At 56.2% G+C, this 56,986-nt stretch carries 50 protein-coding genes and 1 tRNA gene (1 of these 51 running past the window's edge); 24 read left to right on the top strand and 27 right to left on the bottom strand.

The window, feature by feature from the left end; genetic code table 11:
* Positions 1–291 precede the first annotated feature (291 nt).
* Complete coding sequence (locus tag M2407_RS10205) at positions 292–996, bottom strand: phosphatase PAP2 family protein (protein WP_020827774.1); 705 nt, start codon at positions 994–996, stop codon at positions 292–294.
* A gap of 52 nt (positions 997–1,048) precedes the next feature.
* Positions 1,049–2,023: a GTP-binding protein gene (locus M2407_RS10200; protein WP_020827773.1), complete on the bottom strand. Its 975-nt coding sequence runs from the start codon at positions 2,021–2,023 to the stop codon at positions 1,049–1,051.
* 317 nt (positions 2,024–2,340) lie between these two features.
* Here M2407_RS10200 and M2407_RS10195 point away from each other — a divergent pair, with 317 nt between their 5' ends.
* Positions 2,341–2,649 (top strand): type 1 fimbrial protein, encoded by a 309-nt coding sequence (locus tag M2407_RS10195; RefSeq protein WP_041414761.1) that lies wholly within the window; start codon positions 2,341–2,343, stop codon positions 2,647–2,649.
* Positions 2,650–2,715: 66 nt separating this feature from the next.
* Here the strand turns inward: M2407_RS10195 and M2407_RS10190 are convergent, their stop codons facing one another.
* On the bottom strand, positions 2,716–4,197 hold the full coding sequence (locus M2407_RS10190) for a mannitol dehydrogenase family protein (RefSeq protein ID WP_129940884.1): 1,482 nt from the start codon (positions 4,195–4,197) through the stop codon (positions 2,716–2,718).
* 336 nt (positions 4,198–4,533) lie between these two features.
* On the opposite strand from M2407_RS10190, the gene uxuA reads away from it, so the two are divergent.
* Positions 4,534–5,724 carry a mannonate dehydratase gene (uxuA, locus tag M2407_RS10185; protein ID WP_020827770.1) on the top strand — a complete coding sequence of 397 codons (1,191 nt, stop codon included), beginning with the start codon at positions 4,534–4,536 and terminating at the stop codon, positions 5,722–5,724.
* Positions 5,725–5,762: 38 nt separating this feature from the next.
* Here uxuA and yeiP read toward each other — a convergent pair whose 3' ends face one another.
* Positions 5,763–6,335, bottom strand: a complete 573-nt coding sequence (gene yeiP, locus M2407_RS10180; RefSeq protein WP_020827769.1) for an elongation factor P-like protein YeiP — start codon at positions 6,333–6,335, stop codon at positions 5,763–5,765.
* Positions 6,336–6,616: 281 nt separating this feature from the next.
* The gene (mtr, locus tag M2407_RS10175; protein WP_020827768.1) at positions 6,617–7,861 is read right to left on the bottom strand and encodes a tryptophan permease; all 1,245 of its coding nucleotides are present in this window, start codon (positions 7,859–7,861) and stop codon (positions 6,617–6,619) included.
* A gap of 284 nt (positions 7,862–8,145) precedes the next feature.
* On the opposite strand from mtr, the gene M2407_RS10170 reads away from it, so the two are divergent.
* Positions 8,146–8,400 (top strand): YkgJ family cysteine cluster protein, encoded by a 255-nt coding sequence (locus tag M2407_RS10170; protein WP_044552526.1) that lies wholly within the window; start codon positions 8,146–8,148, stop codon positions 8,398–8,400.
* Here the strand turns inward: M2407_RS10170 and M2407_RS10165 are convergent.
* From M2407_RS10165 to M2407_RS10150, 4 genes are all read right to left on the bottom strand, one after another.
* On the bottom strand, positions 8,397–9,575 hold the full coding sequence (locus M2407_RS10165) for a sugar efflux transporter (protein ID WP_046375007.1): 1,179 nt from the start codon (positions 9,573–9,575) through the stop codon (positions 8,397–8,399). The two genes, M2407_RS10170 and M2407_RS10165, sit on opposite strands and share 4 nt — an antisense overlap.
* Positions 9,576–9,739: 164 nt before the next feature.
* A complete protein-coding gene (gene torA / locus M2407_RS10160) occupies positions 9,740–12,220 on the bottom strand; it encodes a trimethylamine-N-oxide reductase TorA (RefSeq protein ID WP_020827765.1) in 2,481 nt (826 codons plus the stop codon).
* Between the two features lie 12 nt (positions 12,221–12,232).
* Complete coding sequence (locus tag M2407_RS10155; protein ID WP_020827764.1) at positions 12,233–13,393, bottom strand: NapC/NirT family cytochrome c; 1,161 nt, start codon at positions 13,391–13,393, stop codon at positions 12,233–12,235.
* A gap of 259 nt (positions 13,394–13,652) precedes the next feature.
* Positions 13,653–14,075, bottom strand: a complete 423-nt coding sequence (locus tag M2407_RS10150; protein ID WP_122079870.1) for an NUDIX hydrolase — start codon at positions 14,073–14,075, stop codon at positions 13,653–13,655.
* 247 nt (positions 14,076–14,322) lie between these two features.
* Here M2407_RS10150 and fruB point away from each other — a divergent pair, with 247 nt between their 5' ends.
* From fruB to fruA, 3 genes are read left to right on the top strand one after another with little or no spacing between them, the layout of a single operon-like run.
* A complete protein-coding gene (gene fruB, locus M2407_RS10145; protein ID WP_259217892.1) occupies positions 14,323–15,456 on the top strand; it encodes a fused PTS fructose transporter subunit IIA/HPr protein in 1,134 nt (377 codons plus the stop codon).
* A complete protein-coding gene (gene fruK, locus M2407_RS10140; RefSeq protein ID WP_012145945.1) occupies positions 15,453–16,394 on the top strand; it encodes a 1-phosphofructokinase in 942 nt (313 codons plus the stop codon). The genes fruB and fruK overlap by 4 nt, the downstream gene beginning before the upstream one ends.
* 11 nt (positions 16,395–16,405) lie before the next feature.
* Entirely contained in the window at positions 16,406–18,097 is a 1,692-nt protein-coding gene (gene fruA, locus M2407_RS10135; RefSeq protein WP_046373091.1) for a PTS fructose transporter subunit IIBC, read from the top strand.
* Between the two features lie 57 nt (positions 18,098–18,154).
* On the opposite strand, the gene nfo is transcribed toward fruA, so the two are convergent.
* Both nfo and M2407_RS10125 read right to left on the bottom strand, forming a co-directional pair.
* Positions 18,155–18,994 carry a deoxyribonuclease IV gene (gene nfo, locus M2407_RS10130; protein WP_020827759.1) on the bottom strand — a complete coding sequence of 280 codons (840 nt, stop codon included), beginning with the start codon at positions 18,992–18,994 and terminating at the stop codon, positions 18,155–18,157.
* Positions 18,995–19,097: 103 nt separating this feature from the next.
* Positions 19,098–20,186, bottom strand: a complete 1,089-nt coding sequence (locus tag M2407_RS10125) for a YeiH family protein (RefSeq protein WP_020827758.1) — start codon at positions 20,184–20,186, stop codon at positions 19,098–19,100.
* Positions 20,187–20,447: 261 nt separating this feature from the next.
* Between M2407_RS10125 and yieE the strand changes: the two genes are divergently transcribed.
* Together yieE and M2407_RS10115 are read left to right on the top strand one after the other, a co-directional pair.
* Positions 20,448–21,320, top strand: a complete 873-nt coding sequence (gene yieE / locus M2407_RS10120; protein ID WP_041415520.1) for a DNA-binding transcriptional regulator YeiE — start codon at positions 20,448–20,450, stop codon at positions 21,318–21,320.
* 200 nt (positions 21,321–21,520) lie between these two features.
* On the top strand, positions 21,521–22,999 hold the full coding sequence (locus tag M2407_RS10115; RefSeq protein WP_041414759.1) for an amino acid permease: 1,479 nt from the start codon (positions 21,521–21,523) through the stop codon (positions 22,997–22,999).
* Between the two features lie 40 nt (positions 23,000–23,039).
* Here M2407_RS10115 and M2407_RS10110 read toward each other — a convergent pair whose 3' ends face one another.
* Positions 23,040–24,152 carry a diguanylate cyclase domain-containing protein gene (locus M2407_RS10110; protein ID WP_259217882.1) on the bottom strand — a complete coding sequence of 371 codons (1,113 nt, stop codon included), beginning with the start codon at positions 24,150–24,152 and terminating at the stop codon, positions 23,040–23,042.
* A 352-nt stretch (positions 24,153–24,504) separates the two neighbouring features.
* On the opposite strand from M2407_RS10110, the gene M2407_RS10105 reads away from it, so the two are divergent.
* Both M2407_RS10105 and M2407_RS10100 read left to right on the top strand, forming a co-directional pair.
* Complete coding sequence (locus tag M2407_RS10105; RefSeq protein ID WP_020827754.1) at positions 24,505–25,587, top strand: iron ABC transporter permease; 1,083 nt, start codon at positions 24,505–24,507, stop codon at positions 25,585–25,587.
* Complete coding sequence (locus tag M2407_RS10100; RefSeq protein ID WP_020827753.1) at positions 25,584–26,372, top strand: ABC transporter ATP-binding protein; 789 nt, start codon at positions 25,584–25,586, stop codon at positions 26,370–26,372. Before M2407_RS10105 ends, M2407_RS10100 begins: the two co-directional genes overlap by 4 nt.
* A 50-nt stretch (positions 26,373–26,422) precedes the next feature.
* Here the strand turns inward: M2407_RS10100 and M2407_RS10095 are convergent, their stop codons facing one another.
* From M2407_RS10095 to puuR, 6 genes are all read right to left on the bottom strand, one after another.
* Positions 26,423–27,370, bottom strand: coding sequence for a siderophore ABC transporter substrate-binding protein (locus M2407_RS10095; RefSeq protein ID WP_128864582.1), 948 nt, complete (start codon positions 27,368–27,370; stop codon positions 26,423–26,425).
* A 58-nt stretch (positions 27,371–27,428) separates the two neighbouring features.
* Positions 27,429–29,423 carry a ligand-gated channel protein gene (locus M2407_RS10090; protein ID WP_020827751.1) on the bottom strand — a complete coding sequence of 665 codons (1,995 nt, stop codon included), beginning with the start codon at positions 29,421–29,423 and terminating at the stop codon, positions 27,429–27,431.
* Between the two features lie 245 nt (positions 29,424–29,668).
* A complete protein-coding gene (locus M2407_RS10085; RefSeq protein ID WP_116690103.1) occupies positions 29,669–30,664 on the bottom strand; it encodes an ABC transporter permease in 996 nt (331 codons plus the stop codon).
* Positions 30,661–32,172: a sugar ABC transporter ATP-binding protein gene (locus tag M2407_RS10080; protein ID WP_128864581.1), complete on the bottom strand. Its 1,512-nt coding sequence runs from the start codon at positions 32,170–32,172 to the stop codon at positions 30,661–30,663. Before M2407_RS10080 ends, M2407_RS10085 begins: the two co-directional genes overlap by 4 nt.
* Before the next feature lie 121 nt (positions 32,173–32,293).
* A complete protein-coding gene (locus tag M2407_RS10075; protein ID WP_142814838.1) occupies positions 32,294–33,574 on the bottom strand; it encodes an FAD-binding oxidoreductase in 1,281 nt (426 codons plus the stop codon).
* Between the two features lie 20 nt (positions 33,575–33,594).
* Positions 33,595–34,152, bottom strand: coding sequence for an HTH-type transcriptional regulator PuuR (gene puuR / locus M2407_RS10070; RefSeq protein ID WP_012145933.1), 558 nt, complete (start codon positions 34,150–34,152; stop codon positions 33,595–33,597).
* Between the two features lie 394 nt (positions 34,153–34,546).
* Between puuR and M2407_RS10065 the strand changes: the two genes are divergently transcribed.
* Positions 34,547–35,965, top strand: coding sequence for a glutamine synthetase family protein (locus tag M2407_RS10065; protein ID WP_020827746.1), 1,419 nt, complete (start codon positions 34,547–34,549; stop codon positions 35,963–35,965).
* Positions 35,966–36,498: 533 nt separating this feature from the next.
* A complete protein-coding gene (locus M2407_RS10060; RefSeq protein WP_020827745.1) occupies positions 36,499–37,866 on the top strand; it encodes an APC family permease in 1,368 nt (455 codons plus the stop codon).
* Positions 37,867–37,919: 53 nt separating this feature from the next.
* Here the strand turns inward: M2407_RS10060 and sbcB are convergent, their stop codons facing one another.
* The 3 genes from sbcB to M2407_RS10045 all read right to left on the bottom strand — a co-directional run bounded on the left by sbcB (position 37,920) and on the right by M2407_RS10045 (position 39,928).
* Positions 37,920–39,347, bottom strand: coding sequence for an exodeoxyribonuclease I (gene sbcB, locus M2407_RS10055; RefSeq protein WP_122079863.1), 1,428 nt, complete (start codon positions 39,345–39,347; stop codon positions 37,920–37,922).
* 100 nt (positions 39,348–39,447) lie between these two features.
* Positions 39,448–39,642, bottom strand: coding sequence for a DNA polymerase III subunit theta (locus M2407_RS10050; RefSeq protein ID WP_046373098.1), 195 nt, complete (start codon positions 39,640–39,642; stop codon positions 39,448–39,450).
* A 76-nt stretch (positions 39,643–39,718) separates the two neighbouring features.
* Complete coding sequence (locus tag M2407_RS10045) at positions 39,719–39,928, bottom strand: hypothetical protein (RefSeq protein WP_122079862.1); 210 nt, start codon at positions 39,926–39,928, stop codon at positions 39,719–39,721.
* 259 nt (positions 39,929–40,187) lie between these two features.
* Here M2407_RS10045 and M2407_RS10040 point away from each other — a divergent pair, with 259 nt between their 5' ends.
* On the top strand, positions 40,188–41,297 hold the full coding sequence (locus M2407_RS10040; RefSeq protein ID WP_046375008.1) for an SDR family oxidoreductase: 1,110 nt from the start codon (positions 40,188–40,190) through the stop codon (positions 41,295–41,297).
* Positions 41,298–41,337: 40 nt separating this feature from the next.
* On the opposite strand, the gene M2407_RS10035 is transcribed toward M2407_RS10040, so the two are convergent.
* Complete coding sequence (locus tag M2407_RS10035; RefSeq protein ID WP_020827740.1) at positions 41,338–42,084, bottom strand: helix-turn-helix transcriptional regulator; 747 nt, start codon at positions 42,082–42,084, stop codon at positions 41,338–41,340.
* Between the two features lie 214 nt (positions 42,085–42,298).
* Here M2407_RS10035 and M2407_RS10030 point away from each other — a divergent pair, with 214 nt between their 5' ends.
* From M2407_RS10030 to tmaR, 3 genes are all read left to right on the top strand, one after another.
* Positions 42,299–43,066 (top strand): N-acetylmuramoyl-L-alanine amidase, encoded by a 768-nt coding sequence (locus tag M2407_RS10030; RefSeq protein ID WP_259217869.1) that lies wholly within the window; start codon positions 42,299–42,301, stop codon positions 43,064–43,066.
* A gap of 99 nt (positions 43,067–43,165) precedes the next feature.
* Positions 43,166–44,233, top strand: coding sequence for an FUSC family protein (locus tag M2407_RS10025; RefSeq protein ID WP_259217867.1), 1,068 nt, complete (start codon positions 43,166–43,168; stop codon positions 44,231–44,233).
* Positions 44,234–44,394: 161 nt separating this feature from the next.
* Positions 44,395–44,712 (top strand): PTS system regulator TmaR, encoded by a 318-nt coding sequence (gene tmaR / locus M2407_RS10020; protein ID WP_020827737.1) that lies wholly within the window; start codon positions 44,395–44,397, stop codon positions 44,710–44,712.
* 70 nt (positions 44,713–44,782) lie between these two features.
* On the opposite strand, the gene M2407_RS10015 is transcribed toward tmaR, so the two are convergent.
* Entirely contained in the window at positions 44,783–45,571 is a 789-nt protein-coding gene (locus M2407_RS10015; protein ID WP_130016492.1) for an ABC transporter substrate-binding protein, read from the bottom strand.
* Between the two features lie 35 nt (positions 45,572–45,606).
* Positions 45,607–46,776 (bottom strand): M20 aminoacylase family protein, encoded by a 1,170-nt coding sequence (locus M2407_RS10010; RefSeq protein ID WP_115058456.1) that lies wholly within the window; start codon positions 46,774–46,776, stop codon positions 45,607–45,609.
* Between the two features lie 139 nt (positions 46,777–46,915).
* Between M2407_RS10010 and M2407_RS10005 the strand changes: the two genes are divergently transcribed.
* Together M2407_RS10005 and M2407_RS10000 are read left to right on the top strand one after the other, a co-directional pair.
* On the top strand, positions 46,916–47,869 hold the full coding sequence (locus tag M2407_RS10005) for a LysR family transcriptional regulator (protein ID WP_259217866.1): 954 nt from the start codon (positions 46,916–46,918) through the stop codon (positions 47,867–47,869).
* 215 nt (positions 47,870–48,084) lie between these two features.
* Positions 48,085–48,876, top strand: coding sequence for a PhzF family phenazine biosynthesis protein (locus M2407_RS10000; protein WP_130016494.1), 792 nt, complete (start codon positions 48,085–48,087; stop codon positions 48,874–48,876).
* Between the two features lie 114 nt (positions 48,877–48,990).
* Here the strand turns inward: M2407_RS10000 and M2407_RS09995 are convergent.
* Positions 48,991–49,066: transfer RNA gene (locus tag M2407_RS09995), tRNA-Asn, on the bottom strand.
* A gap of 490 nt (positions 49,067–49,556) precedes the next feature.
* On the opposite strand from M2407_RS09995, the gene M2407_RS09990 reads away from it, so the two are divergent.
* The 5 genes from M2407_RS09990 (at position 49,557) to M2407_RS09970 (ending at position 54,703) form a co-directional block, all read left to right on the top strand.
* Positions 49,557–50,675, top strand: a complete 1,119-nt coding sequence (locus tag M2407_RS09990) for a branched-chain amino acid ABC transporter substrate-binding protein (protein ID WP_020827729.1) — start codon at positions 49,557–49,559, stop codon at positions 50,673–50,675.
* Between the two features lie 230 nt (positions 50,676–50,905).
* Complete coding sequence (locus tag M2407_RS09985; protein ID WP_020827728.1) at positions 50,906–51,820, top strand: ABC transporter permease subunit; 915 nt, start codon at positions 50,906–50,908, stop codon at positions 51,818–51,820.
* Positions 51,821–51,831: 11 nt separating this feature from the next.
* The gene (livM, locus tag M2407_RS09980; protein ID WP_129940864.1) at positions 51,832–53,118 is read left to right on the top strand and encodes a high-affinity branched-chain amino acid ABC transporter permease LivM; all 1,287 of its coding nucleotides are present in this window, start codon (positions 51,832–51,834) and stop codon (positions 53,116–53,118) included.
* On the top strand, positions 53,115–53,990 hold the full coding sequence (locus M2407_RS09975; RefSeq protein ID WP_044552471.1) for an ABC transporter ATP-binding protein: 876 nt from the start codon (positions 53,115–53,117) through the stop codon (positions 53,988–53,990). Before livM ends, M2407_RS09975 begins: the two co-directional genes overlap by 4 nt.
* The gene (locus tag M2407_RS09970) at positions 53,987–54,703 is read left to right on the top strand and encodes an ABC transporter ATP-binding protein (protein ID WP_020827725.1); all 717 of its coding nucleotides are present in this window, start codon (positions 53,987–53,989) and stop codon (positions 54,701–54,703) included. Before M2407_RS09975 ends, M2407_RS09970 begins: the two co-directional genes overlap by 4 nt.
* Here the strand turns inward: M2407_RS09970 and M2407_RS09965 are convergent.
* Both M2407_RS09965 and M2407_RS09960 read right to left on the bottom strand, forming a co-directional pair.
* Positions 54,700–55,386: an aspartyl/asparaginyl beta-hydroxylase domain-containing protein gene (locus M2407_RS09965; protein ID WP_020827724.1), complete on the bottom strand. Its 687-nt coding sequence runs from the start codon at positions 55,384–55,386 to the stop codon at positions 54,700–54,702. The two genes, M2407_RS09970 and M2407_RS09965, sit on opposite strands and share 4 nt — an antisense overlap.
* 37 nt (positions 55,387–55,423) lie before the next feature.
* On the bottom strand, positions 55,424–56,458 hold the full coding sequence (locus M2407_RS09960; protein WP_115058465.1) for a LacI family DNA-binding transcriptional regulator: 1,035 nt from the start codon (positions 56,456–56,458) through the stop codon (positions 55,424–55,426).
* Positions 56,459–56,779: 321 nt separating this feature from the next.
* Here M2407_RS09960 and M2407_RS09955 point away from each other — a divergent pair, with 321 nt between their 5' ends.
* Positions 56,780–56,986, top strand: the 5' portion of a protein-coding gene (locus M2407_RS09955; protein ID WP_259217859.1) for a Gfo/Idh/MocA family protein. The gene runs 972 nt beyond the window's last position; 207 of the gene's 1,179 nt are visible here — the first part of the coding sequence; it begins with the start codon at positions 56,780–56,782; its stop codon lies off the right edge, out of view.

The raw sequence follows: 56,986 nt of genomic DNA, 5'->3' as shown, positions 1-56,986 counted from the left end.
CACATTTTTAGTGGATTTGAAGCTGAGTCAGGTTAAACCAGGCACAAACGCATCCGAGATTACCGTAACGAATTGGGGATTGCGAGCCTTTTTCCACCCTTTTTTATATGAATTTGTGATGTAACATAATGTAAATCTTCATATAAAAAACGCTGATTGTCCGTTGTGTTGGTTTTGCGTGAAATCAGGTGGCGAAAGCGTTAACGCGATGATGGAGAAATAAACGGAATGCGGTGGGGAAATAATCAGGAGGCCGGCGGGCCTCCTGGGGATCATAACCAATAGTTATGACTATGCTGGACGGTGTTTACCGGGTAGCAGGCGATTCAGACCCCGGATCAGCACATCGCTAAACGGCGTCATCAGACACCAACTGGCGCCAACCAGCACCACCGACAGCGAGCCGACGGCAATATCGGTAAACCAGTGGGCACCAATCATCACGCGCGGCAATGAAAATACCACCGTAATCAGCAGCGCGACGGCGAATGCGCGACGGTTGAAGTAACGCAACATAAAGCAGGAAAATATCATCAGCATCATGCCGTGATCGCCGGGGAAGCTGTCGCCTGAGGCGTCTTTAGTCGGAATACCGGTCAGTTCGCTGACGCGGTTGATATTCTCAAAGCTCAGCGACGGGCTAGGGTGTTTGACCGGCAGTAAATGCCCAAGCTGGTTCAGCACCACGGCGGTCAGCAGCATAACAACGCCGGTAATCAACAAGCGGCGACGCCCGGCGCCATCCTGCTGCAGGTAAAAGCACAGGTACAACAACCCCATGGCCAGCAGCGAAATGACGTCAAAGGCGCGGTTATTGGTGATAGCCACCAGATGTAAAAAACCGGGATCGGTAGCCAGATGACGATTAAAGAAGAAGAAAATTTCCGAATCCAGAGTAAACCAATAACCGTGATTCGCCGGCAGGAACCAGGACAAGAACAGCACAATGCCCAATATATTGAAGAAAATGATGAGGGGTAAGTTGCGGCGAGTCATGGCATAACCTGTAGTCTGTCTAAAGAGTAAAAGGGCATTAACGGTAAAGATCTCAACTTAAACGAATACTAAACAGCTTGGATTGCAACGCGTTCCAGTCCGCATTCTCGCTGTGAATCAGTTCAATTCGGCTGTCCAGCGGTGTAACAGGGCGCGTTTCGATATTGAGATCTTGCCCCTGACGGTTGATTAAAAGTGTACCTTCAGCAATACGTACCACACCTTTGGCGCGTTCGACCGGCGCCAGACGTATCCATTCCATAATGCCAACGGTGTCGAACACCGTATCGGCGTCAAAAATCCAACCACAGCTGTTAAAACCCTGGCCCTGGTTGAGCGCTCGACGCCAGCGGGAAGTTTCCGGCAGTCGCAATGCGGCCAGGCCCTGCGTTTTGGCATGACTATGATGATGTTGTGCATCGGGTAATTCTGTACGATTAGTGCGAGGTTGGTCGAGCCACGCGACATCGGCCTGACCGCGTTCAATATGATAAAGCGGACGCTGGTGGCCATCCTGTTCCATCCATTGCTGCAGGGCCATCAGATCTTGCGGCTGATAGGTGTCGCTTTTGCTGGCCAGAATAATGTCGGCGGCCGCCAGTTGATCGCGGAAGTTTTCGTTGTCGCGGTAGCGCGGTTCGCTGAGTTGGCGTGCATCCAACAGGCACAGCGTGGCTTGCAGATCGATCCAACCGGCGTAACTGTCTTGCGTCAGCAATGACAGGATCTGTTTCGGATGACCGAGCCCGGTGGGTTCGATCAGCAAGCGATCAGGCTTGTTTTGTTGCAGCAACATGTTCAGCCCAACCTGCATCGGCAGCCCGTTCACGCAACACATGCAGCCACCGGGGATCTCCTTCAACACTGCGCCGCTGTCAGCCAGCAGCGCGCCGTCGATGCCAATTTCACCGAACTCATTCACCAGCACCGCCCAGCGTTCATGTTCCGGCTTGTTAGCCAGCAAATGGCGGATGGTGGTGGTTTTGCCGCTGCCGAGAAAACCGGTGATCAGGTTAGTTTTAGTCATTAATTATTCCTGATGTTAATGAATTTAAGGGCAATAGTTTGGCCATTCTACTTCACCAGGCAGGATGGCGCTGCTCTCCCTGCGTTAAGTCACAAATCCGACAGATTGCGATACGTCATTTTAAAGCAACCAAATGGCGGTCATTATTAGGAAAAATCCCAGCAAAAACCGGATATTACCTAAGGGAAATAGTTGTTAGTAGCTTGTTTTAACTTTGTTAATTGCCCGATTACCCGCCAAATAAATGCCCTTACCTTGCGATTATTCCTAAGAAGATCCTCTATGTTTAAATTGGCTTAACAAAAAATGAGGTTGCCATGAATGTCTTTCGGTTATTTTTGATCGCAGGAATGTTGTTTTCATGGACGGCAGTAAGTCATGCAGGAACCACTGGCGGAGTTATTCGTTTTGTCGGATCTATTGTGGAAAGCCCCTGTACGGTGAAAGTTACCGCTTCAACGGCCAATACGCAATGTTACCGAAATGGGCAGCACTATCAAGACCAACAGGCCCTGTCGAAATTTGATGCTACACGCAAAGAACTGCCGCTGAATTTAGGTTCGACCGAAATGAAGTGGGTGGATCAACAGAAAAAACTTGCAGTGATGACGGTAGTTTATCGTTAAGTCGTTCGGCGATGCCGGATGATATCCGGCATCGTCATTTTCCCCGCTTTACTTCTTGTTCAATGGCTAAGCCAACTGAGTCGACACCCAGTTTTGCACCGTTTGACGCGCACCGCGATCGCGTAATGACAAGTAGGCGCGGGTGACCGCCGTGACAAATTCCTCGTTGGCCGCCAATTGCTCACCAAAAATAGCCGTTAGACCCAACAGGCCTTTTACCCGTTGTTCATCATCCGGCGTTGAAGCCACTGTCTGTTGCAGCGTAGCCAATAACGGATCGCGAATGTCTATTGGCTGCCCGGCATCATCCACGCCGCCGACATAGCGCATCCAGCCCGCTACCCCGAGAGCCAGACCGGCATAGCTGCCGCCATGCTGCAGATGCCAACGCACCGAGTCCAGCATACGCTGCGGTAATTTTTGCGTGCCGTCCATGGCGATTTGCCAGGTACGGTGTTGCAACGCCGGGTTGCTGTAGCGCTCAATCAGCTGTGCTGCATAGGCGGGCAAATCGATACCGCTAACGTTCAGCGTCGGCGCCTGTTCAGCCAGCATCAGGTGGAGTGCGGCGCGGCGATAAGACTCATCGCCCATACAGTCGTTGATGTACTGATAGCCCCCAAGATACCCGAGATAGGCCAGGAAAGAGTGGCTGCCGTTCAGCATGCGCAGTTTCATCTGCTCAAAAGGCAGCACGTCATTGACCAACTGCGCACCGGCCCGTTCCCAGGCCGGGCGGCCGGCGACAAAGTTATCCTCAACGACCCACTGGATAAAGGGTTCGCAGGCGATGGCGCATTCATCACGAACGCCGCCGAGCGCCTCAGCCACTTCATCCAGCGTCTCTGGCGTAGCGGCGGGAACGATACGGTCTACCATGGTGCTGGGGAAGCTCACCTCGCGGGCAATCCAGTCGGCCAGCGCGCCGTCACGCGCTTGAGCCAAACCGACGATCGCGTTACGCAGCACGTGGCCGTTTTCCGGGATGTTATCGCAAGAGAGCAGGGTAAAGGCGGGCAGCCCACGTTCCAGACGCAGGCGCAGCGCTTCCACCAGGATCCCCGGCACGGTGGAAGGCTCGCCGGGATTCGCCAGATCGGCGCGGATCGCCTGATGTTGAAGATCCAGTTTTCCGCTGCCGGGTTCAATGCAATAGCCTTTTTCGGTAATGGTCATCGAGACAATCGCCACCTGTGGCTCCGCCAGCTTTTCCAATACGGCGCCAATCCCTTCCAGCTTGCGGTGTACGCTCTCATGCACCGCACCGATCACGATAGCCTGATTACTCGCCGCGCCTTTTTCCAGCACGCTGTAAAGATGGTCCTGCTGGCGCAGCGTCCGGAACAAATTATCACCGCCGAACAGGCTGATTTCGCAGATCCCCCAGTCGCCGCCCTGACGATTCAACACTCGATCGGTCAGTAGCGCCTGGTGGGCACGGTGAAAGGCGCCAAATCCAATGTGCACCATGCGGCTCTGTAATGCGCTGCGATCGTAACCTGGCTGCTGGACGGCATCCGGAAGCGGCGTGTTGGCGATAGTCTTCATGCAAAGCTCCAAGGCTGAGTAGATGTGTTGGCGGTTAACTTTAAAAGTTATCAGACCAGTTTTTTTGTGCAGAATACGGCACTCCTTCTGCCGGGGCTGCACGAATTTTCTGCCGCCAGTGTAAGGCTGTAAGCGCACTAATTACATGTGCGCGTGCAAAATAAGCCAGATCCGTGAAGTGGATCAACCAATCGCGGTTTCACTTTTGACAGCAATTGGCGAAAGAGTAAGGTGAAAGATAACCGATATCTATTTTATTTTGGTATAACAAGATGGCTGGAGCAGGGCGATCTTTATCACTTCCGCGATACTGGGCAATTTTTACAAGGATAAATAATGGAACAAACATGGCGTTGGTATGGGCCGAACGATCCGGTCTCTCTTGATGATGTGCGCCAGGCCGGCGCCACTGGCGTCGTCACCGCCTTGCACCATATCCCGAATGGCGAGGTGTGGCCGGTCGAAGAGATCAAGGCCCGTCAGGCCCTATTGGCGGAGAAAGGCTTGGTGTGGTCGGTGGTGGAAAGTATCCCGGTGCATGAGGAGATCAAAACCCACAGCGGCCATTACCGGCAGCATATCGCTAACTATCAGCAATCGCTGCGTAACCTCGCGGCCTGCGGCATCGACACCGTGTGCTACAACTTTATGCCGATCCTGGACTGGACGCGCACCGATCTGGAGTATTTACTGCCGGACGGGTCGAAAGCGTTGCGTTTCGATCAGACCGCCTTCGCGGCTTTTGATCTGCATATCCTGCAACGCGCTGGCGCAGAGCAGGATTACACGCCGCAAGAACAGGAGCAGGCTGCAACCTATTTTTCCGCGATGAACGAGGCGGAGGTTGCCAAGCTGACCGGCAATATTATCGCCGGATTACCGGGGGCCGAAGAGGGCTATACCCTCGATCAATTCCGCGCTCGCCTGGCGGAGTACGATGGGATCGACAAGGCGCAGCTGCGAGAGAATATGGCGGTGTTCCTGCGTGCCATTGTGCCGGTGGCGGAGGAGGTTGGCGTGCGTTTGGCAGTGCATCCGGACGATCCGCCGCGGCCGATTTTGGGGTTGCCGCGCATCGTCTCTACCATTGAGGATATGCAGTGGTTCAAGCAAACGGTCGACAGCCGGTATAACGGCTTCACCATGTGCACCGGCTCTTACGGCGTACGGGCGGATAACGATCTGGTGCGGATGATCGAAACCTTCGGCGATCGCATCCACTTCACCCATTTACGTGCTACCTGTCGCGAAGAAAACCCGAAAAGTTTCCATGAGGGTGCGCATCTGCAAGGCGACGTGGACATGGTGGCGGTGATCGAGGCGATCCTCACTGAGGAGCAACGGCGCCATCAGGCAGGCGATCGCCGGCCGATCCCGATGCGTCCCGACCATGGGCACCAGATGCTGGACGATCTGAAGAAAAAAACCAACCCGGGCTACTCGGCGATTGGTCGTTTGAAGGGGTTGGCGGAACTGCGCGGGGTGGAGCTGGCGCTTAAACGCCGCTTCTTCCCGGATTTGCCTTAAGCCATTAAAAAGGGGCCATACAGGCCCCAGAATATCGACTAGTCAGCGCGGCTCATGTAGCGGCGCTCGGCAATATGAATGCGGATTTTGTCACCGGCGCTGAGGTATTCCGGTACCTGAATGGTCAGGCCAGTCGCCATGGTGGCCGGCTTGTTGCGGGCACTGGCAGAGGCACCTTTGATGCCCGGGGCGGTGTCGACAATTTCCATATCCACGGTCTGCGGCAGTTCCAGCGCCAACACCTGGCCATCCAGGGTCAGTACCTGCATGCCCGGCAGACCGCCTTCAGGAATAAACAGCAGTTCATCTTCGATCTGGTCTTTCTTAAAGATATACGGGGTGTAATCCTCGTCATCCATAAATACGTATTCTTCGCCGTCGATATAAGAGAAGTTCACCTTGCGGCGTGACAGGCTAATGGTGTCCAGAATATCGTCGCCCTTGAAACGCTCTTCAACCTTCAGCCCGGTGCGGACGTCAGAGAAGCGCATTTTGTACAAGGTGCTGGCGCCGCGCGCGCTTGGGCTTTGCACATCAATGTCTTTCACCAGCAGCAGTTTGCCGTTGTAGTTGATCGCCATGCCGCGCTTAATTTCGTTAGCTTTTGCCATATAAAATAACCTGCAATGAAGAGTATTTGGGAAGTTGCGACAAGTTACTCGCGCCGCTGATTTCAGGCAAGCAGATCGAGCAAAAACAGTGACAGAAAAAGGGGACGGCGGCCGCCATCCCCTCAAATTGCTGACAACGTCCTTTGCAGTTAAAAGTTCTGTTCTGGGGCAAATAAAAACAAAGGATGGTGTCTTCTGATTTACCTCAAACACCCGAAAACCACGTTTTTCGGGTGTTTGTCATCAGACTAAGGGGACGGCGGACGCCATCCCCTACGGTATTACTGGAACACCGGTAACAGACCCAGCAATGCCAACACGTGCGCGACGGCGTTGATCACCCCGAACAGAATGATGAACAGGATCATGCCGTAGCCACCGGGAGCGCGATATTGCGCTTCGGTAAAGCGGCGGCGGCTGGCACGCGCCATCATGGCCGGTACTATTACCGCCCAAACGGTGGCGGCCAGGCCGGCGAAGCCGATGGCGTAAAGGAAGCCGTTCGGGAACAGCAGGGCGGCAATGGTCGGCGGCGCGAAGGTCACCAGCGCGGTTTTGCTGCGTCCGACGGTGTCATCGCTGAATTTGAAGAAGTCTGCCAGGTAATCGAACAACCCCAGCGACACCCCGAGGAATGAGCTCGCCAGCGCCATATAAGAGAAGGCGTTCAGTAGCTGGCCGACGGTCTGGCTGCTGGAAACGTTGCCCATCTGCTTGAGCAGGCTGCCAATGTTGCCGCCTTCGGCAATCACCTGTTTGAAGGCATCGCGGGCGATGTTGCCCTGAATCACATACTGCCACAGGATATAGATCGCCAGCGCCAGCAGGGTGCCGTACACCAGGCTGCGCACGACTGCGCCGCTGTCTTTGTGGTAGTACTTCACCAGTCCCGGCACGTTGCCGTGGTAACCGAAGGAGGTCAGCAGATAAGGCAGCGCCGCCAGGGCGTAAGGCAGGTAACTGGCCTGGTCGTCACCGCGGTTGAACAGTACTGCCGGCTGCACATGCGTGAACATGTCGCCCACCGACATCACAAAGGTGATCACCATACCGCCGATCAGGATCGTGCTCAGGCGATCAACGGCGCGGGTGGAGAGCCACACGATAAACGCCACCACCACGGCAAACACCAAGCCGGCGGTGGACTGCCCGACGCCGACGATACCTTCCAGCGTGTGGGCGATAATCGAGCCACCGGCGGAGATATAGGCATAGGTGAGGATGTACAGGACAAAGGCGATGGAAATACCGTTAATGGCGTTCCAGCCTTTACCCAGCAGATCTTTGACGATGGTGTGGAAGCTGGCGCCGCTTGGGTAGTGCAGGGCGGCCTCCAGGATCATCAGGCCAGAAATCAGCATGCAGGCCCAGGTATAAACCAGCAGCGCGACGGAGCCGCTGAACCACACGCCAGAAGTGACGATGGGAATGGAGAACATGCCGGCGCCGACGGCGGTGCCTGCAATGATCATCGCGCCGCCAAGCACTGAAGGGCGGGAAAGCTTCTGGATGGTGTCCGCGGACATTTTTGCTCCTGATTGGCCTCGTCGGCCGTGGATTCTTTTGTACTAGCTCAATGGTACATGTGCGGTTGGCGCATGTAAAGCCGCTAATGCGCTTGTTTCATGCATTAATTGGCGGCGGAAGGGGGGGTTATGGCAATTTGCGGGCAGGTGAGAAAACGGGGCGATTCACGATTTAAAACGCGAGATGTAAAGATTCGCGCGCCAATACGGATTATGCTGGCGGCCGATGAGCGCGACTGATATTGTCGCGCTTCAATTCCGCCAGCCCACCGGGAGACTCGCTGATGGACTGTCGTACCGACTGCGGCGCCTGTTGTATTGCGCCTTCAATATCCAGCCCGATCCCCGGCATGCCTAACGGCAAGCCCGCCAACACCCGCTGCATTCATCTGAGCGAGCAGCTGCGTTGTGGCCTGTTTCATTCACCGCTGCGGCCCAAGGTCTGCGGCAGCCTGCAGGCCAGCCGCGAAATGTGCCATGACCACCGCGACCAGGCATTGGTCTATCTGATCAAGCTGGAAGCGGATACTGCACCTTAAGCGTCTTTCAGTTTCCACAGGCACAGCACCGCGCCGACCACCATCGCCAACGCGGAATAAAACACCGCGTGATAGTTCCAGACCTCCGCCACCACGCCGGCGATTGAACCGGCAAAAATCCAGCCCACGCGCGTAGTGTTGGTAAACAAAGTGGTTGCCGCCCCGGCCTGACCGGGCATCAAATCTTGAAAATAGAGCATACCAATGCCTGCCAGCACGCCAATAAACGCCGCGTTGAGCAATTGCAGGGCAATCAGTTGCCAGGTACCGGTGATAAACAGTAACCCGAAGTAAAACAGCAGGCCCGCCGCCACCGCGCAACGCATCAGGAAACGTTTACCGAAGCGTTTCGCCACCATGCCGGCCAGCAACATGGTCGGTATCTCCAGCCCGGCCGCCGTCCCCATCAATATTCCGGCCAACCTTTCCGGCAGTTGCAGCTCATGCACCATATACAGCGGCATATTGATTAAATACATGCTGTTGGCGGTCCACATAAAGGTGCAGGTTAAAAACAGCAGCAGCGTATCGCGGCGATTTTTCCGCGGAGCTTCCAGCGTGGTGCTGGAAGCCACCGGCGTTTTACGCATCGACGGCAGCATTTTCCACACCAGCACGCCACACAGGATAAACGCTGCGGCGGCGGCCAGATACATCACCTTAAAACCGAATCCCAATGCCAGCGCAAAGGCGATAGGCGGCCCAATAACCCAGGCGAGAGAAACCTGAGCCCGCAGAATAGAGCTGAACATTACCGCTTCGCGGCCGGTGCGGTCGGCGTGTTCGCGCGCCAGAGCGAACATCTGCGGGTTGGCGGTCGAGCCGAAGCTGGTCAGCATTACGCCGACTGCCAGCAACAGATAATAATTACGGTTCCAGGCGAACAGTACGCAGCCCAGTGCCCCTAACATGCAGCAGAGGAAGATCAGCGTTTTGCGATCCCCTTTTTGATCCGAACGTCGAGCCAGAAACTGGCTGACCAGGATGCCGATCACCGCGCTGCCGGTGAAAAATAACCCAACCATGGAAGGGCGCACCTTCACCTCGGTTGCCAGGAACAGGCTCAGCGTCGGGGTTTGTAACGCACCGGCAATCCCGGTGAGGAACGCCACCACTAAAAAGGCCAGCGAAGTCAGATCGGGCGAGCGTCGCGTTACCGCAGTTGAAGTAGGCATAGAGGTCAGCAAATAGCCGTAAATGAGGGAGTCGCGCGCATAATACGCCTGTTTAAAAAGAACAAAAACCGGTTTCATTCTGCTTAATGGTAAAAAGTTCTTGCCTGCATCAGGCTAAAAAAAGGGCGATGTCACCATCGCCCTGGGTATGACAAACTTCGACGTTAGGCGCCAGCCGGCACGTCGTGCGCGGTGTTTTTCAGCACCTCGCCCTGATACTTCTCGATCTGCAACTGTGCCATTTGCCCGCAGTTACCCTGAGCCAGGCTGGAGGAGCCGACGTCGAAGGTCAGGCAGTTGACGTTGCCGTTCTTGCACAGCGAACCCGGCTGTGACGGATCGGCCGGATCGAACCAGGCACCTTCGCTGATGCGCACCACGCCAGGGCGCACGTCTTCGCTCACCACCGCACCCACCAGGATCTGGCCGCGATCGTTAAAGGCCCGCACCAGATCGCCATTGGCAATGCCGCGTGACTGGGCGTCCTGCGGGTGGATCACAATCGCTTCCCGATCGGCTACCGCGTATTTCTTGCGCAGTGGCGTGTTGTCGAGCTGCGAATGCAGGCGGTTGATCGGGTGCGCGGTGTTCAGCGACAGCGGGTATTTCACCGCTTCCGGGCCGCGATACCATTCATGCGGCGGCATCCATGTCGGAATACCTGGGCAATCCTGATACTTCATTTTGGCAATGGCGTCGGAGTAGATCTCGATTTTACCGGATGGCGTCCCCAGTGGATTGAGCAGCGGGTTTTCACGATAGTCGGCGAAACGCACCCATTGGGTATTGGCCTCCGGCACCGGGAAGCGCACGTAATTGTTGGACTCCCAGAACATGTCGAACGGTGGCAGGGCGACCCGGGCAGCACGTGCCTGAGTTTTCATGTCATCGTACATGCCTTTCAGCCATTGGGTTTCATCTTTGCCTTCGGTAAAGGCGTCCTGCACCCCCAGCTTGGCCGCCATGGCCGCGAAAATATCGAAATCGCTGCGTGATTCATGCTGCGGCGCGACGCACTGATGCATTGGGAACACATACAGCTGTGAGTAATCGCCGCCCATTTCGAGATCGTTGCGTTCGTAGCTGGTGGTGGCCGGCAGAACGATATCGGCATGCTTTGCGGTGGCGGTCCAATAAGGCTCGTTCACCACGATGGTGTCCGGCCGCTGCCAGGCCTTGACCAGATTGTTGGTGTCCTGATGCTGGTGGAAGGTGTTGCCGCCCGCCACATAGACCATTTTCACCTCGGGGTAGGTGACCTGTGCGCCGTTGAAATTAATTGTCTTGCCCGGGTTGGTCAGGCATTCGGCGATGCGCGCCACCGGGATCGGTGCCGGTGAGTTCTTCGGTGCGTTACCGGCAGAGATACCGGAAATGATGCCGCCTTTCGCCGTCGGGCTGCCGCCGGAGGAGTAGTGATAGCTGAAGCCGAAGCCGCCGCCCGGCAGGCCAATCTGGCCGAGCATCGCCGCCACGGTAACCAACAGCCAATGCTGCTGTTCGCCATGATGCTGGCGTTGGATCCCCCAGCCGCCCATGATCATGGTGCGATTTTTCGCCATGTCGCGTGCTAACTGACGCAGCACGTCAGCATCGACGCCGCACACATCGGCCGCCCATTCGGCAGTTTTCGGCGTACCGTCGGTTTCACCCAACAGATAGGCCTGGAACTTGTCGAAACCGGCGGTGTAGGTTTTCAGGAAGTCCGGGTTATGCAGCTTCTCGGTCAGCAGCGTGTGGGCGATGCCGATCAGCATGGCGCCGTCGGTATAAGGACGCGGAGCGATCCACTGCGCATCGACGAATTTGGCGCTGTCGTTGTGTACCGGATCAATGCTGATCACTCGGGTGCCTTTCTTCTTCAGCGCCTCAAAGCCCGTCTGGCCGTAGTGGTCCGGGACGTTCCAGCTGTTTTTCAGCGTGATCATCGGGTTACAGCCCCACAGCACCACCAGTTGGCTGTTTTCAATCACGTTCGGCCAGGCGGTCTGCTGTTCGTAAACCTCCATGGAGCCCACCACGTGCGACATGATCACCTGCGCGGCACCGGTGGAGTAGTCGCCCGCGTAACCAAGGAAGCCGCCGGTCAGGTTCATCAGGCGTTGCAGCAGCGTGCGGCTGTTATGCAGCATCCCGACGCTTTTCCAGCCATAAGAACCGGCATAAATGGACTGCGGGCCATGGTCTTTCTGCAAGCGGGTGATCTCACCACAGACCAAATCAATCGCCTTGTCCCAACTGACGCGTACCCACTCGTCACGACCACGCAGTTCGGTACGGCTGCCAGGGCCGCCTTCCAGCCAACTTTTGCGCACCATCGGGTATTTGATACGGTTTTCGGCGTGCACCTGATAGGGCGCCATGGTGATCAGTTCGTTCGGATAAGGATCGTCTTTGACCGGCTGCACGCCGACCATTTTACCGTCCTGGACGATGGCTTCGAAGGCGCCCCAGTGCGCGCCGGTCAAAATGCCTTTTTGTGCCTGACGCAACACGACGAATTGCGGCAGCGCCTGGCTGATGGCCTGGGCCAACGCTGACTTGGGCCACAGGCCCGCCAGTAGCGGTGCTGCGGCCAGCGCGGTCGCGCCAGTCAGGAAGCGGCGGCGGCTCATTTTTAACGCTTGTTGTTGATACTTGCTCATTTCGCTTCTCCCTTAAAGCTTGGCTGGTGCGGCTGGCTGCATGTCACTGGCGTGTTTCTGCACGTACTGTGTCAGAACGCGCAGCTGTTCCTGCGTCAGCGAAGTGCGTGGAGCCATACCTTTAATTACGCCGATCCACTGGTTGGCGTTGAAGCGATCGAGGGCTGTGAGGCCGTGACAACCGGTGCAGTTGGCCGACATCATATCTGCCGTGTAGCGCCAGATTTTTTGCTGATCGTCGATCAGTTGTTTGCGCGGCAGCCAAACTTGCAGAGAAACCTGATGCCATACCAGACCGGTTTCGGCATCGGTCATGGTGGTGCCGGTTTTCAGCAGTTTGCGAGCGTCTTCACCCAGCAGCACGCTGAGGATGCGTTTGCCCTGCGCGGCGTAGAACACTTCAGCGACACCGTCTTGCTGCCAGCCGGTGACGTTGGCCAGCACTTTGTCGCCTTCCTGTTTCACCACCTGCACTTCGGTGGATGGCATCAGGTTGCCGGCATTGTGGCTGTCGTCCGGTTTGAGGAAGAAGGGTTCTGTGGCAATGGTGTACAACGTGGTGGCGGTTGGCGAGGTTTCAGCGGCGGCTTTCGCCAACTCGGCGGCACCGGCCTGGGCTGCACCGCTCATGTCCGGCAGGATATGCGCGACCCCTTTATGGCAGTCGATACAGGTTTCACCCTGTTTGATGGCCACCGGATGTTGGATACGCGCTTCAGGCCGTTGGGCGGTGATGTCCATTGCGTCAAAGCTGTGGCAAGAGCGGCAGGTGGCGGAGTCGTTTTCTTTTAGCGTTTTCCAGACCGACTGCGCCATGGCCAGCTTGTGCGCCTCGTATTTCTCAGGCGTATCGATGGTGCCCACCATCTCGCCATAAATGTCTTTTACCGCGCGGATTTTGGTCCACAGGTAGTCGAGGGGCTCATGGGGAACGTGACAGTCGGCACATTCAGCGCGAATGCCCTTGGTATTTTGGAAGTGAACGCTGCCCTGATATTCGGCCAGCGGTTGTTGCATGGTGTGGCAGGAGACGCAGAAGGCTGTGTCGCTGGTTTTATGGAATACGGTGGCGGTACCCGCCAATAATGCTGCCCCGAGGATAATTCCGAGCAGCAAAATCCACAGCCATCCCCAGCGGTGCTTTTTTATCAAGCCAGTGAGTTTATTGGTCATATTGAATCCGCTTATAATTATGAAATACCAAGGAAAACCTTGCCAAAAAAAAGTGCCGGACGAGCGCCGACATACCTGAGGAAGTATAGGTACTATTGGTAAAGTCATCTAATACTATAGGGGTATTTTTAGAAGAAAAATGGTCGTTCGGGGGATTTTTCAGCGTTATATTCTGGGTTATATAACGTATTTTTCATGTGGATTTATCAGACTATGAGCGAGATCACGGAAGGGAGAGAGAAACCGTGATTGAAAACAGCTATTTTGCCGGTAGGTAAGTTTGGCCCGTCAGCCACAGATGAATGGCATTACGGCTGGCTTCAAAATGCGGTTCAGGTAATGCTTCCGGCAGGCACCAGCGCCATTCGGCACATTTTTCCGGTTCTTTCAGCTCGGCTTCCCCGCCAGGATGGGGCGTCAGCAAACAGATGGAAACCGTATGCTTTCCCTCGGCGCGCCAGGTTTGCAGATTATTGCTGATGCCGACAAAGCTCGGTGGTGCGATGATCAGCCCGGTTTCTTCGGCGATCTCACGCTGTGCGCACTGTTCAAAGGTTTCGCCGGCATCCAGATGCCCGCCGGGGATGGACCAGAAGGGGGCGTGCTTGCCGCAGCGTTTGCCCAGCAAAATTTCCCCTTGTTCATTGACAATGATTACGCCTACGCCCGCCACTACAGTCATGTTTCCCTCCGTCAGCAAAATTTCAGCACAGTATGTCATTTTAGCGCTGCGACGGGTAACCCTAAGGGAAAAGTGTGCGTAAGGTCAAAAATCTATCACGTCAAAATTGAGAAAACTTGCTTTCGCACATGGGGGCTTACACACTCCTTGAAACGTTTCAGCGTTATGGGCGCGATAATGTCGTACCGGTAACGCTCCTTTTTCCCAACGAAGCTGAAACGATTCAATTCAGCAGGAGAGGAGAATCATGTTCCAGTTGTCACAGCAAGATATTCACCTGGGTGCTACCGCGAGTAACAAACAGGAAGCCATCCGTCAGGTGGCTGCCGCACTGACCGAGGCCGGCTGCGTCAGCGCGCCTTACGTGGACGGCATGTTGCAGCGTGAGCTGCAAACTTCCACTTATCTTGGGAACGGTATCGCCATCCCGCATGGCACTACCGATACCCGCGATCTGGTGCTGAACACCGGCGTGCAGGTGTTTCAGTTCCCTCAGGGTATCGAGTGGGGCGAAGGCCAAACTGCTTACGTAGTGATCGGCATTGCCGCACGTTCCGATGAACACCTGGCGCTGTTGCGTCAGTTGACCCACGTTCTGAGCGACGACAGCGTAGCCGAACAGCTGGCGAAAACCACCTCGGCAGAAGAGTTACGCAGCTTGTTGATGGGCGAAAAGCTGACGGCGGAATTCAAGTTCGACGCTTCCTTGATTGCGCTAGACGTGGCCGCCGACAGCCTGATGACGCTGCAGGCGCTGAATGCGGGCCGCCTGCAGAAAATCGGTGTGGTTAACGCTCAATTCGTCAGCGACGTCATCACCCGCAAGCCGCTGAATCTGGGGCAGGGCATTTGGCTGAGCGACAGCACCGAAGGCAACTTGGCCAGCGCGGCTACGGTAAGCCGTCCGGCGCAGCCGTTTGAAGAAGAGGGCGAGCAGGTTGCGCTGTTGCTGACGCTGTCGGTGGCTGACTCGCAGCCGCTGGCGGTGCTGAATTACCTCAGCGATCTGCTGTTGGCGAACAAAGCTGAACGCTTGCTGAACGCGGATGCCGTCACCCTGTTGGCATTGCTGACCAGTGAGGTGGAAGAAGAAAACACCACGCTGAGCGCTGAGTACGTGATCCGTAACGAACACGGCCTGCATGCCCGTCCGGGCACGGCGCTGGTCAATGTGATCAAGCAATTCAGCAGTGAAATTACCGTCACTAACCTGGATGGCAGTGGCAAACCGGCCAACGGACGTAGCCTGATGAAGGTGGTGGCGTTGGGCGTGAAAAAAGGACATCACCTGCGTTTTACCGCCAAAGGTGAAGATGCTGAAACCGCGCTGAAGGCGATCGGTGAAGCGATTAACGAAGGACTGGGCGAGGGCGCAGCATGAGCAGAAGAGTAGCAACAATTACCTTGAATCCGGCTTACGATCTGGTGGGCTTTTGCCCGGAGATCGAGCGCGGTGAAGTGAACCTGGTCAAAACCGCCGGCCTTCACGCCGCCGGGAAAGGCATCAACGTCGCCAAGGTGCTGAAGGATCTGGGTATTGATGTGACGGTGGGCGGCTTCCTGGGAAAAGACAACCAGGACGGTTTCCAACTGCTGTTCAGCGATCTGGGCATTGCCAACCGCTTCCAGGTGGTGCCGGGACGCACCCGTATTAACGTCAAACTGACCGAAAAAGACGGTGAAGTCACCGATTTCAATTTCTCCGGTTTTGAAGTCAGCGGGCAGGACTGGGAACGTTTCGTGACCGATTCCCTGAGCTGGCTGGGCCAGTTCGACATGGTCGCGGTCAGCGGCAGCCTGCCGGCGGGGGTCGATCCCGACGCTTTCACCGACTGGATGATCCGTTTGCGCGCCCAGTGCCCGTGCATCATTTTCGACAGCAGCCGTGAAGCCCTGGTTGCCGGCTTGAAAGCGGCGCCGTGGTTGGTGAAACCGAATCGCCGCGAGCTGGAAATTTGGGCCGGGCGTCCGTTGCCGCAGCTGGCTGACGTGGTCGAAGCGGCGCATGCGCTGCGCGATCAGGGCATTGCCCACGTGGTTATCTCCCTCGGTGCCGAAGGCGCGCTGTGGGTCAACGCGTCCGGCGCCTGGATTGCCAAGCCACCGGCCTGCGAAGTGGTCAGCACCGTGGGTGCCGGCGACTCGATGGTCGGCGGCCTGATTTACGGCCTGCTGATGCGTGAATCCAGTGAACACACTTTGCGTTTGGCCACCGCCGTGGCTGCGCTGGCGGTAAGCCAGAGCAACGTTGGCGTGACCGACCGTCCACAGCTGGCCGCGATGATGGCGCGTGTCGATCTGAAACCTTTTAATCAATAGCAGGAGGCAGAATGAAAACACTGCTGATGATAGACAATTCGCTGGGGCAGGCACGTAGTCACCTGGCGAAACGCATGCTTGGCGCTGCTGCGGTGAAAACCGGCCTGACGTTGGTTGAGTCAGCCGCCGACGCTGAACTGGTGGTGGTGGCAGGGCAAACTGTACCTGCTGACGCCGCGCTGAACGGCAAACGGGTTTATGTGGGTGACGTGGCGCATGCGGTGCGTGAGCCGGAAGCCTTTCTGGCGCAGGCGATGGCCGAAGCGAAAGCCTATCAGGCACCGGCCGCGGCAGCCGTCGAACCGGCTAAAGCCGCCGGTCAAAAACGTATCGTGGCGATCACCGCTTGCCCGACCGGCGTGGCCCATACCTTTATGGCGGCCGAAGCCATTGAAAGCGAAGCCAAAAAGCGTGGTTGGTGGGTGAAAGTTGAAACCCGCGGCTCCGTCGGCGCCGGCAATGCCATTACGCCAGAAGAAGTGGCGGCGGCCGACCTGGTGATCGTGGCGGCGGACATTGAAGTGGATCTGGATAAGTTTGCCGGCAAGCCGATGTACCGTACCTCTACCGGTCTGGCGCTGAAAAAAACAGCGCAGGAACTGGACAAGGCGCAGGCCGAAGCCGAGATTTTCCAACCGCAAAAAAGCGGTGCGCCGGCCACCGCCGGTAAGAAGAAAGAGAGCGCCGGCCCGTATCGTCACCTGTTGACCGGCGTGTCTTACATGCTGCCGATGGTGGTGGCGGGTGGTTTGTGTATCGCATTGTCGTTCGTGTTCGGTATCAAGGCATTCGAAGTCAAGGGCACGCTGGCAGCGGCGTTGATGCAGATCGGCGGCGGCTCGGCCTTTGCGCTGATGGTGCCGGTATTGGCCGGTTTTATTGCCTTCTCGATCGCTGACCGTCCGGGCCTGACGCCGGGGTTGATTGGCGGCATGCTGGCCGTCAGCACCGGCGCCGGCTTCCTCGGCGGTATCATTGCCGGTTTCCTGGCGGGCTATGTGGCCAAATTTATCAGCACCAAACTGCGTCTGCCGCAGAGTATGGAAGCGCTGAAGCCGATCCTGATCATTCCCTTGGTCGCCAGCCTGATTGTCGGCTTGATCATGATTTTCATCGTCGGTACGCCGGTCGCGAAAATTATGGAAGGCCTGACTCACTGGCTGCAATCACTGGGTACCGCCAATGCGGTACTGCTGGGGGCGATCCTCGGTGCCATGATGTGTACCGATATGGGTGGTCCGGTTAACAAGGCGGCCTACGCTTTTGGTGTGGCGCTGCTGAGCTCGTCGGTATATGCCCCTATGGCGGCCATTATGGCGGCCGGTATGGTGCCACCGCTGGCGATGGGGCTGGCAACATTACTGGCGCGTCGCAAGTTCGAGAAGTCCGAGCAGGAAGGCGGTAAAGCAGCGCTGGTGTTGGGCCTGTGCTTTATCTCCGAAGGCGCCATTCCGTTCGCCGCCCGTGATCCGATGCGCGTGTTGCCATGCTGCATCGCGGGCGGCGCATTGACCGGCGCACTGTCGATGGCATTCGGCGCCAAGCTGATGGCACCGCACGGTGGGTTGTTCGTTCTGCTGATCCCTGGCGCTATCACACCGGTGTTGTTGTATCTGGTGGCGATCGTTGCCGGTACGCTGTTGGCGGGGGTGTCTTACGCACTGCTGAAACGCGCTGAAGTCCCTGCGGCTACGGTAGCTTAACGCTGGCGCAGGCAATAAAAAACCGGAGCTTAGGCTCCGGTTTTTTTTATCTGGCAATTACTGCTGTGCCTTCAGCCAGGCGATCTCTTCCGCCCAGATATCCGGGTTTACGGTTTCCAGGATCAGCGGGATATTGTTGAAACGATCGTCACGCATGATATAGCTGAATACTGTTTTACCGATATTGCCTTCACCCAGGCTGTGGTGACGGTCGACGCGGCTGCCAAACTCGCTCTTGGCGTCGTTCAGGTGCATGCCGCGCAGGTACTTGAACCCCACGATGTCGCCGAGCTCTTTAAACGTCTGCTCGCAGGTTTCTTCGGTACGCAGATCGTAACCGGCGGCAAAGGCGTGACAGGTATCGATGCAAACGCCGACGCGGCTCTTGTCTTCCACGCCATCGATAATCGCCGCCAAATGTTCAAATTTGAAGCCCAGATTGCTGCCCTGACCGGCGGTGTTTTCGATAACCGCCGTCACGCCCTCGGTCTTGTCCAGCACCATGTTGATGGATTCAGCGATGCGTGCCAGGCATTTGTCTTCCTCAATTTGCAACAGGTGGCTGCCGGGGTGGAAGTTCAGCAGGGTTAGCCCCAGCTGTTCGCAGCGCTGCATTTCATCAAGGAAGGCTTCGCGGGATTTTTCCAACGCCTCGGTCACCGGGTGGCCAAGGTTAATCAAATAGCTGTCGTGCGGCAGGATCTGCCCTGGGCCGTAGCCGTACTGCGCACAGGCGCTTTTAAACTTATCGATCACGTCGGCAGGCAGCGGGGCGGCCTTCCATTGACGCTGATTTTTAGTGAACAGGGCGAATGCGGTCGCCTCCAATTCGTGCGCGCGGATAACCGCCTGATCCACGCCGCCTGACGCGCTGACATGTGCACCGACAAACTTCATTTTCATTCTCCTGTGTAATCGGCGTCATTATGGCATTGATAGCGGAAGGATTGAATGGCAGGAAAAGCGCAGGCCCGCGGTTACGGGCCTGAAGGGAAGCAAATCAGATAAAATACTGCACCAGAAGGTTAATGGCGCCGCCGCCAACAATCAGCCAAACGAACAGCAGCGTGGCGAGCAGGATTGGCTTAACCCCGGCCTGGCGCACCGCGCTGATGTGGGTGGTCAACCCCAGTGCCGCCATGGCCATCGCCAGCATCCAGGTATCGGCGGTAATCAGGTGTTTTACCAGTGCCGCCGGGATCAGGTCGAATGAGTTCAACCCGGCAACGGCGATAAACAGCACCGCAAACCACGGAATGGTTATCGCGGATTTTTCCGCCTGGCTACCGGTGCTTCCTGCGCTACGGCTGCGGCTGATGTAGCCTGAGAGCAGCAGCAGGAAAGGGGCCAGCATCATGACGCGAATCATTTTGGCGATGACCGCGGCGTTTTCAGCATCCGGCCCGATAGCGTGCCCGGCAGCGACCACCTGCGCCACTTCATGAATGGTTGAACCGGTAAAGATGCCGAAACTTTCCTGATTAAACGGCAGCCACTGGAAATGCTCGTTCAACTGATACAGCCACGGATAAGCGAAGATCGCCAGCGTACCGAAGACCACCACGGTGCTTACCGCCACCGCCACCTTGTTGGAGTCGGCTTTCAACACCGGCTCGGTCGCCATCACGGCCGCCGCGCCGCAAATGCTGCTGCCGGCGCCGATCAGCATCGCGGTCTGGCTGTCGATACCGAACACTTTTTTACCCAGCCAGCAGGCGAGCAGGAAAGTGGTGCTCAGGGTCAATGCATCAATGATGATGCCGGTGGTTCCCACGTCAGCAATTTGCTGAAACGTCAGGCGAAAACCGTAAAGGATAATGCCCAGACGCAATAAACGCTGTTTGGCGAGCTGAACACCGCCGTGGCAGCTCGGCTGTAGCCAGGGATACAGCGTATTGCCGACTAAAATACCGAGCAAAATCGCCAGCGTCAGCGCGCCCAGTCCCAGCCCGGCTACCCATGGAATATCACCTACCCAGACCGCCAGCGCAGTGATGGCACCGGTTAGCAGCAGCCCCGGCACCAGCCGAGGTAGACCGAATAGCGGAAATTGCCGCGTTGGAAAATCGTGTGTGGTATTGGTCGCCATAAGTCAGCCCTTGTCATCAAATCCTTGAGCCAAAGACTACGTGCTGGCGACATAAAAGAGAAATTGATTATATATTTATAACCTATCTGAATAAGTGGTTAGTCTGCGGCCTGAAGCATGAGTGGCCCCCATGTCGATTTCTGCAAACGTGATAACCTTAGTGTTATTCACCCTGTGCGTTGCTGCCGGCCAGTGGCGCAGATTTAGCATTAGTTTCAGTGGCTTTACTGACAGGCCGCTTTTTTGTATATCGAGAAGTTTATGCATATCACCTTACGTCAATTGGAAGTTTTTACCGAAGTGCTGAAAAGCGGTTCGACCACGCAGGCCTCGGTAGTTCTGGCGTTATCGCAATCGGCAGTCAGTGCGGCGCTGGCCGACCTCGAAGGGCAGCTGGGCGTGCAGTTGTTCGATCGTGTCGGTAAACGTCTGGTCATCAATGAGCATGGGCGGCTGCTGTACCCGAAGGCGCTGGCGTTGCTGGAGCAGGCCGGAGAGATTGAGCAACTGTTCCGCCATGACGGCGGCGCGCTGCGCATCGCGGCCAGCAGCACCATCGGCAACTATATGTTGCCGGAGATGATAGCTCGTTATCGGCAAGATTTTCCCGCCACGCCGCTGGAGCTCAATGTGGGAAACAGTCAGGACGTGATTGTCGCGGTCGCAGATTTTCGGGTCGATTTAGGCCTGATCGAAGGCCCTTGCCATATGCCAGAGCTGGTCACCCAGCCGTGGCTGGAGGATGAGCTGGTGGTGTTCGCTGCACCGGACAATCCGCTGGCGGGCCAGCCTTTAACCTTGGCGATGTTGGCGAATGCGCCGTGGATCCTGCGCGAACGGGGCTCGGGCACGCGTGAAGTGTTGGATCATCTGTTACTGGCGCATCTGCCGCACTTTCAGCTGGTGATGGAGCTGGGGAACTCGGAAGCGATCAAACATGCGGTTCGCCACGGCATTGGTATCAGTTGCCTGTCGCGGCGGGTGATAGGGGAACAGTTGGCCAGCGGCGCGCTGGTGGAACTGCAACTGCCGTTGCCGCCCTTGATGCGAACGCTTTATCTGATCCATCACCGGCAAAAGCACATCTCCAATGCCCTGCAGCGTTTTCTCAGCTACTGCACGCTTGCGTCCTGAAAATGCCTCCGCAAGCAGAAACGAAGCATAAAAATCTGCACCCTGTCACATTAATGACAGTAAGTAAGGCCTAGAGGGCCGTTGCTAATAATTAGCCCTGAATTATGAAGCTATCTTATATCAGTGCAATGTTACTAGTTCGCCGGCGGGTATTTGTTACAATCCGCCCTTATTTTTTTTGACCAGCAGATAGGGTAAGAATGGCTCAGCAGGATATAAAAACATCGGGGCAACCAGCACCCGGATTGCGGCGCGAGCTGAAAGCGCGGCACTTAACCATGATTGCTATTGGTGGTTCTATCGGCACCGGTCTGTTTGTCGCCTCTGGGGCGACCGTTTCGCAGGCAGGCCCAGGCGGGGCGTTGCTGTCTTATGCGTTGATCGGGCTGATGGTGTACTTCTTGATGACCAGCCTGGGTGAACTGGCGGCCTTTATGCCGGTGTCCGGTTCTTTCTCCACCTACGGCGCCAAATATGTGGAAGAAGGCTTTGGCTTCGCGCTGGGTTGGAACTACTGGTACAACTGGGCGGTGACCATCGCCGTTGACCTGGTTGCGTCGCAGTTGGTCATGACCTATTGGTTCCCGGATACTCCGGGTTGGATCTGGAGCGCGCTGTTCCTGTGCCTGATGTTCCTGTTGAACTACATTTCGGTTAAGGGGTTCGGCGAAGCAGAATACTGGTTCTCACTGATCAAAGTGACCACTGTCATCATCTTTATCGCCATTGGCGTGCTGATGATTTTCGGCATCCTCAAAGGGGGCGAGCACGCGGGGTGGCAGAACTGGACCATCGGCGACGCGCCGTTTGCCGGAGGGTTCTCGGCGATGATAGGCGTGGCGATGATCGTCGGCTTCTCGTTCCAGGGTACCGAGCTTATCGGCATCGCGGCCGGCGAATCTGAAAATCCGGGCAAAAATATCCCGCGCGCGGTGCGTCAGGTGTTCTGGCGTATCCTGCTGTTCTATATCTTCGCGATCCTGATTATCAGCCTGATTATTCCTTATACCGATCCGAGCCTGCTGCGTAATGATGTGAAAGACATCAGCGTCAGCCCGTTCACCCTGGTGTTCCAGCATGCCGGTTTGCTGTCGGCGGCGGCGGTGATGAACGCGGTGATCCTGACGGCGGTATTGTCTGCCGGTAACTCCGGGATGTACGCCTCAACCCGTATGCTGTTTACTCTGGCGTCGGAAGGCAAAGCGCCGCGTATCTTCGCCAAACTGTCGAAGGGCGGGGTGCCACGTAATGCATTGTATGCGACGACCGTGGTTGCGGGCTTGTGCTTCCTGAGTTCGATGTTCGGCAACCAGTCGGTTTACCTGTGGCTGCTGAACACCTCGGGTATGACCGGCTTTATTGCCTGGTTGGGGATTGCCATCAGTCATTACCGCTTCCGTCGTGGCTATATGATCCAGGGGCATGACCTGAACGACTTACCTTACCGTTCCGGCTTCTTCCCGCTGGGCCCGATCTTTGCCTTTGTGCTGTGCCTGATCATCACGTTGGGTCAGAACTATCAGGCATTCCTGCAAGATCGAATCGACTGGTACGGCGTGACCGCGACCTACATCGGCATTCCGCTGTTCCTGATCATTTGGTTCGGTTACAAGCTGACGCGCGGCACCCGTGTCGTGAAGTACAGCGAAATGGAATTCCCGAAAATGGACGTGAATTAACGTCTTGTATGAAACGCGGCGGGAGCCCGCCGCGTTATCCTTATCCCCTGACTTCCTGTTCCTTCCCTTTTACCGTCAGCGCCCGCTGCGCCGCAGCCATCAAACTGTCAACCGATTGATAATCCTGGGTTAACGCCAATACGCCGGTATTGAGCTGCAGAGATACCTCACCGAATGCGCCAAAAGCGTAGGGGGCTTCCAGCGCCGGAATGAAGCGTGCCAAAAATTCACCTTCGGAACCGTAAGGCAGGTCGTGAACCAGGATCAGAAACTGGCCGCCGGTATAGCGGCAGACAAAATCACTGGGGCGCACCAACATTTTCAGGCGTTCGCCGATGGTGCGCAGCACGTCATCGCCGATCTGCACGCCGTGGCTCTGATACAACGCCGCCAGCGGGGTAAAGTCGAAAATAAACAGATGGGAAAGCGGATGCACCGTTGCCGAAGGACGACAAATATCCTGCATCACGGCTTCACCCCCTGCACGGTTGAGGAAACCGGTCAAATGATCCTGATGGGCGGCTTGCTGTTTTTCCGCGCTCAGGGTGACGCGCTCAGCGAGCTGACGATGATAAGACGTGGTTAACCCATGGGCCAACACTAGCCACAGCGGGATGATATCCGCCAGTAAAAACAGGTTTTGCACGCGTGACAGCGGCGCGGCCAGCAAATAGGGCAGCGTCAGCACCATGATTTCCAGCAGGGCAAAACGCGGTGCTGCGGCGTGGCGTTGCATCAGCCAGAAGGCCAGCCCGGTAATCAGCAAGCCGGCAAACAAGATGAGCACCATGCGGCCAGAAAGCATGGCCATCAGGGCGACAGCGCCCACCAGTGCGCACCACAGCAGTACCGTCACCAGCATCGCGTTGGGCCAACGGAGCGGATTGGCTCGCGCCAGCCACCAACGTCCGCCGGTCAGCAACATCAGCAGCAGCAACAGACCCACGCCGATCGCCTTGTGGCTCAGCCAGATATAGCCCAGCAGCAGCAGCGCCACCCCGGCGGCATTCAACCATGGCGTGGCGGGAGAAGGCACCAAGGTAAGCCGCATCTGGCGTTGTAATTTGGCGTCATCAGCCAGCCGTGGGCTTTGCACCAGCCAGTGCAGCAGGGCGGGTTTTTTAGGCGTTAACGCAGGTGTTCGACTTCTCATTGCAGCCTCTTTGATAAGGGTCCCGAAAATCGGCCCTAAATATCCGGCCCGGCGCGGGCGCCAGTGACCAGTCAGGATTTGGATTCTATGTGGTTTTATTGCAATTTGTCACAGCTGTGCAGAGTGGGGCGATATTTTCGGAATTGTTAACCCTGGGCACTGCGGCGAGGGTATGGCAAGAGTTTGGTTAATAACGTTATAAAATAAAGTGTTACATCTTTATATGGCAGGTAATAGCTATTGATATGATTGATAAGTATTATCGTTTGCTTTATTGTTAGCGGCTGCTTATTCCGTTCAGGCGGCCATTTCCGCGCCGCTGTGGTCATTGTCGTAACAGGTATCCGAAATAATGAGCGTATCCACCGATCCTATGCCTGACGCCAAGGGTAAACCCGACGTCAACGCCATGGGGCGTTATCACCATATTCTCCGCCACCGTTTATTGATGATGGGGGTGTTGGCACTGGCGATTATGGGTTCGCTGCTGCTGGATTTTACCATGGGCCCATCCGGGCTCTCTTTGTCTTCCCTGTGGCAAACCCTGATTGATCCTGCGGCGGCCGACGCCGGCACGCGGGTTATCGTCTGGGATATCCGCCTGCCTTACGCCTTGATGGCGGTGGTGGTGGGCTTTGCGCTTGGCCTGGCCGGTGCAGAAATGCAGACCATCCTCAACAATCCACTGGCCAGCCCCTTTACCCTCGGCGTCTCTTCTGCCGCGGCTTTCGGTGCGGCGCTGGCTATCGTGTTGGGGATTGGCGTTCCGGGCATCCCCGATCAATGGTTTATTTCCGCTAACGCGTTTATTTTCGCCCTGTTCGCCGCATTGATGTTGGACGGCATTACGCGTTGGACACGGGTGGCCACCTCTGGCGTGGTGCTGTTTGGCATCGCGCTGGTGTTCACCTTTAACGCCCTGGTTTCCATGATGCAGTTTATTGCCAGCGAAGACACGCTGCAGGGGCTGGTGTTCTGGACTATGGGCAGCCTGGCGCGGGCTTCGTGGGACAAACTGGGCATTTTGCTCGGCGTATTCGTCGTGCTGCTGCCATTGTCGATGATGAGCTCGTGGAAGTTGACCGCGCTGCGTTTGGGGGAAGATCGGGCAGTGAGCTTCGGTATCGACGTGCGCCGTCTGCGCCTGACGACCCTGTTGCGCATCAGCATTCTTTCCGCGCTGGCGGTGGCCTTTGTTGGGCCTATCGGTTTTATCGGGCTGGTGGCGCCACACATCGCCCGAATGATCTTCGGTGAAGATCACCGTTTCTATCTGCCGGCCAGTGCGTTGATTGGCGCGCTGGTACTGTCGATGGCCTCCGTGGCGTCGAAAAACCTGATCCCGGGCATTATCATTCCGGTGGGCATCGTTACCTCGCTGGTGGGCGTGCCATTCTTCCTGAGCATTATTCTGCGTCATCGGGGGAATGTATGAATCAGGGATTGCGTATTGAAGGCTTCTCCGCTGGTTACCCCAAGCGTCAGGTTATCAGCAACCTGGCGGTCCCGATGCTGCCGCGCGGGCAAATCACCGTGCTGCTGGGGCCGAACGGCAGCGGTAAGTCAACGCTGCTGCGCTCGCTAGCGGGTTTAAACCCTGCACAGGGGAAACTGTGGCTGGACGACATCGATTTGATGCAGATGCCATTCGCCCGCCGTGCGGAGAAGGTGGTGTATTTGCCACAGTCATTGCCAGCCGGTGTGCATCTGCACGTGCTGGAATCGATCATCGTGGCGCAACGCGCTTCGGGCGGCCGCAGCAATGCTGGCAGCGAGGCCGAGGTAATGGCGCTGCTGGAGCAGCTTGGCATTGCCCACCTGGCGCTGAGCTATCTCGATCAGCTTTCCGGCGGACAGAAACAGTTGGTGGGGTTGGCGCAGTCGCTGATCCGTCAGCCTTCGTTGCTGCTGCTGGATGAACCGCTGAGCGCGCTCGATCTTAACTATCAGTTCCACGTGATGGATTTGGTACGCAAAGAGACGCGCAAACGCAATATCATCACGGTGGTGGTGGTGCATGACATCAATATAGCGCTGCGTCATGGCGATCATGTGCTGATGCTGCAGGATGGCGAATTGATTGCCGACGGTGCGCCGGAAGAGGTGATCACGCCGCAGAGTCTGGCACGGGTGTATGGCGTTCGTGGGCGCATTGAGCGTTGCTCGCAGGGAACGCCGCAGGTGCTGATTGACGGGTTGGTGAACCAACCGTCGATTTGATCCCTGGTGGATAGCAAAAAACCCGGCACTTCACAGCGCCGGGTTTTTTATTACTTCTTGTTCAGCGCCTCGGCGACGCGTTCGACGATATGCTGGCTGGTGATGATGCCGCCGGAAAGATAGACCTCAGCCGCCGGCAGATAAACCACCTGACCTTTCTTGACCGCTACGGTATTTTTCAACGCCGTGGTAGTGAGGATCTTCTGCGGAGCTACCGCGTTCGGACGACCGGTGGCTGCATCGCGATCGATAATGAACAGCCAGTCCGGGTTCAACTGAGCCACTTGTTCCGGGGTGAGTTTATTGCCGCGGACATCGGCGTTGTCGCTCTGCAGCGCAGACTGGAACCCGAGGGCGTCATAGGTAAAGCTGAAGCGGCTCTTGGGCGCGTAGGCGCTGATTTTCCCGCCGGAGAACAGCACCACCAGGCCACGCCCGGCTTTGGCCACCTGCGGTTTGGTCGCCGCAATCTCGGCGTCCAGTTTGTCTACTGCAGCCTGAGCCTGCGGCTGTTTATCGAATAGCTCACCCAGTTGCAGGGTGCGTTGTTTCAGGCTGCCCAGTTGATCCTGCGGATCGATTGCCATATTTAACGTCGGCGCAATGCCGCTGAGTTCGTCATAGGCTTTGGAGGAACGACCGGCGATCAGGATCAGATCCGGTTTGGCAGCGCGCAGCGTGGCCATATCCGGCTCAAACAGGGTCCCGGCATTGAGGTATTTGGCATTTTGGTACTGTTTCAGGCTGTCCGGTAGCATGGTGCGGTTGCCCGGCAGTGCCAGCGGCTCTACGCCCAGCAACTGCAATGTTTCCAGCGAAGCATAGTCCAGCACCACTACGCGCTGTGGGTGCTTTTTCACTTCGGTGGTGCCGTTCAGATGTTGAAAACTGACGGTCGCAGGGGCATCCGCGGCCGGTGTGCGAACCTTGCCGTTACAGCCGGCCAGCGCGATACAGGCCAGCAGGGCGAGAACCATAGGGGAGCGGCGTAATGTCATTGTGGCTTCCTTGGGTGAGAGAAATAAAAAGGGCGCGCAGCGCGCGCCCAAAGTGGCATCAGAAGTTGTAGGTCATGCCGACGGTGTAACGGCGGCCATCCAGCACGGTATTGTAGTTATCGTAATCGACGGTCTTGTCGAGGATGTTGTAAACCCCGCCGGTCACCATCAGATTTTTATTCGCCTGGTAGCTCAGGCCGGCGTCAACAAAGGTATAAGACGGCGTGCTCTTGGCCATCGAAGAGCGGCTCATGTAGTCCGAAGTCTTGCTGCGGAAGTTAACGCGCGACCACAGGCTGACGTCATGCGTGGCCTGCCAGTCCAGGACGCTGTTAACCATATGCTTCGGCATTTGGTTCAGCGGTTTGCCCTGGAAATCCCCGCTCTTCTGTTCGGAGGTGGTGTAGGTATAGTTGGTGGTCAACTGCCAATCTTTGGTGATTTCCCAACCGAAAGTGGCTTCTACGCCGCGCATATTGGCTTTATCGACGTTAGTACGGTCGCTGATAAAGTAATACGGCGTATTGCCGATCATGCACTGCGCGTCGCCGTCGCCGCTGTCACAGCGACGCACTTCGGTGATTTTGTCTTTGAAGTCGGTGTTAAACAGGGTAACGCTGGCGTTCAGACCTTGCAGGTTATCCCACATCACGCCGATCTCTTCGCTCAGGCTCTTCTCTGGCTTCAGATCCGGGTTACCGATAATGATTGAAGTACGGCCACCGCCGGTGATTTGCCCCCAGCCGGCGGAGGATTGGCGCAGATCCGGTGAGCGATAGCCCGCGGAGACGCCGCCTTTCAACGTAAATTGCTCGGTCAGGTGCCAAACGCCATACATGCGCGGCGTCCAGTGGTTGCCGTAGTTCTGGTCCTGATCCATACGGATACCGCTGGTCAGGCTGAAGTCGTTGGTCATCGCCCATTCGTCTTCGGCAAACAGCGCCCAGCTCCAGCGCGTCAGCTGGTTCAGCTTATCGGCTGCGGCTAACTGATTACCGCCATCACTCAATTTTTCGTAACGGTACTGGCCGCCCAGGTTCAGCATATGGCTGCCGAGATCAAACTGGGTTTGCGTATTGAAGATGGTGTTGTACATCTTCATATCGCGGCCCGGGTTGTTGGTCTCTTCGCGCTGAATATAACTGGTGGTGTTGCCGAAGTCGTAATAACCGTTGTGGGTTACCGCGTAGTTGGTACGGGTGTACAGGCTGTCGCTGGCACTGTTCGGCGTACACTTTTTGTTGCGGCAGTTTTCGGTCGCCATGGATTTGCCCGGCGTACTGTTTCGATCCTGCAAAGAGCGGCCGATTTCGAAATCGAAGTCGTTCTGTTCGTTTGGCGTCAGGCTGAATACCGCGGTGCCGCTGCGCATGCGCTGTTCATTGAAGCCGTTGAGGATTTGGTCCTCGGCGCGGCGCGACAGCAGGCCGTTGACCCGCAGGCCCAGCAGGCCTTCAATCAGCGGGCCGGAAGCGTAGGCGTTGGTCTGGAAAATATCGCCGGAATTGCTGTTTTCCTGGAAGGTGGCGTCACCGTGTAGTGAACCTTTCCATGCCTGAGTAGTGGAGGTTTTACGGGTGATGACGTTGATTACGCCGCCCATGGCGTCGGAGCCGTACAGCGAAGACATCGGGCCGCGTACCACTTCGATGCGTTCAATCGCTTCCAGCGGCGGCAGCCAGCCTTGTTCAATGCCTGCGTTGTCGCTGTTCGGGCGGGTGCCGCGGGTGTCTACGCGTTTGCCGTCGACCAGGATCAAGGTGTATTTGGAGGACATGCCGCGGATGCTGATATCGCTGCTGCTGCCACCGCCGGTTACCACGACGCCCGGCACGTCTTTCAACGCATCGGTAATATCGCGGTAGGCTTTGTCTTCAATTTGCTGACGTGGGATGACCGAAATGGACGCCGGGGAGTCCTGGATTTTCTGCTGGAAACCGGAAGCGGTTACCACCATGGTGTCCTGAGCGTCTGGTTGCGCAGCGACGGCGCCGGCGCTGGTCAATGTAGCAATGATCAATGCGGTTAATTTGTTATAACGTGGCTTTTCCATGAGGCAAACCTTTCCTGGTCTGATGTAAATCGACAAAGTGTCGTTTTAACGTGTTGAATAATAATTAGAAACTTGCCCCGTCATTGCGGGGTTCGCCGTTTCGTCAGGCTATTGTAAGGATTTTCGACAAAATGTAAACGCAAATGATAATTCGTATCATTTGTATGTGTTTAGGCGAGGGGAATCATTAACCGCATGAATACAAGGGAAAAAGGGCGCAGCAGAATCTGCGCCGAGAGAGGGAGTCAGCGTTTCTGGATGTAGGTGATTGCCAGCGCCAAGGCCAACACCAAACCTTTGATAATGTCCATGGCATAGTAGGGAACGGAGAGCATCACCAGGCCGTTTTGCAACACGCCGAGGATCACCGCGCCCACCAGCGTGCCGAGCGCGTTGGGCTTGCCGGAGCCGGCCAGCGAGAAACCAATGTAAGCGGCAGCGACCGCATCCATCAGATAACCGCCACCGGCGTTCACCTGCGAAGAGCCGATACGTGACGCCAGTAATATGCCGCCAAGCGAGGCCAGAAGGGCAGAGATAACATAGGCGGCAACCCTGTAACGTACTGTCCGAATGCCCGACAGGCGCGCGGCTTCCGGATTACCGCCAATGGCATACATGCGGCGGCCATGTTTGGTCAGCGACAGGAAAAGCTGCACCACTACCGTGACTGCCAGCATGATCAACACGATCACCGGCACCTGGCCCAGTGAGGAAAAGACCTCCGGGATCAGGCCTTCGGCCATATCGCCGTTCGGCAACAGCATATTCTGGGTGATTGATCCGCCGTAGCTGTAGGTCATCGCCACGCCCTGGATCACAAACAGGCTGGCCAGCGTCGCCAGCATATCGGGGATTTTCAACACCACGATCAGGAATGCATTGAACAGGCCGACCAGGGTACAAATCAGTAACGTCAGCACAATCGCACCGGTGGTGCCGAAGCCGTACCAGACGAACAGCGAAACCACCAGGGCGTTGGCCAGTGAAGCGGTGGAACCAACGGAAAGATCGAAACCGCCGACCGACAGCGATATCGATACTCCGATGGCGATGACTGTGACGATGGCAATCGAACGCAGAATATTGATGATGTTGTTCGGATCGAGGAAGTTGTCCGACGCTATCCCAAACAGGGCAATCAGCGCGACAACGGTGAGTAACATCCCCCATTTGTAGAGAAACTCAAACAGCTGATGGCGCCAGGGTTGCGTAGTTTGCAGGGACAATTCTTTACTCACGCTGGGGTTCCTCCGGTGGAATACAGTAATAGGGTTTCTTCATCAATGTCGGCGGCATTCAGTTCCGCGACGACCCGGCCATCCCACAGCACGCAGATGCGATCGCACAGGCCGACCAGCTCCGAGAACTCGCCGGAAGCATAAATAATGCCTTTGCCGTTGCGCGCCAAGCCGTCGATCAGGGTGAACAGCTCTTGTTTGGCCTTGATGTCCACACCTTTGGTTGGTTCGTCGAAAATCAGTACGTTAGCGTCGCCGCGCAGCCATTTGCCAATCGCCACCTTTTGCTGGTTGCCACCGGAAAGCCGCGCCAGCTTCTGCTGCGGGCCGGAGGCGCGAATATTCAGGCGCTGCATGATGTCGCGCGCCCAACGCAGTTCCTGGCGGCGGCTGAACAGGCTCCAGCGGGAAAAGCTGTCGTCGGCGCTGACGCTCAGGTTCATCGGAATAGCTTCGTCGATAAAAATGCCTTCTTTACGCCGCTCTTCCGGCACCAGCGCCAGCCCTTGCTCGACGCTAAGATGTGGAGCGCGGGGGGCCCAGGGTTTCCCCAGCAGTTCACCCCGTTCAATTCGCGCCGGTGAGGCGCCAAATAACGCCTTGCACAGTTCGGTTTTTCCCGCGCCGGCCAGCCCGGCGATGCCAAGAATTTCCCCCTGATGCAGTTGCAGGCTGACGTCGCGCAGCTTATGGCGATCGTGCAGGCCTTCCACCCGTAGCAGCGGGCGAGAACCGTGCGGTGGGCGTGGGGGCGGGAAAATATCGTCCAACCGGTGACCGAGCATTTTCTCGACGATCTGCTCGCCGGTCAGGCCCTGCATGGCATCCTCACTGACGTGACGGCCATCGCGCAGCACCGTCAGGCGGTCGCAAATTTCACTCAATTCGTGGATACGGTGGGAAATAAACACCACGCCGATACCTTCGGACTGCAGGCGGCGCACCACGCGAAACAGGCGTTCGCTTTCGGCGCGATCGAGCGGGGCGGTGGGTTCATCGAGCACCAGAAAACGACAGCGGTGGGAGAGCGCGCGTGCCAGCAGCACCTGCTGTTTTTCCGCCAGGGTGCATTCCGACAAACGCTGGCGCAGGTTAATAGTCAAATCCAGCTGAGTCAGTAGCTGCGCCGCCTGGCGGTACAGTTGCGCCCAGTTAAGCAGATGGCCCGGTTCGTTCAGCCAATCGAGCATGATGTTTTCCGCCACGGATAGCGTGGGGATCAACGCCACATCCACTTCCTGCTGCACCACGTGGATGCCGTATTGCCGGGCCTGCAGCGGGGAATGAATATCCACTTGCTGGCCGTCGATAAAAATCTCGCCGCGATAATGGTCGTGCGCGCCGGAAAGGATCGCCATCAAGGTGGATTTTCCTGCCCCGTTGGCCCCGACCAATGCGTGTGTTGAGCCTCCTTGCAGGGTGAAATCGACGTTTTGCAGGGCATTGAAGCCGGCAAAGGCGATCGAGATATTGCGCATCTCGAGGCGTGAGGGCGTAGGGGTTGGCATAGTGTAATTAAAGACGTTTAGGTGTTTAGATGGCTAAAGTAAGTCTTTTGTAACACAGATTGCGTATTTCGCAACAAACTAAAAGGCATAACTGAGATGAAAAAATTCCTGGCGGATGACGCTAGAACCCCAGGCGGTCGCGCAACGCATAATAGGCCGCTCCCAGGGCGGTGAAAGGCACACGCAGCTGGCGGCCCCCAAAGAAGGGCAGGTGTGGCAAGCGAGCGAAGGCGTCAAAACGTTCGGCATCACCGCGCAGCACTTCGGCGATCAGCTTGCCGGCCAAATGAGTGCAGGTGACGCCGTGGCCGCTATCGCCCTGCATATAATAGACATTGTTTTCCAGGCGACCGAATTGCGGCATGCGCGAGAGCGTCAGCAGAAAGTTGCCACTCCAGCGGTAATCAATGCGCACCTGTTTCAGCTGCGGGAAGGTTTTCAGCATTTTGGGCAGGATCAGCGGATCGATATCGGCGGGATCGCGAGCGCCGTATACCACGCCGCCGCCATACAGCAGCCGGTTGTCGGCGGTCAGACGAAAGTAGTCCAGCAGGTAATTGCAGTCTTCGACGCAGAAATTATTGGGCAGCAGCGACAGCGCCATATCTTTGGATAACGGTTCGGTGGCGAGAATTTGCGAGCCGCAGGGCATGCTCAACCGGCTGAGCCGCGGTTCAAGCCGATCGCCAAGGTAGGCGTTGCCGGCAACGATCACAAAGTTGGCGCTGACCGAGCCTTGGGCGGTATGCACCTTTGCCGGTTCCGCGTAATCAATGCGCGTGGCGGCTGACTGTTCGAACAGCCGCCCACCGTGACGGCGCACCGCGTCGGCTTCGCCCAGCGCCAGATTGAGCGGGTGCAAATGGCCGCCGTTGCGGTCCAGCAGCCCGCTAATGTAACGATCGCTGGCGATCTCGCGGCGGATAGCCTGCCGATCCAGCCATTCCAATTGGTCATTGCCATAGCGCCGCCAGCGGGCCTGTTGCTGCTGCAGCGCGTGGCTTTGTTTAGAGTTCAAAGCGGCGAAGATACCGCCGGGCCGGTAGTCACAGGCGATGGCGTATTGATCGATGCGCTTGCGGATAATCTCTGCGCCTTCGAACATCATGCTGCCGAGCATGGCGGCGGTGTCAGCGCCATAACGCGCTTCAATGACGTCGATATCGCGGCTGTAAGAGTTGACTACCTGCCCGCCGTTGCGGCCGCTGGCACCCCAGCCGATGCGCGCAGCCTCCAATACCACCACGTCATAACCGGCCTCGACCAGATGCAACGCCGACGACAGGCCAGTGAAGCCGCCGCCAATAATGCAGACGTCGCAGCGGATATCCTCGTTCAGCGCCGGGTAGGGCGCGAACGTGTTGGCGGTGGCGGCATAATAACTGGCAACGTGTTCCGTCATGGGGCCTCCGCCGAACAAGGTCAGAAGGTAGTCGGGGTATGTGCGCTGACGATGCGGCAGACGCGCGCCGAGGTATTGCTGAAGCTGTGTGGAATGCCGGTGTTGATGGCATAGCTTTGGCCGGCGGTCAGGCAATGGGTCTGGCCGTTGATCGTCAGCATGATCTCGCCTTCCAGCAGGGTGCCGATCTCCTCGCCCTGGTGCTTTATTTTTTCGCCGGTGGTGGTGCCGGGCTGATAGGTTTCCAGCATCATCGCCAGATTGCGCGTTGGGTTGCCGTTATGCACCAGCTTCATCGACACCCCCTGGCTGCCTATCTCAATCAGATCCTCGGCTTCTATGACCACTTTGGGCTCATTGGCGGCTTCAGGTTCGGCAAAGAAGGCAGACAGCGACAGCCCATAAACTTTCAGCAGCTTTTGCAGTGTACTGATAGCCGGACTGACTTTGTCCTGTTCGATGGTGCTGATTGCGCTGTGGGTTAACCCGGACAGTTCGGCGACCCGGCGCTGCGACAAACCCAATTGCAGACGGATCTGTGACAGGCGCTTACCCGGCGCCAAGCTGACTTCGCTCATAGCGGTACTTCCTTCTGGTAGGGACGACAGGCAGAAATGAATATGGGTATCAGGTGCCTGCCTGAGTGATATCGGCACAGCATGATATCGGTAGTTGTGTCGGAATTGGAAAATATATTGCCCATGACCCCCCCCGTTCTGGCGGACGAAATTCTGCACGTAAAAAGAGTGTTAACGCCTTTTCGGTCAATATTTTATCAATTTAGCAGCCGGTGGCGAATAATCAAACAGGATTGTAACATTTGCAAACTATTTGTGTTAAGGCTATGTTTCATATTATGGATGTTATTTTGAGCGCCCGCTGTGGCGCAGTCTACAGAGAAATCAGACCATGTGTTGAACCTATCGGCAGGCGGACGCAGCAGCGTTCTCAAAGCATAATGGCGGGTGATGTATGCAAACCAATATCGCAGCAGTTGAAAATTTTGCACAGCATAATGAAGAGAGGCGAAGTAGCGCGTTCCAACGTGAAGTTGCTCACTATTTGGAACGCCATCCCTCAACGCAGTATATCGACATCCTTCTCACTGACCTGAATGGTTCCTTCCGCGGTAAACGTATTCCCGTCTCCGGACTGAAAAAATTGGAAAAAGGCTGCTACTTCCCCGCCTCGGTATTCGCTATGGATATTTTGGGCAACGTGGTGGAAGAGGCGGGCCTGGGTCAGGAACTGGGCGAACCGGACCGCGTGTGTATGCCGGTGGCAGGAACGCTGACGCCGTCAGCGGCGGATCCGGACAATATCGGTCAGGTGTTGCTGACCATGCTGGATGAAGATGGTACTCCCTTTGACGTTGAACCCCGTAATGTCCTGAATCGAGTTTGGCAGGCATTGCGCCAGCGCGGCATGTTCCCGGTGGTAGCGGTAGAGTTGGAGTTCTATCTCATTGATCGACAGCGAGACTCTGAGGGGTATTTGCAACCGCCCTGTGCGCCCGGCACCCAGGAGCGCAATATGCAGAGCCAGGTTTACTCGCTGGACAATCTGAATCATTTTGCCGAAGTACTCAACGACATCGACACCCTGGCGCAGATGCAGGGCTTACCGGCGGACGGTGCGGTGGCGGAAGCGTCACCCGGCCAGTTCGAGGTAAATCTGCAGCATACCGATAACGTGCTGCTGGCCTGCGATCACGCGCTGTCGTTGAAACGCCTGGTAAGGCTGGTGGCGGAAAATCATCATCTGCACGCCACCTTTATGGCAAAGCCCTATGAGGAATACGCCGGTAGCGGCATGCATGTGCATATCAGCATGCTGGACGGCAACGGCAATAATCTGTTCGTGCAACCCGATGGCGAAGACTCGGCGCTGTTGCACCGTGCGCTGGCGGGGATGATCACCCTGATGCCGGCCTCGATGGCGCTGCTGGCTCCCAATGTGAATGCCTTTCGCCGCTTCCAGCCGGGCATGTATGTACCCACTCAGGCGTCCTGGGGGCACAATAATCGTACCGTGGCGCTGCGCATTCCCTGCGGCGAGCCGGAGAATCATCGCGTGGAATACCGCGTAGCGGGGGCAGATGCCAACCCTTATCTGGTGGTGGCGGCGATCCTGTCAGGCATACTTTACGGGCTGGACAATGAATTGCCATTGCCTGAGCCGGTAACCGGTAATGGTCTTGAACAAGAAGGTGTGCCGTTCCCCATTCGCCAAAGCGACGCGCTGTACGAGTTTGAGCATCAGCAAGCCTTGACGCAGTATCTGGGCGAACGTTTTGCCCACGTTTACCACGCTTGCAAGATGGATGAACTGATGCAATTTGAGCGTCTGGTGACTGAAACCGAGATTGATTGGATGTTGAAAAATGCCTGAAGGGGCGTAAAATGTGTGGCATTAACTTGATGTGCGATAGAACGATAGCGGATTAATTCACCTGTAAGGGTTGTTTTCCGAACGATCGCGAAAAGAATTTGTTTAAGAAGCCTTCCTGATCTTGTCATCAGGAGGGTTTTTGGTGCAAAATATCCCTAATGCAGATAGCCGACGTTTTAACGCGTCGGTTATTTTTTTTGCATTTATGTTCTACAAACTGTGCGTTTCATACACCAAGCGAGGCCGGACACCGATCCGGATAGATAAATAGTTTCGTGCGCGATCAAACAAAACTTTATGGTCGTGACTCATGAGGATAAGAAAGATGGGGCAATTTTTCACTTTAGCACCGGTGCCCGCCGGTTTCCGCTGCGGTCGCAGCGATTATGGAGCAGCCAAGGCAGCCTTGACTCGTTATCCAGCTTCCAATCCCCTTCTTTTTGAATTCAGTCGCAAGTTGCGAAGTTTCCCCGCAACCTTAAGTCTTGGCGTGTCTATATTCCGCAAGGCAGAAGGTAAGGGGGGGCTGCGCAATGTCCGATAACATCATCAGCGCCGCACCGGCTCAACGCGCACAGCTGCGTAAAACCCTGACTTTAGTTCCGGTAGTGATGATGGGCCTGGCTTACCTGCAGCCAATGACCATCTTCGATACCTTTGGCATCGTCTCCGGCCTGACCGATGGTCACGTCGCGACGGCGTACGCCTTTGCTCTGCTGGCGGTTCTGTTTACCGCATTGAGCTACGGCAAACTGGTACGGAAATTCCCGTCCGCCGGTTCTGCTTATACCTATGCCCAGAAGGCCATCAGCCCACACGTCGGCTTTATGGTGGGCTGGTCATCACTGTTGGACTACCTGTTCATGCCGATGATCAACATTCTGTTGGCAAAAATTTACCTGGAAGCCATCTTCCCGGGCGTGCCTTCGTGGATCTTCGTGGCAGCGCTGGTCGGGCTGATGACGATTTTCAATCTGCGCGGCATTAAGCTGGTAGCAAACCTGAACTCCATTATCGTGGTGGTGCAGGTGGCGATCATGATCGTGTTCCTGTTCCTGGTAGTGAATGGCATTTCGCATGGCGAAGGTGCAGGCACGCTGATCAGCAGCCGCCCGTTCTGGTCTGAGAATGCGCACGTGGTGCCGATGATTACCGGCGCGACCATTTTGTGCTTCTCGTTCCTCGGTTTTGACGGTATCAGTTCGCTGTCTGAGGAAACCAAAGATGCAGAGAATGTGATCCCGAAAGCTATCTTCCTGACGGCATTGATCGGCGGCATCATCTTTATCGTGGTGTCTTACTTCGTGCAGCTGTACTTCCCGGACATCTCGCGCTTCAAAGATCCTGATGCGTCCCAGCCGGAAATCATGCTGTACGTGGCCGGTAAGTTCTTCCAGTCGGTGATCCTGGTGTTCTCCTGCGTAACCGTGCTGGCTTCAGGCATGGCGTCGCACGCCGGTGTTTCACGCCTGATGTACGTGATGGGTCGTGACGGCGTATTCCCGGAGCGTTTCTTCGGTTATGTGCATCCGAAATGGCGTACTCCAGCGCTGAACGTGCTGTTGGTCGGCGTGATTGCACTGTCTGCGGTGTCGTTTGACCTGGTGACTGCGACGGCGTTGATTAACTTCGGTGCGCTGGTGGCGTTCACCTTCGTGAACCTGTCGGTTATCTCGCAGTTCTATATCCGCGACAAGTTGAACCGTACCGTTAAAGATACCTTCAACTACCTGATCCTGCCGGTATTGGGGGCGCTAACTGTTGGCGCACTGTGGATCAATCTGGAAGCCAGCTCAATGACGTTGGGTCTGGTATGGGCGGCGATTGGTCTGATTTATCTGGCCTTCGTGACGCGCAGCTTCCGTCTGCCGGTACCGCAGGCTAGCGAAGACGTGGCTTAAGCCGTTATCGCTAAGCATTAAAAAGGGCGCCTTGGCGCCCTTTATTGTTTTTGTTACCCCACCAACTCTTTGCCGTATTCAAACAGCGCTTTCAACAGCGCGGTTTTTTCTTTATCGCCTTCATGCAGGTTATACAACGACTCCAGTTGCAGCACGTAGCTCTGCACTCGCTCGGCGCTTAATACTTCCTGGCGGTGCTGTAACCAGCGGCGTTGCTCGGCGTCGTCCAGCGTATTGGGGTAGTTGCGGGCACGAAAACGGAACAACAGCTCCTTCATGCGCCCATCGCTGAAAGTCAGATCCAGTGCCGGCAGGTTCTGCGGCTTGGTTTGCTGGATGATTTTCATCGCAGCCTTGTCGGCATCGCTGAAGAAACCGTCATACAGCCGGGCGTCGACGTCGTCAGAGCCTTTGAAAGGTTCGGCTTCGGCGAACAACGCCACCACTTTTTCGCGCACCTCCGGATGCTGGCGCAGCAACTGCAAGTTTTGCAGGCAGGCCTGACGGTCGATCCCCAGTCGCTCGGCGTTTTCCGGCAACAAGGTCTTGGCCGGCGCCAGTACCGGGCACTTGTTGATATGCACCAGTTTGATCGGTACCGGCGATTGTCCGGGTGCCAGATCTTCCCGGCGGGTATACAGCCGTTCGCGCAGTTCATCGGCGCTCAACGTCAGTAATGGCGTCATGTCACCGGCTAAATCGCACATGATGACGGCGTTTTTGTTGTCCGGGTGCCAGGCCAGCGGCGATACCCAACTGGTGTTGCCGCGCGCGGCGCCGAACATGCCGGAAACGTGCACCAATGGCGTCATCTCAGCGATGTCGATCAGGGCGTTCAGCTTATGCTTATTGCGGTGTTGCAGCAGGAAATCAAACAGTCGTGGTTGTGCCTGCTTGACCAGTTTGGCCATGGCAATAGTGGCGTAAACGTCCGACATGGCGTCATGGGCATGCTCATGCTCGACGCCGTTGGCACGAGTCAGGTGTTCCAGCCGGAAACTGGGGAAGCCCTCTTCGTTTTCTGGCCACACGATGCCGTCCGGGCGCAGCGCATAGCAGGCGCGCATGACATCGAGCAGATCCCAACGCGAATTACCGTTCTGCCAGCTGTAGGCGTAGGGATCATAGAAGCTGCGGTAGAAAATATTACGGCTGACTTCGTCATCGAAGCGGATGTTGTTGTAACCGAGAATGCAGGTGCCAGGCACGCTGAACGCCTGATGGATCTGGCGTGCAAATTCGGCCTCGTTGACGCCTTTGGCCAGCGCCAGTTGCGGCGTGATACCGGTGATCATCACCGCTTCAGGATCGGGCAAGTAGTCATCGGCCGGGGTGCAGTAGATGACCAACGGCTCTTCGATAATGTTGAAATCCATATCGGTACGCACACCGGCAAACTGCGCCGGGCGGTCCAGGGAGGGACTTTTGCCGAAGGTCTCATAATCGTGAATATAAAATGTGGCCGGTGCCTTGCTGCTCAAATTCGCATCTCTCAGGTGGCGTAGGAAATATTGCTCTATTGTAACGGCGAGATGTGCGATGCCAAGCAGTCGTTAGCGTTAATCGCCGAAATGCGCGGGATTACGCATTGCGATAGTAGTTCAGGCGCAGACGAAAGTAGGGGCGTAAATAATCGGGCACTTGTTCTTCGGCACTGGCACCGTTGTTGTTGGTGCTGATGCCATAACGTTCGTTATAAATAACGCTGAGAGCGAGTAAATCGGCTTCAATCTTTTCACGTTCTGCTTGCGGTAAGCTATCCAGCTTTCGCCCCATATGATTCTCCCTGTGATTGTAAGGGCATCATAGGATCGTTAACCTGACTTGTCCCTACCCCATTCAGGGGGGAGGCTCATGAAGTGTGTGAGCGTGCCTGCAGGGGCTGGCCTGATGCCGCAGTCCCCTGATAATGCTGAGAGTATTTGGCCGTATATTCCTGCTGATTTTGCATTTGTGCGCGATCAAAGGCTTTATGGGCTGATAACACACCACCAATCACCGCCAGCCAGAAAAGGCTGCACAGGACCAGGACGCCCAACCAGACTTTTTGGTTATAGCTCATAAAAAAACTCCGGATGATAAAAGGGAATAACATTTACCAGAGAATTAAATCAGAGTTTATATCAATGCTTTGTCAACGGCGGTGTTTATTATGGTTGTTTTCTTATTAATGTGTTACCAAATGCCGCAGCCATGTTTCAAAACATTCCTTAAGATAATATTAAGAAAAGATAAGTTTGTGCCACTGAGTTTTATTTAATATCCGTTTAATTATCCCCACATACAATCAGCAGCATTCAATACCAATGTGGGTGCACATTATGAAAACTCTGCTGTTAACCGGCGCTACCGGCTTTCTCGGTGGTGCAGTGCTTGAGAAATTACTGAAAGAAAATCAGGCGATTAACTATCTTCTGTTAGTGCGGGCTGATAATGCACAGCAGGGGCTAGACCGTATTCGGATGAATATGGAGAAGTTTAATATTGAAGCCGAACTATTTTCTAAAATCACGATAGAAAATATATTGTTGGGGGATCTGAGTGAGCCAGCTGACTTTTTAGCAGACACAAGGATTAACAATGTAACGCACGTTATTAATTGTGCCGCCGTAGCCTCTTTCGGTAATAACCCCCTTATTTGGAAGGTTAACGTAGAAGGCACTTTGGCATTCGCCAAAAGAATGGCGCAGGTGTCTGGATTAAAACGTTTCCTGCATGTGGGGACGGCAATGTCCTGCGCGCCGGAACCCGGTTCACTGGTAGCGGAAAGCGGTGAATTTGAAGAAACGGCCGAGCATTTGGTGGAATATACCCGTTCCAAATCCACCATTGAGCAGCTCATGCGTCAACATTGCCCGCAGCTACCGCTGGTGATTGCGCGTCCTTCGATCGTGGTAGGGCATACTCGCCTGGGCTGTCAGCCTTCCAGCAGTATTTTCTGGGTGTTCAGCATGGCGCTGATGCTGCGTAAGTTTATGTGCTCGCTGCAGGACAATATCGATGTGATCCCGGTTGATTACTGTGCTGATGCGATGGTGATGCTGTTGAACAGCGAAACGCTGGATAACGACGTTTATCATATCTCCGCCGGTGAAGAGAGCAGCGTTAGCTTCGCGGACATTGATCGCGCCATTGCCGCTGCGCTGGAGAAGCCTCCGCTCGGCGATCACTATGCGCAGGTCAGTTATGAAGCCCTGTTGAAAATGCGCAAGCAGCTCAAAGATATTTTCGGGCCATGTAATGAACGCCTGATGCTGAAAGCGATGCGCCTGTATGGATCTTTTGCCATGCTCAACGTGCGGTTCAGCAATGACAAAATCCTTAAGCTGGGCATGCCGAAACCGCCGCGTTTTACCGACTACATCGCCTGTTGCGTGCAGTCGACCCGGGGCCTGTCCATTCAGCAGCAGATGGTGGTGGATTTCAAATAACAGCACGGCGCCGGTTAGCGGCGCCTGCTGCATCCTCGCATTACCAGGACGAAGACGACCAGAAAACGCGCCCCAGCACCACCAGTTGGTCTTTGCGCTGCGGGTAGCTCAGGTGTTCGTCCTGGTATTCTTCTCGGTTCAACGAACGAATGGTGACGCCACCGTCGGGCTGTTCGATCAGCACTTTTACCCGCAGCAGGTTACCGTGGCGAATCGCGTAGGTTTTCCCTTCGCGGATGCGAGTATCATCGGTATTGATCCCCACTACGTCGCCGTCTTGCAGTCGGGGCTCCATGCTGGATCCGGAGATGCGGATGATCCGCGCGGCATTCACCGCCACCCCCATCTTGTGCAGGTAGTAGCGGCGGAAAATCAGCGAAAACTCTTCACGATCGACGATTTCATAACAGCCATCGCCGGCAGAAAAATTGATATCCAGCAGGGGAATTTCCACAAACTCTTCCTTGTCCTGTTCGGTATCTTCCCACACCACCGGCTTGAGGCGGGCAGGTTGAAAATCCGACTCTGCCGCCACGTTATCGAACGGGCGCACCAATTCTTTTTCATGGAACACGTCGAACCAGCCCTTGGGCAGGTTCAGCTTGGCCTCGATCCGCCTGGCGAGATTATCGCCCAGGTTGCGGGAGGACTTTTCACCGCTGATTTGGCTCAACGTGGGCGAAGAGGACTCAACCAGCACCGCAAAATCATTCTGGTTGATACCCTGCCGGGCGTAGCTGGCCATCAGCTCGCGCAAATTATTGCGTCTTATTTCTTTGGTTTCCATGGCCGGATGATCGCATTCTTTAGCAAAAAGGTAAATATCGTTTTTGCTAAATTTAGCTTGCTTTAAATTTAGCAATTAGCTAAATATTGACGAGTGGACAAGGTCCATGAAGGAATTGTAGGGCGCTGCAAGTTGCGCCAGTATGAATCGGGGCGAATACTCTTGCCCTTTACAGTGGTTGGATCACACGTGTTTAACCCACAAGGAATCTACGATGTTCAGTATGGATTACAACAGCTACCGTTCGGTAGCCAGCTTCGGCCACCGAGTGCGCTTTTTGGTGCTGCACTATACCGCGCAGAATTTTGCCGACTCGGTGCAGTCATTGACCGGCAAGTCGGTCAGCGCCCATTATCTGGTGCCGGATCCCGAAGATCCAACCTATAAGGCGGCAGGCTTTAGCGGCGTAAGGATTTTCAATCTGGTCGATGAAGTCGAGCGGGCCTGGCACGCCGGCACCAGCCAGTGGGGCAATCGTTCGAATCTCAACGATACCGCGATTGGCATTGAGATCGTCAATCTGGCGAGCGGAGATGGCGAGGACATCACTTTCCCACCTTTTAACCCGCAGCAGATCGCGGCGGTAACTCAATTGACGCAAAATATTTTGCAGCGCTATCCGGATATCACGCCGGTTAACGTAGTGGCACATTCCGATATTGCTCCCGGCCGCAAAAGCGATCCCGGCCCGCAATTTCCTTGGCATCAGCTGTACAAGGCTGGTGTCGGTGCCTGGTATGACGACGCGGTGAAGCAGCGTTATCAGCATGAGTATCAATGCCAGGGTGTACCCGCACAGCAAGATTTACTGGCGCTATTTGCCAGGTACGGGTACGACACCTCGGCGGCGACCAATGCAGAGGGTTACCGCCAGCTGGTTCGCGCCTTCCAACTGCATTTCCGTCAACGGCAGTATGACGGTGTGATGGATGCCGAAACCGCCGCCATTTTACGCGCGCTGGTGGATAAATATGCCGCTTAAGGCTTGAGCGCGGATGAGGGACGCCTTATCCGCCTTTTCTCCCAACCCTTTCCTCCGCTAAACTGATGCTCTTTCTCGCCACTGATAACGGGATGCATCGTGCGCCTCGACAGAAAAATATCCTCGTTCGAACGTCTGACCTATCGCCATTACCGCATTGTGCACGGCGTGCGCATTGGGCTGGCGTTTATCCTGACCTTTATGCTGATCCGCCTGCTCGAAGTGCCGGAAGGCACCTGGCCACTGATTACGCTGGTGGTGGTGATGGGGCCGATCTCGTTCTGGGGCAATGTGCTGCAACGGGCGTTGCAGCGTATCGCAGGTACGGTTTTTGGCGCCGCCTCGGGGCTGATTGCCCTGTATCTCGAGCTTTACTCATTGCCGCTGATGCTGATGTGGTGCGGGGTGGTGATGTTTTTCTGTGGCTATCTGACGCTCGGTAAGCGGCCCTACATGGCGCTGCTGGTGGGGATCACGCTGGCGGTGGTTTGCGGTGCGGGGGCAGGTGATATGCATACCGCACTGTGGCGCAGCGGTGACGTAATTTTTGGTTCGCTGTTGGCGTTGCTGTTCACCAGCATTTATCCGCAACGTGCTTATATTTTGTGGCGTATGGAGATGGCGGATTGCCTGGAAAACGTCAGCAAGATCTACGGCGCTTACCTGTCACCAAATATGATAGAACGGCCGCGGCTGGAGCCACAGCTGAAAGACCTGCTCAATAAGGTCGTTAAATTACGCGGCCTGATTGTCCCCAGCAGCAAAGAGACCCACATCCCCAAAGCGGTTTTCGAGGCGGTGCAGACGCTGAGCCGCAACCTGGTTTGTACGCTGGAATTGCTGGCCGACGCTTATTGGGCCTCGCGCGAAACCCACTTTATTATGCTGAATGCCAAAACGCTGCGCAGTGCGCAACTGCTAACGCTGAATTCGTTGCAGTCGCTGGCAGTAACGATGCGTGACGGCCCGCAGACACAGTTGTCGGCAGAAGCGGGGCAACTGAGCGAAATTGCCGCCGAATTGAAAACCCTGATGCAGGAGGCCAGCTTCAGTCAGCACGGCGAAGCGCCAATTTATGGCTACGTATGGTTGAGCATGGAACTGACGCAACAGTTGGAAGAACTGGGCGATCTGCTCAAGGTGTGTACCGCCAGCGGGCGTGAATAGGGGGTCAGATCATGAAGCGGGCGCTTCGGGTTTTTGTCATGACGCCAAAGTGAGTAAGATAGGGCGATGAGTGTTGTGCCTGACCGCCACAAACCTGTATCTTGGTACCATTGTGGCCGTAAGCAAATGAATCTGTGTATTACTAAAGCAAGGGTATGAAGATGGATAATGCAAATAAGCCGAGTTTCCAGGACGTTCTGGAGTTTGTGCGTATGTTCCGACGTAAAAATAAGCTGCAGCGTGAAATTGTCGACAACGAGAAGAAAGTTCGTGATAACCAAAAACGCGTGCTGCTGCTCGATAACCTGAGCGAGTACATCAAGCCGGGCATGAGCATTGAAGACGTTCAGGGCATCATTGCCAATATGCGCAGCGACTATGAAGATCGCGTTGATGATTACATCATCAAAAATGCCGATTTGTCCAAAGAACGCCGCGAACTGTCCAAAAAGCTGAAGGCTATGGGCGAAGTGAAGTAACCGTTTTTATCGGGTCAGGCATTCGCCTGGCCCTTTTATTGTTTTCCCTGTATCCCCAGTCCAGCACCCTTTAGTGGCCTGCGCCGTACACGTCAAAATCAAAGTATTTATCGTTCACCTTCTTGTAGGTGCCGTTGGCGATGATCGCCTGCAGCGCAGCATTGAACGCGTTACGCAGGGCGATATCCTCTTTACGCAGCCCAATGCCGTCACCGATACCGAAATATTTGCTGTCACTGAGTTCGGCACCGATAAAGGCAAAGTCTTTTCCTGCTGGGGTGTGGAAAAACTCGCTGGCACTGACGCTGGCCAGCAACGAAGCATCTAAGCGGCCGTTGATCAAATCCTCATTGGCTTCCTGCTGGCTCTGGTAGGACACCACGTTAACGCCGGCCGGCCGCCACAGGGCGTTGGCATAGGTTTCCTGACTGGATCCCTGCTGCACGCCAATGGATTTGCCTTTCAGCGACGCCGCCGTGGGTTGCAGGTTGCTGCCTTTACGGGCCACTAATCGTGCAGGCGCATTAGACACCTTGTCCGAGAAGGCGATCTGCGCCTGGCGCTGCGGCGTAATGGTCATCGACGAGGCAATCGCATCAAATTTTTTCGCCAGCAACCCCGGGATCATTCCATCCCAACTGCTCTCAACCCAAACGCATTTGGCCTGCATTTGATCGCACATTGCCTGTGCAATATCGACCCCAAATCCTGTCAACGCCCCCTGTGGCGTTTTAAATTCCAGCGGTGGATAGGTCGGATCCACGCCGAGTTTAATTACTTTTCCGCTGAATTCTCCAGCAGAAACGGCGAAACTGAACGCCAGCGGCAGCAGGAGAACCAGGCTAATCTTTGTTTTCATTTTATGTTCCTCGGCGTAATGGTGTGCAAAAGGGATCAAGCCAAAAAGCGCTCAACCAGCTTGACCCAGTAAGTGGCGCCAATCGGCAGGCACTCGTCGTTAAAATCGTAACCGGCGTTATGTAGCGAATTGCCGGGCGTACTATCCCCATTGCCGATCGAGATATAGCTGCCGGGGCATTTTTCCAACATAAATGCGAAGTCTTCGCTAGCGGTAAAGGGGCGCAGAGACGGGATCAACTGCTGTTCACCCGCCCAGTCCAATGCGACTGTGCGTGCCAGCTCAGTTTCCGCCACGTGATTTACCAAAACCGGATAACCCTGTTGGTAATCAATGTCCGCCCGAGCACCAAAACTGGCGGCTTGCGCTTCTACCAGCGCCGTAATGCGGTTTTCCAGCCGTTGGCGAACGCCCGCATCCAGTGCGCGTACGCTTAGCGTCATGGTTGCTGTGGCAGGGATCACGTTGGCGGCACGGCCTGCCTGGATCGCGCCAACCGTCACGATTGCCGTTTCCTGCGGATCGATATTTCTGGAGACGATGGTTTGCAGACTCATCACAATAGCGGCGCAAACCACCACCGGATCGACCGTGTGCTGCGGCACCGCGCCATGGCCGCCATGACCGTGCAGGGTAATATTGACCGTATCGGCCGAACACATGAAAGCGCCGCTGGCAAAGCCCAACTGGCCGACTGGAAAGCCGGGTACGTTGTGCATGGCGAACACCGCATCACAGGGAAACCGTTCGAACAAGCCGTCTTCAATCATCACTCTGGCGCCGCCGCCGCCTTCTTCCGCCGGCTGAAAAATCAGATGCAGAGTCCCGGTAAAATCAGAGTGTTGCGCCAGATAACGCGCCGCTGCCAGCAGCATAGTGGTGTGGCCATCATGACCGCAGGCATGCATCACGCCGCGGTGGGTGCTGGTGTAGCTTAATCCGCTGGTTTCTTCAATCGGCAATGCATCCATATCGGCGCGCAAGCCCAGTGATTTTCCCGAGCCTCGCCGCAAGGTGGCGACAACGCCTGTTTGCCCCAATTCCCGTGTAACCTGGTAGCCCCAGTTGGACAGCAGTTTTGCGACCAACTCGCCGGTGGCAAACTCGTTGAACCCCAATTCGGGGTGAGCATGAATATGGCGGCGGATAGCGACCATTTCATGCTTAACTGCCGCTATTTCAGGTAAGACAAGCGGATTGTTCATCGCGGTATCCTGATTGAATATTCGATTTCCGACGTTCGATAAGCGGAAAACAAGATACTCCCGACACTAGCAAACAACCCGTTGGTCGGGGAGCCGCCGTTCGGTTATGCTGACAACAATAGGTTGTCATGGGGGCATCATGAAACTGCATCAGTTACAGGCATTGGTGGCCAGCGCTGACGGCGGCAGTATCCGCGCCGCCGCGAGGCAATTGGGGCTTTCACAGGCAGCGGTTACGCGCGCTTTGCGTGAACTGGAGCAACAACAGGAACTGCCGTTGCTGCTTCGCTCTCCGAGCGGGCTGGGGTTTACGCCGTACGGGAAAACGCTGTTGGCACATGCCCGGTTGGTGCTGAATCAGCTGGAACAGGCTAATAATGAAATGGCGGGGTTACGCGGGTTAGCGCAAGAGCAGGTGAAAGCGGCCATTACGCCGTGGTTGATGTTGACGGTGTTGCCGACGGCGGTGTTGGCCTTTCGCAAAAAGATGCCCAAGGTGAAACTGGAACTGTTTGAAAGCCTGATGGCCAACGCGCAATCACAACTGCGTGAGGGCACGATGGATTTTGCCATCACGCCGCTTCCGGTTTCGATGGCACCGCAGGAGTTTCATTGTGAACCCTTGCTCGATTATGAAACGGCGGTGATGGTGCGGCAGGAGCATTCGTTGAGCCAAAGCACCTCGATTCACCAGTTGCTGGAGCAGGATTGGGTGCTGAACTATACACCGGAAAATCATGACGATTTAATTCATCAACTGTTCAGCCGACACGGTGCTCACCTCGATCCGAATCGTATTATTCATGCGCATTCCCTGGGCATGCTGCAGGCGATGGTAGAGTCGGCGGACATGTGTACCTGGTGTCCGGCGCCGTTGGTCGGCCTGCCGCAGTTTGCCGGGCGCTTGCAGCCGTTGGTGCTGCGGGAAAGTTGCGATCCGGCACGGCTGAATATCGTGACTCGTCGCAACAGCATTCTCAGCACCGCCGCCCATGCGCTGATTGATAACCTGATTCGCACTCTGCGCCAGCACGCCCGCTCCGCACGACAGGAGGACCGACTGATTTATGATCGGGTGCGGCTGTTGATTTAGGAATAGGGAGTGGTACGAGCGGGTTGGAGGGCCGGCTATTCAGGGCGTGAAGCAGACGTCTTCATATCGCAAGAAAACGCTATACCGTATTCCGTGTTAGTTAGACGCTATCTTCATTTTTCGGGGGGATGTGGATACATGAAAAATACGAAATTGCATGTTGTCGTGGCGTGGTAGAGTGTGGGCTGCCCGAAGATCGATTAGAGATTTACGCCATGCAACAAATTGATTTTTACATGATAGATGCCTTTAGCAACACGACTTTTGGCGGTAATGCCGCAGCGGTATGCCCGTTAACAGAATGGTTGCCTGATGAGACATTATTGAAAATGGCCCAGCAGCATAACCAGTCAGAAACAGCATTCTTTGTCGCAAATGATACTGGCTTTGAGTTGCGATGGTTTACCTCCCTGGCTGAAATAAATCTGTGTGGGCATGCCACACTGGCAGCTGCGCACGTTATCTTTGAACATCTTGATTACCCAGGTTCGACTATTCATTTTGCTACCCGATTTGTTGGCCCGCTGACGGTGGTGCGCAACGATAAATGGCTGACGCTTGATTTTCCTGCATGGGAAACCAAGCCTGTCATGCCACCGGCATTATTGCTGGAAACGTTGGGCATCACAGAATGCAAAGAAGTGCGCGTGGCGCGTGATTACCTGGTAGTAATGGAGAATCGGCAGCAGGTCGAAACTGTACGCCCGAATATCAATGGCATGCTTCCCCTGGGAAAAATGGTGTGTATAACGGCTCCAGGTGACGGTGAATACGATTTTGTTAGCCGTTTCTTCTGCCCAGGCGAAGCCGTAGCGGAAGACCCTGTTACAGGTTCGGCGCATAGCATGCTCATTCCTTACTGGGCTGAAAAACTGAATAAAACGCAGATGTTGGCGCACCAGGGATTAGAGCGTGGCGGGGATTTACGCTGCCAGCTAGTGGGCGATCGCGTTTACATCGGCGGACAGGCAACAACCTATCTGATAGGCAAAGTGCTGTTGCGCTAAACCGGCTGGAATGCTGCTCAAAATATAAGGTCTGCTGCCACCCTTAGCCGCCGTTCATCCAATATCCAAAAGCAAAACGCCCGCTTAAGTTTCCTTAAGCGGGCGTCTTTAATATGGCTCCTCTGACTGGACTCGAACCAGTGACATACGGATTAACAGTCCGCCGTTCTACCGACTGAACTACAGAGGAATCGTGTGAACGGGGCGAATAATAGCGGGGTGGTGCGGCTTTGTCAAAGCACTAAACTGCGAAAAAAGTGCGTTTGCTGTCGGAATGAACATGTTGCGTTGTTTTTCGGCATTTATCCCCCCTGTCAGCACTGATTATCACTGTAAAACCCCTGGCGCGATGTTGCACCGGCCTTTGCACATTTACGGTGCGAAGGATCTCGCGGTTGATTTGCATGTGGCCAACATCGCCGAGAAGTTTTTTCACACAATTGCCGCCAGAGCCCCCCACAGAGCCACCTGACGGCAGTGATTGCCCCGTGTTTTCCCTCTGATATGTAGGATGAATAAACAGAAAATATGTATTGGCCGTCACAATGGCTGGATTTTTGCTTGCTTAAATTCGGGTAATGCGACTGCGCTCTCGCGCAAATTATTTTCCCCGTCTACACATAAAGTGACTGCTCCACGCCTCTGGGCGTTTCGCTAAAACAGTGCTGAGGAATACAACAATGTCATCGAAATTGATTAAAAGTCCGCTCGCTGCTCTGCTTATCGGTTGTTTAGGTTCTGCTTTTTATGCTCAGGCCGATATCGTTATCGGCGTCGCCGGGCCGTTCTCCGGGCCGAATGCGACCTATGGCGATCAGTACTGGCGTGGTGCCTCGCAGGCGGCAGCGGATATCAACGCCGCCGGTGGGATTAAAGGGGAAAAAATTAAGCTGGTGCAGGGGGATGACGCCTGTGAACCCAAACAGGCGGTTTCGGTCGCCAACCGCCTGGTCGATCAGGACAAGGTCGCAGCGGTGGTGGGACACTTCTGCTCATCCTCCACCATGCCGGCCTCCGAGGTGTATGACGAAGCCGGTATTATCGCCATCACCCCTGGCTCTACCAACCCGCAGATCACCGAGCGCGGCATGACCAACATGTTCCGCATGTGCGGCCGTGACGATCAGCAAGGGGTGATCGCCACCAATTACATGCTGAATACCCTGAAGGCCAAGCGCATCGCGGTGATCCACGACAAGGACACCTACGGCCAGGGGCTGGCGGATGCCGCCAGGGCGGAAATGAACAAGCGCGGCGTGAAAGAGGTGCTGTATGAAGGGCTGTCGCGCGGTGAAAAAGACTTTAACGCGCTGGTGACCAAAATTGCCTCGGTTAAACCCGACGTGGTCTATTTTGGCGGCTGCCACCCAGAAGCCGGACCATTGGTGCGCCAGATGCGTGAGCAGGGCGTCACCGCCAAGTTCTTCTCCGGCGACTGTATCGTGACCGAAGAGCTGGTGACTGCTGCCGGCGGGCCGCAGTACACCAACGGCGTGCTGATGACCTTCGGTAACGATCCGCGCCAAATCCCGGAAGGCAAGGCGGTGATCGCCAAATTCCGCGCCAGCGGTTTCGAGCCGGAAGGTTATACCCTCTACTCCTACGCCTCTATTCAGGCGATCGCCGCGGCCTTTAACGCCACCGGCGGCAAAGACAGCGCCAAGGCCAGCGAATGGCTGAAATCTCATGATGTGGATACCGTGATGGGCAAAAAGGCCTGGGATAAGAAAGGTGACCTGAAGGTATCGGATTACGTGGTCTATCAGTGGGACGACAAGGGCAAATATCACCAACTCTAAACAATCCTCGGCGTCTTTCAAGCCGCAGCGTTGTTGGCTGCCTACGTTCACCCCAGTCACTTAGTGGACCTAAGCTCCTGGGGATTCACGTACTTGCCGCCTGGCTGCAGTTTGAAATCCATTGAGGATTAACCTGCAAGCGGATCCGCATGTGCTGCGGATCCGCGCCGATTCTTCCCTTGGGCCGCGCCTGCTGTTGCTTGCGGTCCCACCAGGCGAGACTGCTCATTATGGACGTTTTCTTTCTGCAACAATTGATCAACGGCCTGACGCTCGGCGCAGTTTATGGTCTGATCGCCATTGGCTACACCATGGTTTACGGCATTATCGGCATGATCAACTTCGCCCACGGCGAGGTGTATATGATCTCCGCCTACCTGTGCGCCATCGGGCTGGCGCTGCTGTCGTTCTTCGGCCTGCAGTCGTTCCCGCTGCTGATCCTCGGTACGCTGGTGTTTACCATCGTGATCACCGGCGTGTATGGCTGGGTGATCGAACGTATCGCCTACAAACCCTTGCGTAACTCTACCCGTTTAGCCCCCTTGATCTCCGCAATCGGCATGTCGCTGATCCTGCAAAACTACGCACAAATCAGCCAGGGACCACGCCAGCAGGGGATCCCAACCCTGCTGGATGGAGTGTTCCGCCTCAACTTTGACGGCGGGGTGATTCAAATCACCTACACCAAGGTGTTTATCCTGTTCGCGTCGCTGCTGGGCATGGCGATCCTCACTTACATCATTCAACACACCCGGCTGGGGCGCATTTGTCGCGCCACTCAGCAAGACCGCAAAATGGCGTCAATTCTCGGCATCAACACCGATAGGGTCATTTCCCTGGTGTTCGTGATCGGCGCCGCCATGGCCGGCCTGGCGGGGGTGTTGATCACCATGAACTACGGCACCTTCGATTTCTACGTCGGCTTTATCATCGGCATCAAAGCCTTTACCGCCGCGGTATTGGGCGGCATAGGGTCGTTACCCGGCGCGATGCTGGGCGGCCTGCTGCTGGGCGTGGCGGAGGCGCAGTTCGCCGGCATGGTGAACTCGGATTACAAAGACGTGTTCTCCTTCGGTTTGCTGGTGGTGATCCTGATTTTCCGCCCTCAGGGCCTGCTCGGACGGCCAATGGTCGCTAAGGTTTGAGGGGAAAACTTATGTCGCACTCAGAGGTTCACCCAGGGCTGAACGTTAAGCGCAGCCTGCTGGACGCCGTATTGGCCGGGCTGATTGCCCTGATCGTGTTTGGGCCGATCGTCGGCATCGTTCTGAACGGTTACAGCTTTAACTTCGAGCCGCACCGTCTGGTGTGGATTATCGCGGTGGTGATGGCCGGGCGGCTGTTACTGAGCCTGTTTCTGCAAACCACACCGGGCCGTAAATTGCTGACGCGCTTTGACGGCGGTAACGACGGGGTATATGTCAGGCCGATCGGCGCCAGGACCAGCCTGCGCTGGATTATTCCGTTAATGGCGGTCATCGCGCTGCTGTTTCCGTTTGTCGCCACCAAATACCTGCTGACGGTGGCGATACTGGGGCTGATTTACGTGTTGCTCGGGCTGGGCTTGAACATCGTTGTCGGGCTCGCCGGGCTGCTCGATCTGGGCTACGTGGCGTTCTACGCCATTGGTGCTTATGGGCTGGCGCTGGGCTACCAGTATCTCGGCCTCGGGTTCTGGGCGATGCTGCCATTGGGGGCGCTGATGGCGGCGCTGGCCGGCGCGCTGCTGGGGTTCCCGGTGTTGCGTATGCACGGCGACTATCTGGCGATCGTCACGCTGGGGTTTGGCGAGATCATCCGGCTGGTGCTGAACAACTGGATGTCGCTGACCGGCGGGCCGAACGGCGTCTCGGTCCCGGCGCCGACGATTTTTGGCCTGGAGTTTGGCCGACGCGCGAAGGACGGCGGCGTGCCGATTCATGAATTCCTTGGCATCACTTATAACCCTAACCTGAAATTTATCTTTATCTATGCGGTGCTGTTCCTGGTGGTGCTGCTGGTGCTGTACATCAAGCATCGGTTGACGCGCATGCCGATCGGCCGTGCCTGGGAAGCCCTGCGCGAGGATGAAATCGCCTGTCGTTCGCTCGGCTTAAACCACGTGTTGGTCAAGCTGTCGGCCTTTATGATGGGCGCGTCCACCGCCGGGCTGGCCGGGGTGTTTTTCGCCACCTATCAGGGGTTCGTCAACCCCACCTCGTTTACCTTCTTCGAATCGGCGTTGATCCTGGCGATCGTGGTGCTGGGCGGGATGGGATCGACCATTGGCGTGGTGCTGGCGGCGTTCGTGCTCACGGTGGCACCGGAACTGTTGCGCAGCTTCGCCGAGTACCGCGTGCTGTTGTTTGGCGTGCTGATGGTGGCGATGATGATTTGGCGACCGCGTGGGCTGGTGCGGATCAGCCGAACCAGCTTTGCGCCGCGTAAGGGGGTGGCACCATGAGCGACGCAATCTTGCAGGTTGAGCATCTGATGATGCATTTTGGCGGCATCAAGGCGCTCAACGACGTGAATCTGGCGGTCGAACGCGGCTCGATCACCGCGTTGATCGGCCCTAATGGCGCCGGCAAAACCACGGTGTTCAACTGCCTGACCGGCTTTTACCGCGCCACCGGCGGCGCCATCCTGCTTAACACCCACAAACGGCCAACCGACGTGATCCAGGTGCTGGGGCAGAAGTTTCGCGCCGGCGACTGGGTAAACCCGAAGCGGTTGGGATCGCGCCTGTACTACAAAATGTTCGGCGGGACCCATCTGGTCAATCGTGCCGGGCTGGCTCGCACCTTCCAGAACATCCGTTTGTTCCGCGAAATGTCGGTGGTGGAGAATCTCCTGGTGGCGCAGCACATGCTCAGCAACCGCAATCTGGTCGCCGGGGTGCTCAATACGCCAGGCTATCGCCGGGCGGAAAGCCAGGCGCTGGATCGCGCTTTTTACTGGCTGGAAGTGGTGGAGCTGGTGGACTGCGCCAACCGGCTGGCGGGGGAGATGTCGTACGGCCAGCAGCGGCGGCTGGAGATCGCCCGGGCGATGTGCACCACGCCGGAGATGATCTGCCTTGACGAACCCGCCGCCGGGCTGAACCCGGTGGAGACGGCGACCCTGAGCCGCATTATCCGTTTCCTGCGTCAGCACCACGGTATCACGGTACTGCTGATCGAGCACGATATGGGCATGGTGATGGAAATTTCCGATCGGGTGATTGTGCTCGACCATGGCGATGTGATCGCCGAAGGCACGCCGAAAGAAATACAGCATAACGACACGGTGATCGCCGCTTACCTTGGCGCGGATGAAGAGGAGCTGGCGGGATGAGCAATGTGATGTTGGAATTTCGCAATGTGGACGTGTTTTACGGCCCGATCCAGGCGTTGCAGCAGGTCTCGTTACAGGTCAATGAAGGGGAAACGGTGGCGCTGATTGGCGCCAACGGCGCGGGCAAGTCCACACTGCTGATGTCGATCTTCGGCCAACCGCGCATCAGCGGCGGGCAGATCCTGTTTCGCGGAGAAGATATCAGCCAGCGTTCTACCCATTATGTTGCCAGCAGCGGTATCGCCCAGGCGCCGGAGGGGCGACGGATCTTTCCGGACATGAGCGTGGAGGAAAACCTGCTGATGGGCACCATCACTGTCGGCAATCGCTATGTGGATGAAGACCTGCAGCGCATGTTCGAGCTGTTTCCACGCCTGAAGGAGCGGCGCAACCAGCGGGCGATGACCATGTCCGGCGGCGAACAGCAGATGCTGGCGATTGCCCGAGCCTTGATGAGCCGTCCGAAGCTGCTGTTGCTGGATGAGCCGAGCCTGGGGCTGGCACCGATTATCGTCAAACAGATCTTCAGCATTCTGCGCGAATTGACCCGTGGCGGCATGACGCTGTTCCTGGTGGAGCAGAACGCCAACCATGCGCTCAAGCTGTCCGATCGCGGTTATGTGATGGTCAACGGGCAAATCCGGCTGACCGGCAGCGGCGCGGAGCTGTTAAGCAATCAGGAGGTGAGGAAGGCTTATCTGGGCGGCGCTTAAAACTGGCGTTGGATCACGCGCACGTTCAGCCGTACCAGAGCGATGATGCCACTGGACAAGATCCGCAGGCCGCGGGGCAAATCGCGGCGGCGGATATCCAGCAACAACACGGTGCGCACCTGGTCGCTGTCGTTCCACACTTCGTGTTCGAAGGTGTCGTCCCACAGCATAAATTCCCCCTCGTTCAGCCGGTACTCCCGCCCGTCGACTTTCAACACCGCAGCGGGTTCACCGTCGGCGCGTTTGGGCATCGACAACACTAGATAGCCGCGCAGAATGCCGCGGAATGGGCCACGGTGCGCGGGCACCTGTTTGCCGGGTGCCAGGAACGACAATGAGGCTGAAAGCACATCCGGGGAAGAGGCGATCAATTGTGCAAGCTGCGGGCAACGGGCGAGGTTGCGCGCTATCGGCTGCCCATAGGCCTGCATGATAAACATCCGCCAGTCGCGAGCGTCGTTGGCGGAGATCGACGCCTGTTCGCTCATGATCTCGTGAAAACGTGGGATATTACGCAGATCTTGCGCTACGGTCAGCGCTTCCTCGCGTATCTGCTGCCAGTGAGCGGTAAAGCGTTGGGCGTCGGGAAACAGCCGGTTGCTGTCGAGGACCGGTGAACTGCTGATGCGGCGATCGTAAATACGGCGAAGAGCAAGCACAGACCAATCATAGATAGCTGACATAGTGACCTCAATAGCAGTGAGCCGATTTCTCGCCGTCTTAGGGTTGTTTTAGATGTGATTGCCGGACGATCAATTCGCCGGTATACAGCCGTTGTCCGCCGGGTTCGAAGGCCTGCGTCAGGCAGTGAATGCCATCGGCTATCAGCTGCTGCATCGGCTGGCGGTAAGTGGTTAGCTGGTAGCTGGGGGAGGCCGCCAGCTCAATGTCGTCAAAGCCCACCACGGCAATCGGCGCACAGCCCGGCGTGGCGCGTATGGCATCGATAACGCCGACCGCCAGAATGTCGTTCTCGCAAAAAATGGCGTCTATCCGTTGCTCTGCCGGGGTGGCGGCCAGGTAGGTCGAAAAGGCCTCCATCCCGCAAAGACGCTGGTAGTGCGGAGCCTGCAGCACCAGGTTGACCTCACGCTGCTGTTGCGCCAGCGCGGCACGGAAACCGTCCAGGCGGCGCAACTGGGTAGATTCGCTGATTGGCCCCGCCAGATAGCCCATACGCGGGTAATCTTGCTGGAGCAGCAACTCGCCGATATCGAACCCAGCCTGATAACCGTGGGTCGCCAGCACCTGGATATAGGGGCTTTCACTGTAGCGATACAGCACTACCAGCGGAATACGGTGAATGTCCTGCGCCAGGCTGATCAGCCGGTCATTGAGCAGCGTGCCGAGGAACAGCAGCCCGTCCACCTGCATTTGGTCTGCCAGCGTCAGCACCGACTCGTAATCGTGTTCAGAGGTGATATTGAGCAGCAACGCCATATAACCGCGGCTTTGCAACTGCCGGGTCACTTCATCCAGCAGCGTAAAGATATGCGGGTTTTTCAGTTCGTCCGCCACCAGCCCGATGATGCGAGTACTCTTTTTCGACAGGCTGCGCGCCAGCAGGTTAGGGCGATAACCCAATTCACGCGCTGCGGTTTGAACCCGTTGCATGGCCTGCGGTGAGATCGACGCGCCGTCGGTAAAGGCACGCGATACCGTCCATTTAGACACGCCGGCGCGGGCGGCCACATCGCTGGCCGTCGCCTTGCGTGCTGCGGGCGCTTGGGTGGAGCCGGGTTTCTTCGCCATCATCTTTCGCTCGTGATGAAAAAACGGTATGGGTTCAACAGATTAGCACAGCGTGGTCGAATGCGGGAGTTGCCGACGCCGGCGCGAGGATCCTGCGGGCCATCGGCACAACGCAGCGGATCTTTTTAGCGGTATTTTGTGATCCTGATCGGCAGATTTATTATGGCGCATTTGACTTATTTTTAACCCTCTCCAATAGTCCATCGCAAGTGGCATTTGTTGAGCGGTCAAGTTGCTACCTAATTTTGCACCCGGGTGCAGTTAAAATTTGCACCCGGGTGCAATGCGACGAAAACAGTGAAATCCAAGGTTTCGGGAGCAACTATGCTAAATGGCGAAAGAAAAACGGCGCGCCCTCTGCGCTGGGCAATGGTCGGCGGCGGGCGGTTGGGGCAGGTGGGATACAAGCATCGCTGCGGGGCGCTACGGGATAATACCGCTTTTGAGCTGGTGGCCGGCGCGTTTGATATCGTGCCGGATCGCGGCCGCGAGTTTGGCGTGAACCTGGGGGTAGCGGCCGAACGCTGCTAT

Source organism: Serratia sp. BIGb0234, assembly GCF_024809915.1.
GTDB classification, from domain to species: Bacteria; Pseudomonadota; Gammaproteobacteria; order Enterobacterales; family Enterobacteriaceae; genus Serratia; species Serratia liquefaciens.
Note: the sequence above shows the minus strand (reverse complement) of the source record. Positions and strands in the feature narration are given on the sequence as shown.

What these genes read in the sequence shown, in the direction of transcription:
- M2407_RS10205 (WP_020827774.1), bottom strand. Translation starts at nt 996, where the DNA reads ATGACTCGCCGCAACTTACCCCTCATCATTTTCTTCAATATATTGGGC.
- M2407_RS10200 (WP_020827773.1), bottom strand. Translation starts at nt 2,023, where the DNA reads ATGACTAAAACTAACCTGATCACCGGTTTTCTCGGCAGCGGCAAAACC.
- M2407_RS10195 (WP_041414761.1), top strand. Translation starts at nt 2,341, where the DNA reads ATGAATGTCTTTCGGTTATTTTTGATCGCAGGAATGTTGTTTTCATGG.
- M2407_RS10190 (WP_129940884.1), bottom strand. Translation starts at nt 4,197, where the DNA reads ATGAAGACTATCGCCAACACGCCGCTTCCGGATGCCGTCCAGCAGCCA.
- uxuA (WP_020827770.1), top strand. Translation starts at nt 4,534, where the DNA reads ATGGAACAAACATGGCGTTGGTATGGGCCGAACGATCCGGTCTCTCTT.
- yeiP (WP_020827769.1), bottom strand. Translation starts at nt 6,335, where the DNA reads ATGGCAAAAGCTAACGAAATTAAGCGCGGCATGGCGATCAACTACAAC.
- mtr (WP_020827768.1), bottom strand. Translation starts at nt 7,861, where the DNA reads ATGTCCGCGGACACCATCCAGAAGCTTTCCCGCCCTTCAGTGCTTGGC.
- M2407_RS10170 (WP_044552526.1), top strand. Translation starts at nt 8,146, where the DNA reads ATGGACTGTCGTACCGACTGCGGCGCCTGTTGTATTGCGCCTTCAATA.
- M2407_RS10165 (WP_046375007.1), bottom strand. Translation starts at nt 9,575, where the DNA reads ATGCCTACTTCAACTGCGGTAACGCGACGCTCGCCCGATCTGACTTCG.
- torA (WP_020827765.1), bottom strand. Translation starts at nt 12,220, where the DNA reads ATGAGCAAGTATCAACAACAAGCGTTAAAAATGAGCCGCCGCCGCTTC.
- M2407_RS10155 (WP_020827764.1), bottom strand. Translation starts at nt 13,393, where the DNA reads ATGACCAATAAACTCACTGGCTTGATAAAAAAGCACCGCTGGGGATGG.
- M2407_RS10150 (WP_122079870.1), bottom strand. Translation starts at nt 14,075, where the DNA reads ATGACTGTAGTGGCGGGCGTAGGCGTAATCATTGTCAATGAACAAGGG.
- fruB (WP_259217892.1), top strand. Translation starts at nt 14,323, where the DNA reads ATGTTCCAGTTGTCACAGCAAGATATTCACCTGGGTGCTACCGCGAGT.
- fruK (WP_012145945.1), top strand. Translation starts at nt 15,453, where the DNA reads ATGAGCAGAAGAGTAGCAACAATTACCTTGAATCCGGCTTACGATCTG.
- fruA (WP_046373091.1), top strand. Translation starts at nt 16,406, where the DNA reads ATGAAAACACTGCTGATGATAGACAATTCGCTGGGGCAGGCACGTAGT.
- nfo (WP_020827759.1), bottom strand. Translation starts at nt 18,994, where the DNA reads ATGAAGTTTGTCGGTGCACATGTCAGCGCGTCAGGCGGCGTGGATCAG.
- M2407_RS10125 (WP_020827758.1), bottom strand. Translation starts at nt 20,186, where the DNA reads ATGGCGACCAATACCACACACGATTTTCCAACGCGGCAATTTCCGCTA.
- yieE (WP_041415520.1), top strand. Translation starts at nt 20,448, where the DNA reads ATGCATATCACCTTACGTCAATTGGAAGTTTTTACCGAAGTGCTGAAA.
- M2407_RS10115 (WP_041414759.1), top strand. Translation starts at nt 21,521, where the DNA reads ATGGCTCAGCAGGATATAAAAACATCGGGGCAACCAGCACCCGGATTG.
- M2407_RS10110 (WP_259217882.1), bottom strand. Translation starts at nt 24,152, where the DNA reads ATGAGAAGTCGAACACCTGCGTTAACGCCTAAAAAACCCGCCCTGCTG.
- M2407_RS10105 (WP_020827754.1), top strand. Translation starts at nt 24,505, where the DNA reads ATGAGCGTATCCACCGATCCTATGCCTGACGCCAAGGGTAAACCCGAC.
- M2407_RS10100 (WP_020827753.1), top strand. Translation starts at nt 25,584, where the DNA reads ATGAATCAGGGATTGCGTATTGAAGGCTTCTCCGCTGGTTACCCCAAG.
- M2407_RS10095 (WP_128864582.1), bottom strand. Translation starts at nt 27,370, where the DNA reads ATGACATTACGCCGCTCCCCTATGGTTCTCGCCCTGCTGGCCTGTATC.
- M2407_RS10090 (WP_020827751.1), bottom strand. Translation starts at nt 29,423, where the DNA reads ATGGAAAAGCCACGTTATAACAAATTAACCGCATTGATCATTGCTACA.
- M2407_RS10080 (WP_128864581.1), bottom strand. Translation starts at nt 32,172, where the DNA reads ATGCCAACCCCTACGCCCTCACGCCTCGAGATGCGCAATATCTCGATC.
- M2407_RS10075 (WP_142814838.1), bottom strand. Translation starts at nt 33,574, where the DNA reads ATGACGGAACACGTTGCCAGTTATTATGCCGCCACCGCCAACACGTTC.
- puuR (WP_012145933.1), bottom strand. Translation starts at nt 34,152, where the DNA reads ATGAGCGAAGTCAGCTTGGCGCCGGGTAAGCGCCTGTCACAGATCCGT.
- M2407_RS10065 (WP_020827746.1), top strand. Translation starts at nt 34,547, where the DNA reads ATGCAAACCAATATCGCAGCAGTTGAAAATTTTGCACAGCATAATGAA.
- M2407_RS10060 (WP_020827745.1), top strand. Translation starts at nt 36,499, where the DNA reads ATGTCCGATAACATCATCAGCGCCGCACCGGCTCAACGCGCACAGCTG.
- M2407_RS10050 (WP_046373098.1), bottom strand. Translation starts at nt 39,642, where the DNA reads ATGGGGCGAAAGCTGGATAGCTTACCGCAAGCAGAACGTGAAAAGATT.
- M2407_RS10045 (WP_122079862.1), bottom strand. Translation starts at nt 39,928, where the DNA reads ATGAGCTATAACCAAAAAGTCTGGTTGGGCGTCCTGGTCCTGTGCAGC.
- M2407_RS10040 (WP_046375008.1), top strand. Translation starts at nt 40,188, where the DNA reads ATGAAAACTCTGCTGTTAACCGGCGCTACCGGCTTTCTCGGTGGTGCA.
- M2407_RS10035 (WP_020827740.1), bottom strand. Translation starts at nt 42,084, where the DNA reads ATGGAAACCAAAGAAATAAGACGCAATAATTTGCGCGAGCTGATGGCC.
- M2407_RS10030 (WP_259217869.1), top strand. Translation starts at nt 42,299, where the DNA reads ATGTTCAGTATGGATTACAACAGCTACCGTTCGGTAGCCAGCTTCGGC.
- tmaR (WP_020827737.1), top strand. Translation starts at nt 44,395, where the DNA reads ATGGATAATGCAAATAAGCCGAGTTTCCAGGACGTTCTGGAGTTTGTG.
- M2407_RS10015 (WP_130016492.1), bottom strand. Translation starts at nt 45,571, where the DNA reads ATGAAAACAAAGATTAGCCTGGTTCTCCTGCTGCCGCTGGCGTTCAGT.
- M2407_RS10010 (WP_115058456.1), bottom strand. Translation starts at nt 46,776, where the DNA reads ATGAACAATCCGCTTGTCTTACCTGAAATAGCGGCAGTTAAGCATGAA.
- M2407_RS10005 (WP_259217866.1), top strand. Translation starts at nt 46,916, where the DNA reads ATGAAACTGCATCAGTTACAGGCATTGGTGGCCAGCGCTGACGGCGGC.
- M2407_RS10000 (WP_130016494.1), top strand. Translation starts at nt 48,085, where the DNA reads ATGCAACAAATTGATTTTTACATGATAGATGCCTTTAGCAACACGACT.
- M2407_RS09990 (WP_020827729.1), top strand. Translation starts at nt 49,557, where the DNA reads ATGTCATCGAAATTGATTAAAAGTCCGCTCGCTGCTCTGCTTATCGGT.
- M2407_RS09985 (WP_020827728.1), top strand. Translation starts at nt 50,906, where the DNA reads ATGGACGTTTTCTTTCTGCAACAATTGATCAACGGCCTGACGCTCGGC.
- livM (WP_129940864.1), top strand. Translation starts at nt 51,832, where the DNA reads ATGTCGCACTCAGAGGTTCACCCAGGGCTGAACGTTAAGCGCAGCCTG.
- M2407_RS09975 (WP_044552471.1), top strand. Translation starts at nt 53,115, where the DNA reads ATGAGCGACGCAATCTTGCAGGTTGAGCATCTGATGATGCATTTTGGC.
- M2407_RS09970 (WP_020827725.1), top strand. Translation starts at nt 53,987, where the DNA reads ATGAGCAATGTGATGTTGGAATTTCGCAATGTGGACGTGTTTTACGGC.
- M2407_RS09965 (WP_020827724.1), bottom strand. Translation starts at nt 55,386, where the DNA reads ATGTCAGCTATCTATGATTGGTCTGTGCTTGCTCTTCGCCGTATTTAC.
- M2407_RS09960 (WP_115058465.1), bottom strand. Translation starts at nt 56,458, where the DNA reads ATGATGGCGAAGAAACCCGGCTCCACCCAAGCGCCCGCAGCACGCAAG.